Source organism: Vreelandella halophytica (genome assembly GCF_968193635.1).
The window spans coordinates 970,282-1,025,337 of sequence record NZ_OZ309107.1 but is presented as its reverse complement, the minus strand read 5'-3'; the positions used below and the strand labels follow the sequence as shown (position 1 = coordinate 1,025,337).

Genomic DNA, 55,056 nt, shown 5'->3' with positions numbered 1-55,056 from the left:
CGGAGGCGTCGCCGGCTTCGGTCACCCGCTCGCCGGTCAGCCAGAAGTTGATGTAGTCATGAGGGAGCAAAATCGTCGCGATGCGCCGGTAGGCGTCCGGGTGGTGCTCGCGAAGCCAAGCGATTTTGGAGGCGGTATAGCCGGTTTGCAGCACCAAACCGAGCTTGTCGAGACAGCCCGCCTCGCCGCCCAAGCGCTCGACCAGGGCGCTGTTTTCGGCACTGGTTTCGGTATCGCACCAGAGCTTGGCCGGGTAGACCGGCACGCCGTCGGCGTCCAGTGCCACCATACCGTGCTGCTGGCCGGACACGCCGATGGCGCGCACCTGGCGCGCGGTAATCCCCGCGCACTGGATGGCCTCACCGAAGGCCCCCTTGAGCGCCGCCAGCCACTGGGCCGGGGCCTGCTCGCGGCGGCCCTGCTCGCCTTCATCCAACCGATGAGGGCGGCTGGCCTCGCCCAGGATCACGCCCTTTTCGACATCCACCACCACTACCTTGGTACTTTGCGTGCCGCAATCGATCCCGATATACATCAAGAACTTTCCTCAAAGGCCACCAGAGCTTCAAGCGTAGCGCGGGCGCCGCGTTCGTGCAGCAGGTCCAGGGCGGCCAGGTACGCCTGCATAAAGCGCGGGTCGTCGGCGAGATCGCCAAACAGCTCGCGGTTTTCGACGAACGCCTCGGGGCGCGTGCGGTTTTGCCGGGCAATCTCGGTAAGCTGCTCGCGCAGGGCATCGACCACCTCGATGGGCTCGCCCTGCTCGTCCACGCCTTCGGCGTAGCGCGCCCAGCTGGCGATAACGCTGGCGCTGAGCGCTACCTGGCCGCCGTGTTCGAGCTGATGGCGAACCACCGGCACCAGCCACTTCGGGATACGGTCCGAGCTTTCGGCGCAAAGCCTGGCCAACGTGTCCCGAATTTGCGGGTTCGCAAAGCGTTCGATCAGCGTGTGCTGGTAGGCAGGCAAGTCGATCCCCGGCACCGGCGGCAGCGTGGGGGCGCCCTCCTCTTTCATGTAGCGCAGCAGGAACTCGACGAACAGCGGGTCCTGGCACACCTGGTGGGCGTAGCGGTAGCCCGCGAGATACCCGAAATAGGTCAATGCCTGGTGGCTGGCGTTCAAAAGACGCAGCTTCATCAGCTCGAAGGGTTCGACGTCTTCGACCAGCTGTACGCCCACGTTCTCAAGCGCCGGGCGGCCCAGCGGAAAGTGGTCCTCCAGCACCCACTGGGTGAAGGGTTCGCACACCACCGGCCAGTCGTCCTCCAGGCCAAAGCGGCTTTTAAGCTCGTCGATATCGTTTTGCGTGGTGACCGGTGTAATGCGGTCCACCATGGCGTTGGGAAAGGCGACTTCGCGGGTCAGCCACTCGCCGAGCGCCTCATCCCGGGCGCTGGCAAAAGCGCCAAACATGCGCCGGGCAACATCGCCGTTGCCCTGGATGTTATCGCAGGACATGACGGTGAACGGCGCCACGCCCCGTTCGCGGCGGCGCACCAGCGCCTCGACCACCAGGCCGAAACTCGAAGCAGGCGCGGTCGGCTCGGCCAAATCGCGCTGGATCAGCGGATTATCGAGATTGAACGCCCCGCTGACCGGGTGCACGTTATAGCCGCCCTCGGTCACGGTCAGCGAGACGATTTTGATGGCCGGGTCGGCCATGGCTTCGATGACCGCCTGGGTCTCTTCCGGGGCGAACAGATAGTCGACCATACTCCCGATCACCCTGGGGGCGTACTCGCCGTCCGGGTGCTTGACCACCAAAGTGTAGAGATGGTCCTGGCCTGCCAGTACCTCTTTCATGCGCTTGTCCCCGGGCATCACGCCGACGCCGATGATGCCCCAGTCCAGCGCCTGGCCTTCGTTCATCAACCCATCGAGATACATGGCCTGGTGGGCGCGGTGAAAACCGCCCACGCCGATATGCACGATGCCCGCCTTGACGGCGCGCCGGTCGTAGGTGGGTAGCTTGACCCCCGGGTCGAGCGTGGTGAGCGTTTGATTGCTGAGTTGGGTCATGAGGGCTCTCCTGGCAGTGGGTAATCCCGGGATTGGCGATGCGGTTAGAAAGAGGGCGTGGTCGCGTCGTTGGGCGTGCGAGTGTGCCAGGTGTCGATCAGCACACCCAGCTCACGCATATGAAACGCCACCTGCCAGGCGCCCGCCTCGACCAGCCGGTCGGCCTGATCCTCACCAATGTGGCTGGCCCCCACAAAGCCCACCACGGTAAGCCCGGCGGCCACTGCCGAACGCACGCCCGCCACGCTATCTTCGACCGCCAGGCAGTGATGGGGCGAAACGCCCAGGGTTTGGGCCGCCAGCCGGTAAATCGCCGGGTCGGGCTTGGGGGCGGGTACCTGGTCGGCACTCAGTATCGGGGCGTTTTTAAGCGCCACGGCCAACCCCGTCGAATCGAGCGACGCCTCGATCCGGCGCCGATTGCTGTTGGACACCACGGCCATGGCAAAGGGGATCGCGCTGATCGCCTCAAACGCCCCGTCGATGGCACGAAGCTCCCGGGCAAGGCGCGCTTCGATGGCCGTATCGACCTGCTCAACGGCGTCGTCGGGCAGCGTATGGCGGCTCAGGGTTTGCAGGTGACGCAAAATGTTGGAGGTGGTCATACCCAGCGCCTGGCCAAGCTCGCGTGCCACGTCGACATCCGGCAGCCACGCTTTGAGATGCGCCTCCAGCGTATCTTCGGCGAGGACTTCGCTATCCACCAGTACGCCATCGCAGTCGAATATTACCGCGCTCATGACGCTGTCTCGGTGTGGCCCGGCGCATCCGTCGGCAAGCCACGGTTATCCTGGCGGGTCAGGTTCGCCAGCGGGTGCAAGGCCAGACTTTCAAGGGCCAGGCCGTGCTGGTCGAAAAGATGCGCGCGCTCGGCGTCGAAGCCAAAACGCACGGTGTCGTGCACCCGATAGGCCACATCGCCATCCGCCATGAGGGTTATGAGCTGGTCGTTCATCTTGACGTACAGCGAGGTTTGGCCGCCCAGCCGTTCGAGTACTTGAATGGTGCCGCTTAGCTCGCCCGCCTCATTGAGCTTTAAGTGCTCCGGGCGAATGCCGAGCTCGAGCGTCTCGCCCTGCTCGGTGGCTTTGCCATCGACCGGCACGCGGCACTGCCCGCCGCCGGGCAGCGCGACACTCACCCCACTTGCCTCGCTGGACACGACGCCTACTTCGAAAAAATTCATTTTCGGCGAGCCGATAAAGCCTGCCACGAAGCGGTTGCGCGGATGGTGATAGAGCGCCATGGGCGAGCCTACCTGCTCCACGATGCCGTCCTGGAGCACGACTATCTTGTCGGCCATGGTCATCGCCTCGATCTGGTCGTGGGTGACGTAGATCATGGTGGCGTTGAGCTCCTCGTGGAGCCTGGCGAGCTCGATGCGCATCTGTACTCTGAGCGCGGCGTCCAGATTCGATAGCGGCTCGTCGAACAAAAAGATACTGGGATTACGCACGATGGCCCGGCCAATGGCCACGCGCTGGCGCTGCCCGCCGGAGAGCGCCTTGGGTTTGCGGTCCAAAAGCGGCTCGAGCTGCAAAATTTTTGCTGCCGCCAGCACTTTCTCGCGCCTTTTCGCCTTGGGCACCCCGGCCAGCCGCATGGAAAAGCCCATATTGGCTTCGACGCTCATGTGCGGGTAGAGCGCGTAGCTTTGAAACACCATCGCCAGCCCCCGATCCGCCGGGCCTACATCGTTCATGCGCTGGCCGTCGATCAGGATATCGCCGCTCGATGCGCTCTCCAGCCCCGCGATCATGCGCATTAGGGTCGATTTACCGCACCCCGAGGGCCCAACGAAGACCACGAACTCACGATCCTCGACGTCCAGACTGACGCCCTTGATGACCTCGGTGTCGGCAAAGCGTTTGACGATGTTGTGAAGCTGCAAAGTGGCCATAAAAGGGCTCCTTACTTGACGGCGCCGAAGGTCAAACCACGGACCATTTGTTTTTGGGTCATCCAGCCGAGGATCAGGATGGGGGCGATCGCCATGGTGGAGGCCGCCGAGAGTTTGGCCCAAAAGAGCCCTTCCGGGCTCGAGAAGGACGCAATGTAGGCGGTCAGCGGCGCCGCTTTCGAGGAGGTCAGGTTGAGACTCCAGAACGCTTCGTTCCAGCTCAAAATGACGGACAACAACCCGGTAGAGGCGATGCCGGGAAGCGTCAGCGGCAGCAATAGGTAGACGACCTCCTGGAGCGTTGAGGCGCCGTCCATCCGTCCGGCTTCGAGGATGTCTTTGGGCATGTCCTTGAAGAAGGTGTAGAGCATCCAGACCACGATGGGCAGATTCATCAGGGTGTAGACGATGATCAGCCCGGTGCGGGTATCCAAAAGGCCAACATCGCGAAAGATGAGATAGATCGGCACCAGCACGCCCACCGGCGGTAGCATCTTGGTCGAAAGCATCCATAACAGGGTGCCCTTGGTGCTTTTGGTGGGTAAAAACGCCATGGCGTAGGCCGAGGGAATCGCGATCAATAGCGCCAACAGTGTAGAGCCGAAAGCGACCGCTACGCTGTTGAGCGCAAAGCGGGCATAACCCGAGCGCGCCTGCACGGCCTCGTAGCTTTCAAGCGTCGGTGTAAAGAGGAAGCTTGGGTCGGCAATGGCGGCGGTTTCGGTTTTAAAGCCGGTCAGCACCATCCAGAGGATGGGGAAAAAGATCACCAGCGCGACCGACCAGGCCAGCAGGGTCAACAAGAGCTGCTTGATCGGGAAGGCGCGCGTTGGCGCGGCGTATTGACGTGGCGTAGTCATAGCGGCGTACTCATGTGTGTCGTGCTCCTCAAACGCCCGGGATCACGCTTTTGGGGTTAACAGGCCTAATCTTCCAGGTTTTTGGCGACCATGCGGACCAGAAAGATCGCTACGATATTGGCCAGAATGATAGCGATCACGCCGCCCGCCGAGGCCACGCCAACATCGAAATCCAAAAGCGCCCGAATGTAGATCAGGTACGCCAGGTTAGTGGTGGCAAGCCCGGGGCCGCCGGAGGTGGTGACGAAGATTTCGGCGAAAATCGTCAGCAGAAAGATCATCTCGATCATGATCACCACGCTGATCGCCCGTTTTAGGTGCGGCAGCGTAATGAAAAAGAAGATCGCGAGCGGCCCCGCGCCATCCATCCGCGCGGCTTCGACCTGGTCTTCGTCCAGCGACTGCATCGCGGTGAGCAAAATCAACAGCGCAAAGGGCAGCCACTGCCAGGAGACGATGATGATGATCGAGGTCAGCGGCAGCGACGAGAACCAGTCGACGGCAGGCATGCCAAGCGACTGGGCAAGCCAGGCCAGTACCCCGCTGGAGGGGTGCATCATCATGTTTTTCCAGATCAGCGCACTGACCGTGGGCATGACGAAAAACGGCGAAATGGCCAGCACCCGCGCGATACCCCGGCCGAAAAACTCCTGCTGGAACAGCACGGCCAGGAGCGTGCCGCCCACCACGGTAATGGCCAGCACCCAGCCCACCAGCAAAAGCGTCGTGCCCATGGCGGACCAAAGCGCGGGGTCGGTCAGCAGATACTCGTAGTTTTCAAACCCGGCAAACCCGGTCATGCCGGGCATCAACAGGTTGTAGCGCTGGAAGGAGAACCAAACGGTCATCCCCAGCGGTATCAGCATCCATAAAAGCAGTAGCGTAACGGCGGGCGCCTGTAGCGAAAGCGCTCTTAACCCACCGACCGTACGGCCGGATGCGCGTGTTCTAGTCATGAAAATACCCGCGAAAGCAGTCTTGGCTAAAGGCGTGCAATGAGAGCGAAGGCGCCCGCCGTCGGCGGGCGCCTGCCGGGTCAGTCGTTGTAACCGGCTCGCTGCATGGTGCGCTCGGTAGCGCGCTGGGCGCTATCCAGGGCCTGTTCCACCGTGCTGTCGCCGGTCAGGGCCGCGGCAATGGTCTGGCCTACCTGGGTACCGATCGCCTGGAACTCAGGGATATTGACGATCTGCACGCCGGTATAGGGGTTGGGCTCCAGGGTCGAGTCGGTGGGGTCGGCCTCCTGAATGGCGTTTAACACGAACTCGGCAAACGGCGCGGCTTGCTGGTATTGCTCGTTGGCGTAGGTGGATTCGCGTGTACCCGGCGGCACGTTGGTCCAGCCCTGGGTCTCGCCGACAAGCTCGATGTACTCTTTCGACGTGGCCCAGCTGATGAACTCCTTGGCGGCGTCCTTGTTTTCCGAGGAGGCGGGGATCGCCAGCGCCCAGGTCCAGAGCCAGTGCGAGCCCTTGGGCGTTTCGGCAACCGGCGCCGGGGCAAAACCGAGGTTATCGGCCACGCTCGATTCATCGCCATCATAAAGCGTGCCGGCGGCGGAGGTGGCGTCTACCCACATGGCGCAGTTGCCGCGGGCAAAAAGCGCCAGGTTCTCGTTGAAGCCGTTGGAGCTCGCCCCGGGCGGGCCATAGTTACCCAGCAGGTCGACGTAGAAGCTGATCGCGTTTTGCCAGGCGTCGGAGTCGAGCTCCGGGTTCCACTCTTCGTCGAACCAGCGGCCGCCGTAGGTGTTTACAAGGGTCGTGACGAAGGCCATGTTCTCGCCCCAGCCGGGCTTGCCGCGCAAACAAATCCCCGCCAGCCCCTCTTCGCTGCCGTGAAGCTGCTCGGCCCATTCGCGCACCTGGTCCCAAGTGGGCTGGTCGGGCATCTCGATACCCGCCTGCTCGAACAGGTCCTTGCGGAAGTACATCATCGAGCTTTCTGCGTAAAACGGCAGCGCGTAGGGCGTGCCGTCCAGGCTCAAGCCGTCGCGCACCGAGGTCAGCAGGTCGTCGGCATCGTAGTCGTCGGCCAGGTCATCGAGCGGGGTGAGCCACTCGCGCTCTGCCCAGATGGGGGCCTCGTAGGCGCCGATGGTCATGACATCGAACTGGCCACCGCCGGTGGCGATATCCGTGGTCATGCGCTGGCGCAACACGTTCTCTTCGAGCACCACCCAGTCGAGCGAGATCTCCGGGTGAGCGCTTTCGAACTCGTCGGTCAAGCTCTGCATGATGACCATGTCGTTGTTATTGACGGTGGCCACGGTGATTTGGGTCTGGGCCTGAGCATGGCCCGCCAGCGCGATACCGGCGGCCAGCGCGCTGAGCGGCAAGTGATGTGCAAAACGCATACGGCACTCCTTTGAGCGAATTTGGACTTGTTATGGCGCTGATTATTTTGATCATCAATCGAACAAATGATCGTACGCGAGACAAAAAAAAGCAAAGCCCTGGCGCTACTACTTTACGCTAACACCCCCATTGCCAGACGCGGTTGCGGGCCCGCCACCGCGTTTTGAAAAGCTTTATAGCGTGCTCAAAATGTGGCGCGCGGCCACTTCGTCGGTAATCAGCCCCTTGAGCCAGCCGCTTCGCAGCGCCGCCAAAATGGCCGGCGCCTTGTCCTGGCCACCGGCGATGGCCACCATGGTCTGCTGGCCGAACTGATCGAGCGCAAGACTCGTGACCCGTTGGGTGATCGAGCACTCGATCAGCTCGCCCTGCTGATTGAGCGGCCAGCCTAGAAGCTCGCCGACAGCCTCTAACCGGAGCAGCTCATCGAGCTCGGCTTGGCTGATGAAGTGATCCTGATAGAGCGTCGCCTGGCGGTCGATGCGCCCGACCCCAATGAATGCCGCCTTCGAGGCCGCCGCCACCTCGGCAATCGCCTGGAACAGCCGCTGGTTTAGCATGGCCTCTTTTTCCTCGATGGACTCCGCGACCACCGGCGCGGGCAGCAAAAAGCGCTCGCCGCCGGTTTTATCCGCCAGCGCCATCACCGCATCGAAGCGGTTGGCCGAGCCGTCCCGGGCGACGTTACCGATCAACGAGACGAAACGGTGCTGGGGGCGCTCGATGCGATCCAGCGCCTCGACCGCCGCACGCACCGAGCGCCCGGCCCCCAGCGACAGCGTCAGCGGCTCGCTGTGCTCCACCAGGTGCGCCATCCGTTTGGCGCCCGCCACGGCCAAGTAGTAGGCGGCGCTGTCCGGGGCGTTCATATCCGCCGGCACTACATCGCAGTAGTTCAGGTCAAAACGCTCGGCAAGCTCACGCCCCAGCGTCATGCACGACGAGATCGGATGGTCGATATGCACCTTGATCAGCCCCGCCTGCCGGGCCAGGGCCAAAAGGCGCTGCACGCCTGGGCGCGAAACGCCCAACTGGCTTGCGATTTCATCCTGGGTGAGCCCTCCCACGTAGGAGAGCCACGCCGCCCGGGCCGCCTGGTCCAGTTTTACCTCGAATTTATCCATGGTCCGGCTCGTTGATCCTTATGAATGAGACCCTAGGGATTGCTGGTCGTGAAATACCATCATACAAAGCCTGGCCCGCGCCCCATAGCCGCCTATCCGCTAAGATGACTATGACACCCTGCTTGAAAGAGGCAACATCATGTACAAACTGACGTTTTATGTACCCATCGAGGACGCCGAGAGCGTCAAGGAAGCCGTGTTCGAAACCGGCGCCGGCCGCATTGGCCATTACGAGGCGTGCTGCTTTCAGACGCCGGGTACCGGCCAGTTCCGCCCCATGGAAGGCGCCCACCCGCATATCGGTGAAGTGGGCGAACTCACCACTGTAGAGGAGTACAAGGTGGAGATGGTGTGCGACGAAGAGTGTATTCACGCCGCCGTGGCGGCGCTTCAGTTGGCCCACCCTTACGAGGAGGTCGCCTATGCGGTATGGGAGCTTGCCGACCTTAAAGCGCCGGCGCCCCCGGGCTTTGCCTGAACGCTACCCGCCAACCTCTTCGGCGGTCCTAAGCGCTGCCGAAATAGCGTTCGCGGTCTTCTAACGTGACGGTGCTCATGTGCAGCGGGAAGCGGTCGCTTTTGCGGTCCTCGAAAAAGTGCTTGAGGGTGCGCTCGATGGTGGGAAAAGCGAGGGTGTCCCAGGGGATATCGTCTTCCGCGAATAGCGCGACCTCGAGGCTTTCCGGGCCCGCGGCGAACCCACCGTTGAGATCCGCCAAAAAGATCATGTAGACCTGATTGATATGCGGCAGGTCGATCAGCGTATAAAGGCTTTGAATCTCGACGCTCGCCATGGCCTCTTCGCGGGTTTCGCGAAGCCCGGCATCACGGGTGGTTTCGCCGTTTTCCATGTAGCCGGCGGGCAGCGTCCAGTACCCCTTGCGCGGGGAAATCGCGCGTTTACACAGCAAGATCTTGTCATCAAGAACCGGCAGTGTACCGGCCACGATGCGCGGGTTTTGGTAATGAATCGCCCCGCAGCCGTCGCACAGGTAGCGCGGGCGGTCGTCGCCTTCGGGAACGGCAAAGCGGACTTTTTCACCGCACTGGCTACAAAAATTCATGATGGTATCTCAACAGCTGATAAGGTGGGGCGCTTGGCTTGACGCCGGTTGTCACGCTTTGTAAAAGGGAGTAAACCTGATGGAACCTCCATGTTAGAGAAACTGCGCAAAGAGCTGCAACACTATCGGCCAAAAGAGTTGGGCCGCGCCAAACTTTTACAGGCGGCGGTGTTGTTGCCCATCGTCGCGCATCCCGAGCCCACGCTGCTCTTTACCCGGCGGGCCAGTCATCTATCGACCCATAGCGGCCAGGTAGCCTTTCCGGGTGGCAAGCGCGAACCCGACGACCACGACCTTTACCACACCGCCCTGCGCGAAGCCGAGGAAGAGATCGCCCTGCCCCCGGGTGAGGTCGAGTGCATCGGCCAGCTTTCCGACGTGGTCTCGCTACACGGGCTTTGCGTGACGCCCTGGGTGGGCATCATCGCGCCCCAGTTGGCCTTGAAAGCCGACCCCGGCGAGATCGACACCATTTTCGAGGTGCCCTTGAGCCACTTTCTAAACGACAAGCGGACCTACACCGATGTGATTACCGTAGACGGCGTGGCCCACTACGTGCCGAGCTACCATGTCGATGGCCACGTGATTTGGGGGCTTTCCGCGATGATGCTCGTCGAGCTTTTGGCCAAGGGCTTTGGCATGCCGATCGACCTTTATGAGCGTCCGTCAGGCTCGCTCAAACACCACCCCGAGCGTAGCAATCGGGCGGCCAAAAAAGGCGATATCAGCGCCGCCCCCGCCGCGAAGCGGAGTAAGCGATGAGTGTTTCCAGCACGTCCTGGGGCGAGGCGTTTGCGCAAAGCGCCCAGGCCGAGCTAATCGATGCACTGGTCGAACAGGGCTGGTACGTGGGCAAGGACGTGATCGACCCATCGCTTTGCGAGGCGCTGGCGGCTGAGCTGGCCCGCCTGAGAGACGCGGAGGCGCTCGAAGAGGCCGGTATAGGTCGCGGTCAGCAGCACCTACTGCGCAAGGACATACGCGGCGATGCCATTCACTGGCTCAACCAGGAAAGCGAAGCGCAGCGCCACTACCTTCAAGCCATGCAGCGCTTGCAGGTAGCGCTCAACCAAACGCTTTTTTTGGGGCTTTTCGAGTACGAGGCGCACTTCGCGTACTACCCGGCGGGCGCCTTTTACAAGCGCCACCTGGACAGCTTTCGCGGCCGTGCCAATCGGGTCATTTCAACGGTAGGCTACCTAAGCCCGGACTGGCCCATCGACGGCGGTGGTGAAATGGTCATTTACGCCCCCGAGGATCCAGAGCGCGAGGTGGCCAGGGTCACTCCCCAGGCCGGCACCTTTGCCTGCTTTCTCTCCGACAAGATCCCCCACGAGGTGCTGACCACCCACCGTTCCCGAAGCAGCATTGCGGGCTGGTTTCGTCGAAACGCATCCATGGGCGGTGTGCTCGACCCTGAAAGATAACCTGAGTTAATTAAAATGCTTTATTTCGGTGCATTTAACCTTGATGAACGCTTTTTTTAAAAATCGATTGCTTACAAATGTTGCAAAGCTACTCACAGCGTCTACCTTAAGAAGTGTCCGGCGCATTTAGCGCAAGGCAAGGTTAACTTACTACCCCCGTAGTTTTAGCCTGACGCAGTAAAAGTTCGCTCATGCCTTTTGGCAGATGCGAAAAGAAACGAGCAAGACGTGGCTTTGGCCACCAGGAAAATAGTTAGCATCTTTATTTAACGTTAACTATTCAAAGTTTAGGTACAAGCATTAATGCTCGATACCTTACTACGAACGCAAGGAGCAATAGCAATGAAAATGATCAAACCCGCTTTTCTAGGCACGCTGATGGTACCGGCTTTCATGTTCGCAGCAAGCGCTAACGCGCAGTCGAACGACTTGGACGCTACTTACATGACAGCCGCACCGCAGGGTACCTTTCATGCTGACTCGCTGACCGGCAATTCGGTACACAGCACCGTTGAGGACGACGATGAAATCGGCACCATCAACGATCTGATCATTGATCAGGACGGACAGATCCAAGCGGTCGTAGTAGGTGTTGGTGGTTTCCTGGGTATGGGTGAGAAAGACGTCGCCATCGAGTGGGATTCTCTTGACCTTACCCGTGAAGACGACGGCGAAGATTACGTGATTCGCGTAAACGCTACTCAAGAAGCGCTCGAAGAAGCCGAAGAGTATGACCGCGACGCTAATCGTAATGACGATATGAATAACGATGGTATGAATAACGATACCAACATGAACGATGATATGGATCGTGACACCGACACGGACAACGATCTGGACACCTAATAGTTAGCTATTAGTGTGATCAAGGGCCCTGGTTTTTACCAGGGCTTTTTTGTGGCTATCGTTTGAGCGTTTAAACTCCATGGCATCTAATTAATTCAAACGGGCACGCAGTTCAAACAGGTAGTGGTGGTCACCCCCTCACCTCTTGTTTCACTATCGCTTTTTCTAATGCTTTCTTGTTAACGCTTTCCTCTTACTCCTACTACTCTGTCTTTACCAAGCAACATCTACCAATTAACATCGATGGCCGCTGCTACTTTAATGGATCCCAATAAAAAAGCGCTGTCGAAGACAGCGCTTTAATCAAACTATTCGATCAGACCGACCGTTAAGGCCGGGTAAAAGAACTAGCCCTTGAGCTTCGCCGACATGGTGATTTCGGCTTTCAATACCTTGGATACCGGGCAGTTGGCCTTGGCGGTTTCTGCAGCTTCTTTGAAAGCCGCTTCGTCGGCACCGCTAACGGTTGCTTCGACTTCAAGATGGATTTTGGAGATATCGAATCCACCGCTGCCTTGCGAAAGCGTTACCGTTGCCTGAGTGTCGATCGCATCGGCGGTATAGCCTTTATCGCCCAGGACCATTGAAAGCGCCATTGAAAAACAGCTGGCGTGAGCGGCGCCGATCAGCTCTTCCGGGTTGGTGCCCTTCTCGCCTTCAAAACGCTGCTTGAAGGAGTAGCCGGCGTCCAGCACACCGCTTTCCGTGGCGATTTTGCCCTTGCCGTCTTTTAAGCCGCCTTCCCAATGTGCATTCGCTTTACTATCCATGGAATACTCCTGTTGCAATCATTTGCCTGGTTACTCAAAGGGCTCGGAAGAGACCTCCCGATGCCACACCCACAAGCGTAGCTCATTTTTAAAACCGTGCCGAGCGCCTTAACGCCCCGCTAGTGCTGATCGATGACCCGAACCTCATCGCCCACAGCCAGTGCCGACCCCAGCCCCCTGGCAATCGTGACGTTTTGGCAAAAATAGGCCCCCTTGAGCGCAGGTTGCGTTTTAAGCTTGACCAGCGTCGCCAACGGCTCGCCAGGCTCAGGGATTTGCCCCGTTTGCTGGTCGGTGGTGACTATTTTACACCGCTGGCAGGGCTTACACGGCGAAAGATGAATCGCATCATTAGCGGTACTGATCCTGCGCCAGGCATTTTCCGCCCAGGGTGTGGGGCAGTCGATCACGATATTGGGCCGAAAGCGCTCCATGGGCACCGGCGCCTGCTGGTTCTCACGCAGCGCCTCGTTAAGCGCGTCAAGCGAGCCGGTGGTTCCAATGGTCAGCGGATAGCCATCCGCAAAGTACGTGGGCGCCGTTGCACCGTCGATGGAGCGAGCCGGGCGCTCGAACTCGGTCGCAAAGCGCACCAGCCGAACCCCGGCCGCCTGTTCCCCTACCGCGCGTACCAGCCAGCGCGTCACGTCTTCACTTTCGGGCAAGGCCTTGCAGGCGTCTCCCCACACCGTGACCACACGCAGCGGGGTTTGGGGCCTTTCGAGCGAAATTTCGATCGAGCCCGCTTCTGGATGGGAAAGCACCAGCGCGTGCTCGGTCAACGCCACCGAAATCAAGGCAAGCGCCGGGATCTCGCGCTGGGTGACAAATGATTGCTGCTCATTGACCAGCATCCAGTGCCGGTCCCAGGCCAGCCCCTGGCGGGTGAGCGTTGCCTGCTCCAGGTCGATGCCTTTGAACGACTTTACCGGGTAGACGGTTAATTTTGTAATCTTCAAAAAGAGCCCCGCTTTTTCCTAAATGGTGGCTGTCTACTTTAGCGAACTCAAGAGTTTACCACCACGCTTTAAAGCGTTTGCCCCGTCTCGATGGTGTATCCCAGGTCGATAACGCTGGCGGCGGACTCTTCTTGCCCCTGAATGCGCGCGATCAGCGCCTTCGCCGCCGTCTCGCCAATCGCCTGGCGCGGCGTGATTACGCTGGCGAGCCGGGGCGTCATCGCTTGGCCGACATCGTGACCGTGAAAGCCCGCGATCGCCAGCGCCTCGGGCACGCGAAGCCCCTGGCGCAGACACTCGAAGTAAGCGCCTACCGCTACATCGTCGTTGGTGCAAAAAATGCCGTCGGCGTCGGGGTGTTGCGCGATGATATCGCGCATTAGCTCGGCGCCTACGCTGTAAGAGGAGCGCGTGGTACTTTGCAGCGTCACCGGCGCTAGGCCGTGGCGGGTCATGGCGTTGGTATAGCCCTGCTCGCGCTGGCGGGTGCGCTCATCGAGGCGAACCGCCAGGTAGATGACCCGACGCCGGCCCCGACGAATCATCTCGCTGACCATATCATCGGCGGCCTGCACGTTGTCGTAGCCTACCGCCAGTTCCAAAGGCGTGCGGTAGGTATCCATGATTTCGACGATGGGGATGCCCGCGGTTTCCAGCATACGCAGGCTTCTGGGGGTGTGCTCGTGGTCGGAAAGAATCACGCCGTCCACATTATAGGAGAGCAGCGACGCCAGGCTTTGCTCCTCGAGCGCCGGGCTGTAGCCGTAGTGCGACAGCATCAGGTGAAAACCCGCCGGCTCGGCGCACGCCTCGATCCCCACGATGACGTCGGCAAACACCTGGTTGGTAAGCGAGGGCACCAGTACGCCGATCGAGTGGCTCCTGGCGCGGGATAAAAGCTCCGGGGCCCGGTTGGGTATATAGCCCACCTGCTCCGCGGCATGAAAAATACGTTCGCGAAGCCCCTCGGACACGGTTTGCGGATTGCGCAGGCAGCGGCTGACGGTCATTTTCGTGGCGCCAACGCGCTCGGCGATGTCCTGTAACGTAGGGCGTTTTTTCTTCACACTGGCGGGCCTTGTAAGCGTTGGTCTGGCGCGTTCATCGATCCAGCATACGACGCCACCCCGCGTGTGAAAACCGCCAATATCAGGCCGGCTCGGCCAAACGGCTGATGAACCCCTCGACGATCGCCCCCGGCGCCAGCGCAATCGACAGGGTGACGGCTTCATCCTCCCCCGGCGCTTCCAAATCGGCCAGTTGGCTTGCCAGCATGTTGTCGCCCTTGAAGAAGTGGCCCTCGCGGGTTTCCAGACGCTCGCGCAAAAGCGCCTGGCTGCCTTCCAAAAACAGAATATTGAGCCCTGGGTCGCCCTCGCGTAAAAGATCCCGGTAGCGCTTTTTGAGCCCGGAGCAGGCGATGACCACGCTTTCATCTTGCTGGCGATACTTGGCGAATAGCGTTGAAAGCGTCGTCAGCCACCCCTGGCGGTCGCTGTCATCGAGGGGCGTGCCGCTGGACATCTTGGCCACGTTGGCGGGCGGATGATAGTCGTCGCCGTCGATGAACCGCGCGCCTAACGAGGCGGCTACCTGCTGGCCGACCAGGGACTTGCCACACCCGGAGGCCCCCATGACCAGGATACGATACGAAGTAGCGGGCATTGGTTTCTCTCCAGATGCGCACCCCGTGCTTTAAAGCCCTGCCGCTTAAAAGCCGGAGGAATAGCGGATTAATGAATAGCGGGTTCGGTGTAGCGATAACGACGGTTAGCAATAACGACTGTTAGCAACAGCTGTTACCGGTAACATCGGTTTTCGGAAAGGCTATCGGCCCGGTTCGGCGGTGTCAAAGCAATAAACGCCGCTTGCGACTAACGTCCAGGACTTCTTTAGTTGCCGCGATTTACGCTTCGAGCGCCCAGGCCACCGCTTTTTGCGCATGCAGGGTGGTCGTATCCAACAGCGGCACGGGGCTATGCGTCTGGTCGACCAGCAGCGCAATCTCGGTACAGCCCAGCACCACGGCCTCGGCACCCTGCGCCTTTAAAGCATCGATGATTTCGAGATAGCGCTGGCGGGACGCATCAAAGATCTTGCCGCGACAAAGCTCTTCGAAAATCACCCGGTGGACGCTTTCGCGCTGAGCTTCATCGGGAATCACCACGTCGATGCCGTAGCGCTGTTTGAGGCGCGCCTTATAAAAATCCTGCTCCATGGTAAAGCGCGTGCCCAAAAGCCCTACGCGGCTGATGCCGTCCTTTTGACACCGCTCGCCGGTGGCGTCCGCTATGTGTAGAAGCGGAATTCGAATCGCCTGTTCGATGGCCGGCGCGACTTTGTGCATGGTATTGGTGGCCAGCAGCAAACAGCCTGCACCGGCCCCTTCTACGCGTTTGGCCGCCTCGGCCAGGTACTGGCCGGCACCGTCCCAATCACCTGCGCGCTGAAGCGCTTCGATCTCGGCAAAGTCGACGCTCACCATGGCGATCGAGGCGGAGTGTAAGCCCCCGAGCGCCTCGTTGATCCCCTCATTCAGCGCTTTGTAATAGCTTTGGGTGGATTCCCAGCTCATGCCGCCCAGCACTCCGATCGTTCGCATATCGCCTCTCCTGCTGTTGAATTGAACCTGTTGAATTGGATCGTTTGGCTGCAAATTAATTAAGCATATACGTCCTATAGCGGGTTTTCACTAGCTTGATGAGGGGTGAGAGACTACGTTTAGAGCATGTTAATATTCGAGAGCGCCATTGATTAAAGAGGTGGCGCTAAAGACGATTGTTAAGACCAGGAGCCGTTTTGATGAGCGATAGCTACACACCGCCACGTGTTTGGGAGTGGGAACCCGGTAACGGGGGCAAATTCGCGAATATCAACCGCCCGACGGCGGGCGCTCGGGAGGAAAAGCCGCTGCCGGTTGGCAAGCATGCGCTCCAGCTTTATTCGCTGGCCACGCCCAATGGCGTCAAGGTGACCATTCTTCTCGAGGAGCTTCTAGAAAAGGGCATCAAGGAAGCCGATTATGACGCCCACCTCATTCAGATTGGTGAGGGCGATCAGTTCGGCAGCGGTTTCGTGGAGGTGAATCCGAACTCCAAGATTCCGGCGATGATGGATCACAGCGTTACCCCGCCCCAGCGGGTATTCGAGTCGGGCTCGATTTTGCTGTACCTGGCCGAGAAGTTCGGCGCCTTTTTGCCGACTGACCCGGCCAAGCGTACCGAAACACTCTCCTGGCTTTTCTGGCAGATGGGCAGCGCGCCGCTTCTAGGCGGGGGCTTCGGCCACTTCTACGCCTACGCGCCGGAAAGCTATCAGTACCCGATCGACCGCTACACCATGGAAGTGAAGCGCCAGCTCGACGTACTCGACCGCCACTTGGCGGACAACCGCTACATGGCCGGTGACGAGTACACCATCGCCGACATGGCGATTTACCCCTGGTACGGGGCACTGGTGAAAAACCGGGTCTACGAAGCGGCGGAATTCCTCCAGGCGCACACTTACAAAAACGTGGTTCGCTGGGCCGAGGAGCTCGACGAGCGCCCGGCGGTCAAGCGTGGCCGCATGGTCAACAAGACCTGGGGCGATGAGAGCGAGCAGCTTCACGAGCGCCACGACGCCAGCGACTTCGAGTACAAGACCCAGGATAAAGTGTAAGGGTCGACCGCTTACCCATCGCACAGCAAAACGGCCCTCGAGAGGGCCGTTTTGCGTTGATAACCCACCAAAATGTTAGCGCCTTTAGTGCGGACCGCGAACGTCTTGAAGGCTCGTGCGCTCGCCGGGGCTTTGGCTAGTCACCACCGAGAGCGAACCATCGGTTTCCAGCACGACCGCCGCGGCCTCGTTCATGTGGGCAAGCCCGCTTGCGCGCACCGCCGAGCGTACTTCGTCGGCGGTCACCCGGGCCTTGTAGAGCGCGTCTACCAAAAGCTCGCCTTGATAGAGCAGCATCAGCGGCTCGCCGGTCACCGCTCGCTTGACCCAGCCCACCCGCACGCTGAGCCAGGTAATCAGATACTGAAGCGCAATCAGCAAGGCCAGGGCCAGCGTGCCTTCGGCCAGTGCCACGTCCTTGGAGAGCAGCACCGTGGCAAGGGTCGAACCCAGCGCGACCGTCACGATCATGTCGAAGGCGTTCATCTTGGAGAGCGTACGATTACCCGAAATCCGCAAAAAGACGATCAGCACGAAGTAAGCCAGTACACCGACCACCAGCGTGCGTACCAGGCTTTCCCAACCGCTAAAAAACATCATGTCCATACGTAATACGCCGCCGTTTTCGATTCATGGACGTTGAGTGTAGTCACTCGATCCAGGACCGTCAGTGGGGATTACTTCGGACTCATTGTGGGTCGGCCTGGCGCTTTTGGTACTCACTCCACCACTCGGCGTAGGAGCTGTTTTTAGGGGCGCGCTCGTTCTCGTCCGGCGCGCCGTCGTCCCACCAGACCGGGCCGCGTTCGCCCAGCGCCTCTTTGGCGCTCTGCACGTCGGCCCGGGCTTTTTTCAACGCCTGCTCGTCGTCCTGGTCCTTGGCGGTTTTGACCGCGCGGCGCGCCTTCATCAAGGCGTTGACGTGCTTTTGCTCTTCGTCCTCGTCAAGGCGCGGGTCGGTGCAGCGCCAAAGCCGGTTTTTGGCCACGAAGTAGCGGCCATCCGGGGTATGAGGAAACGGCGCTTTTGGCATATAACGGCCCTCGTCAGATACGGCGTTGGCGACGCTTCAACGACCTAGAAACGCTTGGTCAGCGTGATCGAACCAATGGTGTCGTGGCTCTCCTGACCGTCGAACTCCTTGGTACGCTTGAGCGCGGTGTAGTTGACCTGCCAGTCGTCGTAGCCCAGCGCCAGTCCGGCGGAGGCGTCGGCCACCCACTCCTTGCTGTCGACCGAGTGGCTCGACGAGAAAACGTTGCCGTCCAGGGTCAGGTTATGCGCCATGTAGTAGCCGTCCACGTTGGCGAACAGATACCACTGCCAGCCGTGGGTGCTTTCAAATTGCCCGCGATTGCCGGGGTTGGGCGTAATCGTGGGCACGCCACTGGCGTCATCGCCCCAGCGCACGCCGTAGCCCGCACTTGCGTAGGTATAAAGGTTACCCAGCGCCGCGCCCAGGCTCGGGCCGTGGGCGAACTGCTTGCCGGCTAGCGGCATGTCGATCCACCACTGGCGGCGCAGGGTCGCGTTGGCGATTGGCTCATCGCTTAGCTGGTTGTCCCAACCCCGCGGCCGGTCGCTATCGGTGATGCGGTGCACTTCGCGCTGAATGCTATCGGCCTGGGAGGACGGCCCGACCAGGCCTACGTCCAGGTGCAGGTCCGTAGCCCGAGTAATGTTCTGGGTAATGGGCGTGTCTTCGTAAAACGACATGCCGGCAAACACCAGACCGGCATACGGCCGGTCATCCTCGATCAGCGTAGGCTCTTCGATCAGTTCTGGCGTGTAAATCTGGTGGACCAGCCGAAACGCCACCTGGTCGGCCCGACCGATGATGGCATCGGGCAAGGCGGTAGCCATGCGCTGAGTCCAGCTCTCGTTATCCGGGGCGTAACCGTAGTTGAGCTCGAAACCGCTGGTAAAGTGGTTGTCGTCGCTACTGGCGAGGCCGTCGTTTTCGATCTTGAGTGTTAAGGCGCTGTCGCTGGCTGCGGCGAGCGGTGATAACAGCAAAAAAGAAGCGGCAATAGCAAAGGCGTTCCGCCGTTTGGCAGAAGATACGTTCATGTTTCGTTCCTTGAGGCGTTCGGGGACCCGGTAAGCGTAGACGCTTATATACATTTTTGGCTGTATGCTACTAAAAATTTATTTAGTGGGCGTACTTTTCCCTTCGATGTTTCCAGGCCCGTATCAATCCATTGAGCATGATAGCGATACAAGCGGCGTCCTAACGCTCGCGAATCAGCCAGTTCGGGGTGACTTCGTGCTGCCCGGCATCGTTGGTCACAAATAGTGAGCCATCACTGATCATTATAGCCCAGTTGATCGCCCGGGGCAGGTCGGCGGCCACGGCCGCAAGGGCCGACTCAGGCAGGGTCGCCACGTGTAGATTCTTGAGCGAGGCAACGCCTGGCAGGACCTTTGCCTCCCACTGGTCCGTTCGCCCGTAGGCGAGCAGCGAAACGCGCTCGGCGCGACGCGAGCACCAGGTCAGGCGCTCGGCGTCGGGCTGGCCTACCTCGATCCAGTGAAGCACGCGGCCATCCAGGCTTTTCTCCCAAAGCGCCGGTTCGTCTACGTCGGAAAGCCCGCGGCCAAAACCGAGCGCTTCGCTATACCAGAGAACAAAGGCCAAAAGGCGCGCACAAAGGCGCTCTTCGGTTTCGGAAGGATGCCGGGCCACGGTGAAACGCAGCGTTTCGAATACGTTGCGGTCCAGGTCGGTCAGGTTCAGATCCACTTTATAGGGGGTCGCGCTTAAAGCCATTGAGGTCGTCCGATTTAATGTGGCCGTTAGTGTAACGGATTTGCGCTGCCCTCGCGTCGCTTCCAGGCGCGGCGCGCCCGAACGATGGTTCACTTTGTACGAAGCAGTATTAAACCAAGGTCGAGTGTTTAACGTCCGGGGTCATGCTCTACCATGCAAACACCACGATGTTACCGATAACATTTAGCTGCCGATGACCCAACACTACTGACCCTGGAGCTCGCTCATGGATGGATGGACGCAAACGATGTCGGCGGGCCCCTTGCTGGGCATTGCCGCAGTAGCCGTTTTGCTGCTTCTGCTGCTGATCATCAGATTCAAGGTACACGCCTTTTTGGCCTTGATCGTCATCAGCTTTCTCACCGCGCTTGCGACCAACATCCCTTTTGACGCCATCGTGCCCACCCTGGTCGACAGCTTCGGGGGAACGCTTGGCGCCGTGGCGCTGCTGGTGGGCCTTGGCGCCATGCTTGGCAAGCTGGTGGAGCACTCTGGCGGGGCGCGCGTGCTGGCCGACAAGATGATCGAGCTGTTCGGCGAGCAGCGCGCTCCCCTGGCGCTGGGCGTCGCGTCGCTGTTGATGGGTTTTCCGATTTTCTTCGATGCCGGCTTGATCGTCATGCTGCCGATCATCTTCGCCGTAGCGCGTAAACTGGGCGGCCCGATTCTACTTTACGCCATGCCCGCCGCCGCGGCGTTTTCGGTCATGCACGTGTTCCTTCCCCCGCACCCGGGCCCGGTCAGCGCCGCCGAGTACTACGACGCCAATCTGGGGCTTTTGATGCTTACCGGGGTGGTCATCGCCTTGCCGCTTTGGTGGGTGTCCGGCTATATGTGGGGCAAAATCGTTGCCAAACGTCATCCTTTCCCGCTAGGCAAGGCGCTTTTTGGGGACGTCAAGGATGAAGAGATTACCAACCCGCCGGCGGTAGGCACGATCCTCTTCATGCTGCTGCTGCCGTTAGTGCTGATTTTCATGAATACCGGCCTCGACTTCCTGCGCTCACTCGGCGCGGTCGACAGCGGCCAGGCATGGTTTCAGCTGTTACGCGCCCTGGGCAGCACGCCGGTGGCGCTTTTGATCTCGACGCTGGTCGCCATGCTGGTACTGGGGCACCGCCGCGGCGTAGAGGGCAATGCGCTCGAAAAAGTGCTGGATTCGTCGCTGGGGCCGATCTGCTCGGTGGTGCTCATCACCGGTGCTGGCGGCATGTTCGGCGGCGTTCTGCGCGCCTCGGGCATTGGCGATGCGCTCTCCGGCTCGCTCAGTGACCTGGGGCTGCCGGTGATCGTGGCGGCCTACGTGATCGCCGTCATCATGCGCCTGGCGCAGGGCTCGGCCACGGTCGCACTGGTCACCGCGGCGGGTCTGATGGCCCCCGCCGTCATCGGAGGAGGCTTCACGGATATGCAGGTCGTCGCCATCACCATCGCCACCGCGGCGGGCTCGGTATTTGCCGGCCACGTCAACGACTCGGGCTTCTGGCTGGTCGGTCGACTGCTGGGCATGGATGTCAAAACCACGCTCAAGACCTGGACAGTCCAGCAAGCACTTGAATCGCTGGTCGGCTTTATTCTCGCCTACCTGATTTTCCTGTTGTTTTAAAACCGTTTGCCTACCAGAGGCGGGCCGCTGCCCGCCTCTTCATTATGCCTTGCTACGCTCATCGTTTAATAAAGTGGCGTTCGCAAGTGTGTCTTTCTCATGATTAGGCTCGCGCCAAGCTTCCGCTAACGCCCCTTCATACCAGGCCCGCATGGCGGGAAGCGCCAGCAAGCGATCGACGTATCCGCGCGAGCGCTCGCTTAGCGGTAATCCGAATGTCTGTACGCGAAACGCGACCGGGGCGAAGAAAGCATCGACACCGCTAAACTGCTCACTGGCTAAAAAGGGGCCACCAAAACGCTCGAGTCCCTCTTGCCACAGCGCATCCAGGCGCGTCAGATCCTTTTCCAGCGCCGCTGAAAAAGCGTTTGGCTTAACGCGCACCCCACAGTTCATCGGGCACTCGCCGCGCAGCGCACCAAAGCCGCTGTGCATTTCAGCGCTTGCCGAGCGTGCCCAGGCGCGGGCGGCGCGGTTTTCCGGCCACACGCCAGGATGAACCTCGGCCAAATACTCGATAATCGCCAGCGAGTCCCACACCGGGCCCGCCTCGTCATCAGCGGCCACCAGGCAAGGCACCATTGCCGAGGGCGAGAAGCGAATGAAACTGTCGTGGCTCTCCCCCGCACCGCCTTCAAACGGCGTAACGTGTTCGTTAAAGGGGATGTTCAGGGCCGTCATTAACACCCAAGGGCGAAGCGACCAGGAGGAGTAGTTTTTATTGGCGATATGAAGATCGTACATCGCAGCACCACGCATTTAATGAGAGAGCCTTCGAGCATAAAAGAGGGGTGACCGTTGGGCCACCCCTTAATAACGGTGCGAGCGTTAATGAAATGAAAGCAGTGAGATTAGAACAATGTCATTAGAACTTCGCGGGGCGTTTTTCGACGAAGGCGCTCATGCCTTCTTGTTGCTCGGCCCCGGCAAAGCAGAGGGCGAACAGACTGGTTTCCAGTGCCAAGGCGCTGTCCAGGTCCTGATCCATGCCGTCGTGCACCGCCTGTTTGGCGGCGCGCACCGCCTGGCGGCCGTTGCCCTTGAGCTGTTGGGTGAGCTCTTCAGCGTAGTTTGCAAGCTCCGCCTGGGACATGACGCGATTGACCAGGCCGATACGCAGCGCTTCCTGGGCGTCGATCTTGCGCCCGGTGGTGACCAGGTCCATCGCCAGGGCGGGGCCGACCCGACGCGGCAGGCGCTGGGTGCCGCCAAAGCCTGGAATCACGCCCAGTAATACCTCGGGCTGGCCGAACACGGCGTTATCGCTTGCCACCGCCCAGTCGCAGGCCAGCGCCAGTTCACAGCCGCCGCCCAGACAGAACCCGTTGACCAGCGCCACGACCGGTACCGGCAGCGTTTCAAGGCGCTTGATGGTCCCCAGCGCCTGTTTGGCGAACGCACGCGCCTGCTCCGGGTCCTTGTCGCGCATCTCGGTAATATCCGCCCCGGCTACGAAGGACTTCTCCCCGGCACCGGTGAGCAGCACCAGGCGAAGGTTGGTCTGGCGCTCGAGGGCGTCAAGATGCGTTGCAAGCGCTTCGAGCACCTCGCCATTGAGTGCGTTCAGCGCCTTGGGCCGGTTGATCGTCAGCGTTACGACGCCGTCGTTGTCGTTTTTTTCGATTACCTGTTCGCTCATGTTGGCTCCTTTTTTATTAGGGATCAGGATAGGTCGCCATCGACATCCATCAGGCACTCATAGCCCGCTTCGATCACCGCGCGCTGGGCCCGACCGACCGGCAGCCATTGGGTAATGACGAAATGCGCGCTGGCAAGCTTGGCCTTGTAGAACGCATCGCTACTTTGCGCGCGGGTAGCAGCAAGCGCCGCCTCGCCCATCTGCCAGGCGCAGAAGACGTGCCCGGCCAGGTTCAGAAACGGCGTGGCGTAGGCCTGAACCGCATCGACACCGCGATCCAAATCCTTGCCCTGCTCGAGCACGATGGCCATCGCCGCGCGCAGATCCTGGGCGCCCTGGCCGAGCGCTTCCCCCAGATGCGCCAGGCCCGCGTCATCGCCCAGGGCGCTGGCGGTTTGCTCGACGCGCTCGATCAGGCGCGTAAGCGCTGCGCCGTCATCGCGCTGGAGCTTGCGCCCGGCCAGGTCCAGCGCCTGAATACCGTTGGTGCCTTCGTAAATGGGCGCGATGCGCACGTCGCGCAGAAGCTGGGCCGCCCCGGTTTCCTCCACGTAGCCCATGCCGCCGTGCACCTGAATGCCCAGGGAGGCGATATCCACCGCCTGGTCGGTCGAGAAGCTTTTGACGATGGGAATCAAAACGTCGATCAGCGCCTGGGCGGCCTCGCGCTCGGCGGGCGTATCGCTGCGGCGTGCAATATCGAGCTGGCCGGCGCAGTAAAGGGCCAACGCCCGGAGCGCATCGGTACGCGCGCGCATGGAGAGCAGCATGCGCTTGACGTCCAGGTGCTCGCTAATCGTGGACTCCTTGCCGCCGCGGGCGCTGGAAAGACGCCCCTGAACGCGTTCCTGGGCGTAATCCGCAGCGTGTTGGCAGGCGCGTTCTGCCACGCCAATGCCCTGAATGCCGACCTTGTGGCGCGCTTCGTTCATCATGGTGAACATGTGATTGAGCCCGCGCCCCTCTTCACCCACCAGGTAGCCAATCGCCCCGCCCTGCTCGCCGAAGCTGAGCGTGCAGGTCGGCGAGCCGTGAATGCCGAGCTTGTGTTCGATGGAGGCGCAGGTGACGTCGTTACGCTCACCGAGCGAGCCATCGTCATTGACGAGAAATTTGGGCACCAAAAACAGTGAAATGCCCTTGTTGCCTTCCGGCGCATCGGGTTTGCGGGCCAGCACCAGGTGAATGATGTTTTCCGCGGCGTCGTGCTCGCCCCAGGTGATGTAGATTTTCTGGCCGCTGATGCGGTAGTGATCGCCTTCGGGAACGGCTCTGGTGCGCACCTTGGAAAGATCCGACCCGGCCTGAGACTCGGTCAGGTTCATCGTGCCGGTCCAGCGCCCTTCGACCAGTTGGGACAGGTAAGTCGCTTTGAGCGCGTCGCTTCCGTGATGGGCCAGGGCCTCGATCGCGCCGGCGGTGAGCATGGGGCACAGACCCAGCGCCATATTGGCGCCGTGAAGCATCTCCTGCACCGCACTGGCCACGACTTCGGGCAGGTTCTGGCCGCCCAGCGCTTCACGCACGCCGATACCGTTCCAGCCGCCTTCCACAAAAGCCTGGTAGGCGCTGACAAAGCCTTCTGGTGTGGTGACACTGCCGTCCGGGTGGCGCGTGGCGCCCTGCTGGTCACCCACGCGATTTAGTGGGCCCCAAACATCGCCGGCCAGTTTAGCGGCCTCTTCGAGCACGGCTTCGACCAGATCCGGCGTGGCCTCCTCAAAGCCGGGCAGCGCCAGCGAACGATGCGCCAGCATCTCTTCGAGTACAAAGCGCAGATCGCGAACCGGCGCGACATAATCCTTCATGGCAACCCCTCAACCCAGGTGAAGTGACGTTTGAAAACGCGTAATCGTTAACTACAGCATGGTAGTCAAACGAGCGTTTGCACACTATTCACCCAAGGTATCACACCCTCTGGATTCACCGGTGGCCTTTACTGGCTTAAAGGGTCGGCGCCTGGGGGCGATGAACGCCCTCTACATCGTCGTAGTAGGTAATGTGCACTTCGTCCTCGGCCGGCGGGCCCACCATCGGCTCCGCCACGTCCACCTCGGGAACGACCTGGGAGAGATCCTCCAGGTGTTCGTGCTCCAGCGCCCCTTGAACCAGCTCCTCGGTGACGATCAGTTCGGCGCCGGCGCTGGACATCGGCGCTGTTGCGGTAAACGGCGCCACCGGTAGCGGTGCCGGGCGCACGCTGCGCCGCCAGCCAAAGAACAGCAAAAAGAACAGGCTCATGGCGCCGAACGCCCAGAAAAGCCCGGCGTCGCCAACAGACGTCATCACCGGGGAAATCAGTAGCGGGCTCAAGGTCGCGCCGATGGAGTTGATCAGCAAAAGCCCTTGGCTCATGCGCACCAAAGCGCCGGCGGGCGCCCGGTCGGCGGCGTGGCTCACGGCCACCGGGTAGAAGGCGAACACACCACCGCCGAGCAAAAACAACAATACGGCCAGCACAGGGGTCGAAAGCGTCAGCCAGAGCATCGCACCGGAAATCACGATACAGAACGCGCTGATACCGATCAGCACCATTTGCCGGTCGTGGCGGTCGGACCAGCGGCCAATGGGGTATTGAAGCAGCATCGCCCCGAGGATCAACACGGCCATCATTTGGCCGACCTGGCCCACACTCATGCCGATGCGTTGCAGGTAAAGCGGTAAAAGCGAGTAGGCGGCGGCCACCACCATGCCCGAGCCAAGGCTGCCCACCACGCCCGTGGGGGTCATGGTGATCAGTCGGTGCGGCGGCAGCGGTTCGGCGTGTTCGATCAAGGGGGAGACGCGGGGAATCATCGCCATGGGCAACACCGAAAGCGACGCCAGCATACCGATTACCATGAAGGGCGCGGTCACGCCCATGGCGTTGGTCACGCCTAAAAGAAGCTGGCCCACCACCCCGGCGGCGTAAAGCGAAATCATGTAAAGGGCGAGCAGCCGGCCGCGCACCTTTTGATCGCCAGCGGTCAAAAGCCAGCTTTCGATGACCAGGTAGACGCCCACCGTGGCCCAGCCGCCGATCAAACGCAGCACGAACCACGCCCAGGGGTCGAAGAAAAGCCCTTGCAGCAAAACGGTCACGGCGACCAGCGAGGCGAAGCTGCCATAAGCGCGAATATGGCCAATACGCACCAGCAGCCGGTCGTTGAACATGGCGCCAAACGCCAGGCCGATGAAGTAGGCCGACGACACGACACCGATCAGCGTCGCGGATTCGCCCGCCGCGTCCAGGCGAAGGGTGATCAGCGTGGCCAAAAAGCCGTTGCCGATCCCCAGAATGAAAAGCCCCAATAACGGCGCAAGCGCCATAGCCAACAGTTGCCGCGACATGCCCACCTCACCTTGCCTTGCCATAATGGTGTTGAGTACCGTACCGGCCGCTTCTTTGCCGGTACACACAAAAGGCAAGAAAACGGGCGCGCAATTATTGCGCTCGGCGCTTTAAAGTCAACGCTTTTTATATCGTATGTTAACTATCGGCTGAGAGAGCCCGTCCTTTATCCAACCCGACGCGGCGTTTACGGTAATATTACCAGGGTGCAAGTACTACCTGGCTCGCCGGCCAATGATTAACTGACACTCAACGACCGGGCTGGCGTATCATCCTGGGTACTGATCAAGAAAGGGCGGTCTCAAGTTCCAAGCCCCGGATCACGATAATCTTTTCAGGAACGTATTAAGGAAGGTGACATGCTCACAGGCCTGGACCATTTAGTAGTAACCGTAACCGACATGGGCCGCGCCGTGGATTTTTACTCCCGCGTGCTCGGGCTCGACGTGCGCTATCGCGACGCCCAGCGGGTGGACCTGATGCTGGGCGATACCGCGCTGCGCCTGCATCAAACCGATACCGATATCGCGCCGATATCCGCTACGCCCACGCCGGGCAGCCTGGACTTGTGCCTGCGCTGCCAACTGCCGCTGGAGGAGTTCATCGACCATCTCGAGGCGCTTTCCGTCGAGATAGAGCTTGGCCCGGTACAGCGCCAGGGAGCGAGTAGCACCATCGAGTCGGTGTATCTGCGCGACCCGGACGGCAACCTGCTGGAAATCTGCCGCCCGCTGGGACGTTGAACCGGGGAGGCTAAGAAAAAGTTACTCTCCACCGATGATACCGGTTGTCATCCGCGCTATTATAGCGCCTTCACCCGCATCGCCGAGATGCTGGACACCATTGTTTGTAACGACATTTGTAACAACAGGAGTACCCATGCAAGATGACAACACCCCACTGAACGGCGATGTCGTAGGCAGCGAAGCACAGACAGGCAGCGTCGCCAAGAAGCCCGACACCACCTTCGTCATGGTGAACTATGCCCTTTATCTCGCCGGTTACGTCACCGGTGGTTTTACGATGCTGGTAGGGCTGATCATCGCTTATGTCTATCGCGGCAAAGGCCCCGAATGGCTCGATGAGCACTACCGCTATCAAATCCGTACCTTCTGGATCGGCATGGTTTACAGTGTCATCTCATTATTCTTGTTCTTGTTTGTCATCGGCATACTCATGTTAGTACTACTCGCGGTCTGGATGATCGTCCGCATTGTCGTCGGTTTCAAGGCGCTGCAGGAAGGACGCGCGCCTTCCAATGTCGATACCTGGCTCATCTGATCCATGCAGGACGAGGATCGCGGTACGCGGCGCGGGGCGCTACAGGCGCGCGTCATCGCTTGGCTATGGAAGACTCTTTCCCGGCGGCGCTTGACGACACTCTGGCGCGTGGCGTCGCTACTCGGCCCTCAGGTTTACCGTTTTAGTAAGCGTGAGCGCCGCGTTACCGAGCTCAACCTCAACGAGGTCTACCCTTCTGCTACGGCCAACGAGCAAAAGCACCTCGCCAAGCAGAGTCTCAAGCACTCCACGGCCACCATGCTGGAGCTTGGCTTCGCGTGGATGGCCGCGCCGGAAAGAGTCGCCGCGTCGATCATCGCGGTGCACGGCCGCGACAAGCTGGACAGCGCCCGAGCCGAGGGGCGTGGCGTAATCGTACTCGCCCCCCACTTTGGCAACTGGGAAGTGCTCAACTTCTGGCTCTCCAACCACTTTCCCTTCACCGCCATGTACGAGCCCCCCAAGATCAACGATCTGGAGCCGATCATTCGCCACGGCCGCGAGCGCATGGGCGCAAGTCTGGTACCCACTAACCCGCGCGGCGTGGCGGCCCTTTTGAAGGCGCTCAAACGCAGCGAGGCGATCGGTATCCTGCCCGACCAGGAACCCAACTGGGGCAGCGGCGTTTTCGCGCCGTTTTTCGGGCGGCCGGCCTACACCGCGACCCTGCTACCCAAGCTCGTTGCCCGCACCCAGGCGCGCGTCGTCACCGGTGTGGCGCTTCGCGTGCCGGGCAAGGGCTTCGTGATCCACTTTTTGGATGCCGACGAGCGCGTCTACAGTGAAGAGGACGTCACGTCAGCCACCGGCGTCAACGCAAGTGTCGAAGCCTCGATTGCGCTAGCCCCGGAGCAGTATCAGTGGGAGTACAAGCGCTATCGCAAGGTCGTCGAAGAGGCCCAGGGCCTTAAAAACGTCAAGCAATATCGTCTTTACTGATACCCGCCACACCCGCTAACCCTGCTCAAGGCGCCGGCGCGCCGAAATCTTCCTGCAACCAGTGACGCAGCTCGCTCATTCGTGGCGCGCTATAGGGATCATCGAGCGGCGGAAGCGTGCCATCGATAAAGCCGCGGGCACGGAAGGCGTCCAGCAGCGCCGGATCCTTGCTGAAAACGTGCACCGGCACCGCCGCACTTGCCTCTTCGCCGGTGATCAGCGGCGCCGGCTGGTGGTCACCAAGAACGATCAAGAGCGTCTCGTCGTCCACCACGCGCTCGGCAAAGCGTCCGGTGGTTTTGACCGAATAATCCACCGACCAGCCGTAGTGGTCGCGAATACGCTCCAGGTCCTGCCAGAGCACCTCGGGCGGGTCGGCGGCGTTTTCCCAAGGGGTGAAAATCCCACCGTCGCCAATCATCGACCAGTTCTCGAGCACGGGCAGTATCGGTGTCCAGGGGGCATGGCTCGAAATGAGCGTGATTTGGGCGAAAAGCGGGACATCGTCGAGCTGTGTGCGGGCGACGTAATCCAGGGTGAACTGATCGGGCATGGTCACCCAGTTGAGCATCGGCCCGGCGTAGGGAATATTGCGCGCGGTTTTGATCTCCTCGAACCCATAGGCGACGCCCTCGGGCCAGGCAAGCGTAATGGCCGGCATGACGGTGAGCGAGCGCTGGCCGGTCGCGTGGAAATCATCCACCAGGGTGGAGTGGCCGCTATCCAGCATGAGCCGGTACCAGAGCTGGTTATCGATCCATCGCCCGCTCAATACGCTGGCGTGAGCAAGCCAGGACTGGCCGCCACGGATCGGCGCCTCTAAAAGACCGGAGACCACGCCGATATCGCGCGCCTGCAAGCGCTCCTCCATTTCCTCGAGCGTTGCTTGAATGAGCGCGCCATAGCGCGGGCCGTCGAGCGCCGTCACCCCGTAGGATTCGATGAACGTTAGCAGCACGTTACGCCCGGAAAGACCCGGCAGTGGCTGCGCCTCGAGCGGCGTCTGCTCGAGCTGGTCTTCGAAGGCCTGCCGCGCCCGATGCGTGGCGGCTATCTGCTCGGCCTGAAAACCCGTGACATCGACCATCGGCAGCGCTGAATTCGCCAGTACCCGGTGGCCGTTATACGCCAATACGCCGAGCACGAGCGCGCCTGCCGCCACCCCCAGGGCGAGAAGCCCCGGCAGGCGCCGTGACGCAAGCGAACGCCTGGGTGAGAGCAGCCAGCCCACCAAAACGAGCACGCCCAAAAAGAGGAACCCGCCCAGCAACATTATGAAAACTCCGGCCAACTGGCCTACATTACCTACTAGCAGATGATAAATAGAGCGCAGCAGCGGAACATCGAGATACAGGTTGAGCGAGCGGCCAAACGCCGTATGGGTAGCGACGCCGCCCAGGTTGGCAGCGCTGACAAGCCCCGCCCACGCGACGATGAGCACCATGAGCAAGCGGCGCACGCGCCCTACCGGCATCAGCATCAGTAGCGGGGCCAGAACCCACGCTTCCAGGGCAATGAGCACTACGCCGGGAGCCTCGAAACGCCACCACAGGGGGGCGACGAGCAGAAAATTAAGCGCTAGCGTTGCGATTAAAAAGCGGAGCATGAATAGGTCGACACCCTGAAAAAACCTTTTAGGCGAGAAAGGCCGCAACACCGTATAGTTAACGCTGCGTTGACCGGACGGACTTTAATCGCCAACCTAATATAGTGGTCTGAAATTCAAGGATAACGGAACTGCGCCTGGCAAAATAGCGATAGTCAAAACACCAGGCCCTCCTGCAGCAATAAAATACATTTAAAGCCTGGTTTTCGATTAATCATGGCCTTTATAAGAAGGGAACTCATTCATGAAAGGTCGCCTTGGCGCGAAATGGATCGTGGCGTTGGGCGTGGCTAACGCCCCGCTTGTTCAAGCAAACGACGCCCCGTTCGACGACGTGATCGCACGCGCTGAAACCCTGGCCGCAGCGCCTTACGAGCCGCCGAAGCCGCGCCTCTCCAGTGCCTTGCAGAACTTAAGCTACGATGCCTACCGCCAGATTCGCTTCGATCCCGAGCGCGCCTACTGGCGCGGAAACGACTCGTTTTCACTGCAGCTTTTTCATAGCGGATTTTTGTTTTTACATCCGGTGAAACTCAACGTCATCGACGGTGACAACGTCGAGCGGCTGCGCTTTACCAGTGACGATTATATCTACGAAGGTGAGGCTCAGGCCCTGTTAAAGGACGACCTGTCCGGTAGCGACCACGCGGGGTTTCGCCTGCATTACCCGCTCAATAGCGAAGCGTATCACGACGAGGTCGCAGTCTTTTTGGGCGCCAGCTATTTTCGCCTGGCAGGACGCGACCAGGCCTACGGGCTCTCGGCGCGGGGGCTTGCCATCGATACCGCCGCCGGTGAGCAGGAGGAGTTTCCCGAGTTTCGCGAATTCTGGTTCTTCAAACCCGATGAAGGCGACACTACCCTGACCTTTTTAGCGCTGATGGATAGCCCTTCGCTAAGCGGCGCCTATCGCTTTACGCTCACCCCGGGCGAGCAAACCGGCCTGGAAGTCGAGGCCGAGCTTTTCGCCCGCGACGATATCGATAAACTCGGCGTCGCACCGCTCACCAGCATGTTCGCCTTCGGCGACGTCACATCGAACCCGCCCGACGACTTTCGTCCCCAGGTCCACGACTCCGACGGCCTTTTACTGCATACCGGCGGCGACGAGTGGATATGGCGCCCGCTCAGCAATCCGGACACGCTACGCCTTTCCCAGTTCAGTGACGAGGGTCCGGCGGGGTTTGGTCTGATGCAGCGCGAACGCGACTTCGACCGCTACCTGGATATGGAGGCGCAATACCATCGCCGGCCGAGCCAATGGGTGGAGCCGCTGCAAGCCTGGGGCTCGGGCCATGTGGAACTGATCGAAATCTCGACCCCGGACGAAACCCACGACAATATCGTCGCGTACTGGGTGGCAGACGCGCCATTGAACGCCGGCGAGTCGCGCCCGCTGCACTACCGCACCTACACCCTCGACGAGGCGCCCGAAGCCAACACCCAGGCCCGGGTTTTTCGCACCCGCCAGGGGCAGGTGGGTATTACGAAAGCGAGCGCCGTGCGCGAGGAGCGCCAGTTCATCGTGGATTTCGAAGGCGGCGAGCTCGATGGCTTGAGCCAAGACGCGGATATCGAACTGTTTATCGAGACCAGCACCGGTGATGTGCGCGAATCGCACGTATTGGCACTGCCCGCTAACCGGTGGCGCGCCAGCTTCCGTATCCCGACCGATGCCGCCACCGACATCCGTTTACGGCTTGAATTGAACGGCGAACCGATTAGCGAAACCTGGAATTACGTGTGGTACCCCGATGTCTGAACAACTCAATACCGATGTTCGTATCCCCTGGCTTGGAAGCCGCCGCGCCTTTTACGCCTTCGCGGTGCTTGGCTCGAGTGCGCTAGGTTTTTTAGCGATGGCACGAGTCGTCGCCGATTTAGCCCTGGGCTGGCAAATCGCGCTGCTGACCCTGTTCGTGCTTACCTTTGGCTGGATCGCCATGGCCTTTTGGGGAGCGGTGTGTGGCTTCGTCATCTGCGCGCTTCGCCTGGACCCGTTGACACTTCGACGCCAGCGCCCGGCCCCGCCGAACGCCTACCGGCTGGTCAGTAAAACCGCCCTGGTGATGCCGATCTACGCCGAGCCGCCGATTCCGACCATTGCCGGTCTCGAGGCCACCTGTCGCTCGCTTTTGGGTCAAGCCAACGCCCAGGACGCAACACCTGATGAAAGCGGCGAAAACAAGCTTCATCCACACTTCGACGTCTTCATTTTAAGCGATACGCGAGATCCGTCCCAGGCCGAGGAAGAAGCGGCCCACGTTGCGGCGTTACAGCAACGCCTGGCCGGTCAAATCAACGTCTACTACCGCCGCCGCGAAAACAATGAAGGGCGCAAGGCGGGCAACATCGCCGAGTTCTGCCGGCGCTGGGGGCGACGCTATGACTTCATGGTGGTGCTCGATGCCGACAGCCTGATGAGTGGCGCCACGCTTTTGCACATGGTGCACCGCATGCAGCGTGAGCCCAATGTCGGGCTCATTCAGACGGTTCCCATTCCCGTTGGCCAGCACACGCTGTTTGGCCGATGCTTACAGTTGGCCTCGGCCCTATACAGCCCGATGCTGGCCGCCGGACAAAGCTTTTGGCAAGGAGACGCGGCCAACTACTGGGGGCATAACGCCATCATTCGCACCCGTGCCTTCATGGCGCATGCGGGGTTGCCGGCCCTGCCGGGCAAGGCGCCCCTGGGGGGCGAGCTATTGAGCCACGATTTCGTGGAAGCCGCGCTTTTGAAGCGCGGCGGCTGGAAAGTATTGCTGGATACCGGCGCGACCACCGCGGTCTCGTCCCAGGCGCCGCCTACCGGCGCCAATCACAACAGCTTCGAGGCGATGCCCAGTAACCTTTTAGACTTTGCCAAACGCGACCGACGTTGGCTCCAGGGCAATTTGCAGCACCTTCGCCTGTTGACCGGCGCCGGCTTTCACCCGATCAGCCGCCTGCATTTTCTATTCGGCGCCTTCGCCTATCTCTCCTCGGTGGTGTGGCTGGGGCTTTTGGTGTGCACCAGCCTTTTGGTATGCGTTCAGGCCATGACCGCCACCCCGGGCCATGCCCTGCCGACACCCCTCTCGCTCGGGCTTTTATCGGTCACGCTTTTCATGCTGCTCGCTCCCAAGCTTTTGGGGTTGCTGCTGACCCTCGTGCAGTCTCCCAGGGCCTTTGGTGGGCGCTTCAAGCTCGTCGTCAGCGTGCTGGTCGAACTGCTCTTCGCCGCCCTCATCGCACCGCTGATGATGGCCTGGCACAGTCTTTTCATCTTCAATGTACTGCTGGGCCGCTCCGTCGATTGGCAAACCCAGCATCGGGGTGAGCGCTCACTAGCCTGGCGCGAGGCCTGGTGGCATACCGGTTGGATGACGGTATGCGGTGTCGCCTGGGCCGGGGTGATGTATCTCTTCTCGCCTCATGCGTTTGCCTGGCTGGCCCCGGCCTGGTTTGGCTTGATCGCCGCCGCGCCGATCGTCAAGTATTCAAGCAGCGGTACCTGGGGCGGGGTCATCAGCCACCGCCTGGGCCTTTTGAAAACCCCCAGCATTACCTTCAAGCCCGCGCTTTTGAACGACTTCGCCGCCCTGGGCGCGCGAAGCGGCGATGAGTACGCCCATAAGACGCCGCTCGAGGGTGCCACGTACCCTCTGCCTGGCGAGCTTTTGGGGGATATGCCCCGCCAGTCGTTTCGTCGATTCGACAAGCAGCCAATCGTCGACGCCTCGGCCAAAGAGCCCCATTGATGGCGCACTCGCTGCTGCAAAGGCTCAAAAGCACCGGCGGCGTAGCGCGTTCACTAATCGTCTACTGGCGCCCTGGCCGTCAAAAAGGGCTAAGGCGCCTCTATCGCCCGTTCATAACGCCAGGCGAGGTGGCGTTTGATATCGGCGCGCACCTGGGGGATCGCAGCGCGGCGTTTCGAGCGCTGGGCGCCAGAGTCGTGGCTCTCGAGCCTCAGCCAGCACTGGCCAAGTGGTTTCGGCGCGTACTCAAACATGACGATATCACCTTGCTGTCGCTGGCCGCCGGCCCCGAGGCGGGCCACGCGGATATCGCGATCAGCGCCGCCAACCCCACGCTCTCTACCCTGGCCCATGAGTGGCGCAGCCAAATAGGTACGCATAACCCGGGCTTTCAGCACATCGCCTGGGAGCAGACGCTGCGCGTCGAGGTGACCACGATGGACCAGCTCATCGCGCGTTTTGGGCTGCCCTGCTTTATCAAGATCGATGTCGAAGGCTTCGAAGCCGAGGTACTCAAGGGGCTCAACCACCCGGTGGCGGCGCTTTCTGTGGAATTCGTGGCCGGTGTACTTCAGGTCGGCCACGCCTGCGTCGTGGAGATCGAGCGCCTGGGTGACTACCGCTTCAACGCCGTGGCCGGCGAGCAGCGCGATTTTCGCTTTGCCGAGTGGCAAACCGCCGCGGCGCTGCGCCAATGGCTCGCCGAAGGCGCCGACGGGCTCGCCTCTGGCGATCTATACGCCTGCCGAGCGGACCACCCATTAATGACCTCAAACGCCTAATAACGCACAAGGAGCGGCATGATTGTTCACTGGCAGGCGCTTACCGCGCCAAAGCTCAAAGAGATCGCCGCCCGCGATCCGGTGGCGGTTTTGACCCTGGGCGCTATCGAGCAGCACGGCACGCACCTGCCGCTGGCTACCGACCTGATCATTGGCGAGGGACTGCAAAGCGCCATGCTGGACGTGCTGGATTCGGCCGTAGACGTCATTTGCCTGCCGCCGATCGCCGTGGGCGCCAGCGACGAGCATAGCCACTTTGCCGGCACGCTGAGCCTGCCCCACACGACGGCAATCGCCACCCTCGAAGCCTACGGGGAAAGCGTCGCGCGCGCGGGGATCAAGAAGATGGTCTGGATCAATAGCCACGGCGGTAACAAGGCGGTCATGGACCTGGCTGCGCTGACGCTGCGCAAGCGCTTTGCGATGCGCGTGGTGAAAGCCACCTATACGCGCCTTCCGCCGCTGGAGGCCGCCCTCGACCCTGACGAGCTGCGCTACGGCTTGCACGGCGGCCTGCTGGAGACGGCCATGATGCTTTACCTGGCGCCGTCGCTCGTACATCTAGAAGACTACGCGCCCGCCCCGCCAGCGCAGCCTAGAGAGCCCGAGCATTTGCTCGGCCCCGAGGGGGCCGCAGCGTTTGCCTGGCTGGGGGAGGATTTGAGCGAGCACGGCGTAGCCGGCGATGCTACCGGCGCCGAGGCGGCACTGGGTCAGCGCCTGGTGGAGCACTACGCGGCCCAACTCGCCCAGGTAGTCGCGGAAACCGCCACGCTTCGCGCTTTTCAAAAGGCGCATTAAAACGCCGCCAGCGGCACTTACTGGCGGCCGGTGCAAGCGCTTACTTTGGTTAGCGGCCGCGGCCTTCCAGCACGTCGTCGAGCAAATGCCCCGCGCGGTTGGCCTTGGCGCTCAGGTAGCGGTGATTTTGATCCGTCACGCTGCCATAAACGGCCTGGCGCGAGACGACTTCGACCCCGCCGTCCGTCAACGCCTGGATTTTAAGCGGGTTGTTGGTCAGAAGCTGTACCTTGTCGATCGAGAGCGCGCGGAGCATATCCACCGCCACGGCGTATTGGCGCTCGTCATCGCCAAAGCCGAGCACCTGGTCGGCGTCGACGGTGTCGAGCCCGCCATCCTGCAAGGTGTAGGCGCGCAGTTTGTTGGCAAGGCCGATACCACGCCCTTCTTGCGCCAGGTACAAGAGTACTCCGCCGCCCATCGCCTCGATACCCGCCACGGCATTTCTGAGCTGCTCGCCGCAATCGCAGCGCAGGCTGCCGAACAGGTCGCCGGTCAGGCAGGCCGAGTGCAGGCGAAGTGGCACCGCGCCTTCGATTTTTTCGAGATCACCAATCACGACGGCCACGTGCTCGCGCAGCCCGTCCGGCTCGCGAAACAGCACGAAACGGGTCTCCACCGCGTCCTCCAGAGGGATGCGCGCTTCACTTATCCGCTTGAGCATGCCCGGGGCGCCGGCCAGGCACTGTTCGGCTTCCTCGGCGTCGACCTCCAAAAGCTTGCCTTGCACGAGCTGCTCGTCGATGGCGCTGGCCTGAGCGTCGCTCACCTCGGCGCAGAGCGCGGCGGGAATGAGCAGCGCCCGGCGCATCAGGTTGACCGCGGCGCGCTCGCCCACCCCGGCCGGCTTTAATCCGGTCAACAGACTTGAAGCGCTCTCCTCGCCCTTGGCCACGGCAAGGCGATGGAGATCCCTTTCGCTCACCTGCTCGGCAAGCGGCAGACACGCCGCCTCGGCCTTGAGCGACATGCCCATGGCTTCGAGGCGGTGGCGCGTCAATATCATGGCCGGCCGCGAGCCGGAAAGCGTGGATAACGTATCGACTGAAACGCTGCCCTCCAGTGCCTGCACCAGCAAGCGTTGACCACCGGTCTTCAACACCACGGGCAAGCCGCGGCGAATGTCGAAAATAGCGCGTTCAATGTGATACATGTAGGCCTCCTGGTTGCCTGGTAATGCGAGCAAGGTACGCTTGCGTTGGGCGCGTGGCCCCGGCATGATTCAACGTTGATTTTTCCTGGGAGGCGTCATGCCCGACTCCGATGGTTTGATAGGCCTTGCGCCGGCTGGCCCCGTTATCGACGTCGATAACGCCTGGCAGTGGCTGCTCGCCACGCGTAACGACGCCGCTAGTGACATCCCCATCATGCTTTCCGGCGAAGGCGGGTGGCACTGCCCGGACGGCGTTCGCGTCACCCCCGAGGCCGAGGCACTTCTGACCTGCCTGACGCCGCTGGCCGGGCAAAAGACATGGACGCTGGCCCAGCTGGGACAAAGCCTGGATGGGCGTATCGCCACCGAAAGCGGTCATTCGCACTATATCAATGGCTTCGAAAGCCTGGTTCACCTGCACCGGCTTCGGGCGCTGGCGGACGCCGTGGTCGTGGGCGCGGGCACCGCCGCCGCCGATAACCCCCAGCTCACCGTGCGCCACGTGAGCGGCGCGCACCCGGTCCGCGTGATCATCGACCCGCGCGGGCGCGTGCCCGCGACGCTGGGTCTTCTGCAAAGCGAAGCGCCTCCCACGCTGCACATCATCGGCGCCGGGGGCGAGCGGCGCCCCACCCGTGCCACCCAGTGCGAGCTGCCCTTGAACGCGAACGGCCAGTTCGACCCCACGGATGTCGTGGCGCTTCTGCGGGGGCTGGGCTATCGTCGCATTCTGGTCGAAGGCGGTGGCATCACGATTTCCAGATTCATCGAAGCCGGCACGATTGGCTATTTGCATCTTCTGGTGGCTCCCCTGTTGATTGGCTCGGGCCGGCCGGGTCTTCAAATGACGCCGATCGACACGCTGGAGAGCGCGCTGCGCCCGCGTATGCGCACCTTCCCCTGCGGGGACGACACGCTCTTTGACATCTGCCTGGCCAGCAGCGCTACCTGACGGCGTCGCCTGGCCGCGCTGGCCAAGGGCAACCCAAATGCCTGGCAGGCTTGCAAGCATGACCAGCACCCCGTAGGCCAGCGAAATGGCCACGCCCTGGGCCGAAGGCAGCCCGACCCACAGCCAGACCGCCGCCGCCGTTCCCTCGCGAAGCCCCCAGCCGGCGATGGAGAGCGGCACCAGCATGGCAAGCAGCAGCGGCGGCGTCAGGGCCAGAATGCTCCAGGTGCTCTGCTCGATACCGATCGCGCGTGCAGCGCACACCATGACCAAACCGTAGCTCATAACAATGGCAAGGGATGACGCCAGCTGCCAGTACCAAACGCCTCGTTTGAGCAAGCTGCGGCGAATATCGCGCCCGAAGGTAGCGCACCAGGCGGGTGGCTCGAAGGTGCGGGTTTGGCTCAGCCAAAACGCGAACGCCCCTCCACCAAGCGCCATCGTGATCACGCCCCCCGCCAACAGCAAAAACCCGGTGGCCCCCAGCGCGCGATGCCAAAGCGGCGAAGCGCACAGCGCCAGTATGACCAAAAGCGCCACGGCGCCCTGGCCCGAGGCGCGCTCGAGCAGCACCGCGCGCCAGGCGCCGCCTCTGGAGGCCGACTGGGTCGCGTGGCGGTGGGCACGCCCGGCGTCGCCCAGCACGCCCCCCGGCAGCAGCTGATTGACCAAAAGCGCCAGGTAGTACTCACGCAGCGCGTAACCATAGCGCAGCGGCACCCCCACCAGATCCGCGGTGAACTTCCAGCGCCAGGCGCTTAGCATGACCTGCAAAACGCTAATCGCCAGCGCCAGCGCCATCCACATCGGTGATAACCGCTGGACCTCCCGGGCCACCTCGCCCGGGTTTACCCAAAGCGCCACCGCGCCCAGTAGTGCCGCACTGATAAGCCCGCGCTGCACCCAAGGGGTTTTAAGCCACGCCACTACGCCCATGCGTTACGCCTTTACGGGCGGTAAGGCGAGCACATCCTGGTGCCCGACCCAGATGCCTAGCTCACCGGCTCTGACCATGGCCAGGCGCGCGTCGCGCCACTGCGCGATGCGGCTTGCCTCTACGGGGGCCTGCTCGGTCATCGCCTCGGCCCAGCCCTCGAGCAGCGAACACATCATGGGAGCGAATTCAGGGTCCCCGGCCCTAAGCTGCCAAGGGGTAGCGGCCTGCTCTACGTGAAAGCCGTGGGCGTTCAAGGCCTCGACGAGCTCGGCCTGGGCGGCGGCGCCCAGCGCGCTGCCAAGGCCCTTGTCGCGAAGCTGGTGCGCGTTGAACAGCGCCAGCGCCCAGCGATCCTCATCGTTTTCGAGCATCTCGCCGGCCGGGTCGACGAAACACCACTGACCGGTGACGCTAAGCGCCACTAAAAGCGCCTGCTTCTGCGCCGCGCACCGCTTGGCCAGCGCTTCGATCCACTCTTTGGAGACCAGGTCCAAAAGCGCCGAGGCGGTGACGAGTTTTGCCGCCGCCAGCGCTTCGTGGTCCAGGTCACTGAGCGAGGCACAGTGAATACGCGCTTTGACGGCTTCGCCGCTAGCGCTCGTTAGCGCCTCGGCCCGACGCTGAGCCTCTCTTAACAGGCGCTCGTCGTGATCCAGTAATTGCCAGCTTTGCGCCCCGGGAAGCCGTGGCGCCAGAAACTGCATGCTGCTGCCGCGCCCGCAGCCCAGATCGGCAATCACCGGCTCGCCGGGCTGCTCCTCGAGCCACCGACCCGCCTTGTTGGCAAGCTCGGCGCTGCGCGACTTGAAATCCGCGCTTTCCCGAAGCGTTAGCCAATCGGCACCAAATTCGCTGCCCGCCGAAAGCGCAGCCGGGCGGCCAAGCGCGTTTGCAAAGGCCTGCCCCGCCGCTTGCCAGTCGCCAAGCGCATCCCGCGCGGCGAGTGCCCCTTCGCGCAGGCGCGCGCGCAGCTCTTCATCGCTTAAAAAGCCCTCGAGCGCTTCATTAAGCGCTGCGACATTGCCCGGTTCTACGCTCATACCCGCATTGGCGGGCAAGGTGTCGGCCAGCGCCCCGCCGGTCGTGGTCATCACGGGCAAGCCGTGGGCCAGGGCCTCGGTGACCACCATGCCGTAGCCTTCGTACCAGGAGGGCAGCACCAGAGCGTGGGCGTGCTGGTAGGCGGCCTCGAGGGTAGCGGCGTCGCACTCGCCGTGCAGGGTGATCTGGTTCAATCCGTGGCGCTCGATCAGCGCCTCGACCTCGGCGGTGAAAGCCGAGTCGCGCTTGCCGCCATAAAGGTCGCACTGCCATTGGGTAGCGCTGACCCCGGCCAGCGCCTTGACCAGTACGTCCTGGCCTTTGCGTGGGGTCAGAGTAGCCACGCATAAAAGGCGTAGCGGCTCGCCGCTTGCAGGCGCCGGGCTAACGGGAGCGGGCTCCACCCCGGGCTCGACGGCGGTAACGGGGGCGCGCAAGGGCACATCGTATTCATCCGCCAGCGTTTCGAGACGGCGCTTTGTAAAGCGGCTGGTGACGATAATACGCGCCACGCTTTGCAGGCCCTGAAGCTCGCTCGCGTGTAGCCGCCGTTGCGCCGCGTCGTCCAGCCCCTGCTCATCGCCCAGCGGGTGGTGCACAAGGGCGGTGATATCCAGCCGTGCACCGTGGCTTGCCACGATATCCGGAAGGCTACCCATCGCCAAGCCGTCGATAATCACCCGCTCGCCACCGCCCAATGCACTCAGCGCTTGGGCGAGTTCGCCCGCGGCCTCGTCGCAGGCGTCCGGGAAGCGCCCGGCAAGCTCGGCCACGTTTACCTCGAAGCCCTGCTCGCGAAGCGCAGCTACCATGCGGGCATCGTACATATAGCCCCCGGTACGCTGATCGAGCGAGCCCGCCACGACCAGGGTAAAGCGCTTTCTCATAAGGCGCCTTCGTAGCTTGCCCAGGCCACATGGGATTCGTGAAGCGTCACTTCCATATGGGTAATACCTTGGGCGGTAGTGCCCATCTTGCCCTCTTTGATGCTTTTGGCCAGCGCATTGAAAATCACCCCGGCCATGAATTCGGTGGTGGTGTTTTTGCCCTTGAACTCGGGGACTTCATCGAGGTTTTGCATGTTGTAAGCGGCCAGCACCTCTTTCACGGTGTCGCTTGCCAGGCCGATATCGATCACCAGCCCGTCGCTATCAAGCTCCGGGCGCTTGAAGGCGACATCGACCACGTAAGTAGCCCCGTGGGTGCGCTGGGCCGGGCCGAAAATCTCGCCCTTGAAGCTATGGGCAATCATGAAATGGTCGCGAACGCATAAACGGTACATGAAAGTTCCTTTTCTAAAATGTGCGGGCCAGGGATTGAACGCGTAAGGCGATCAACCGATTAGGTATAGTGAATACGGTGGCAAAGCGTCCGACTTTCGGGCCCGAAAAGTGTGGGCGCCAAAGCGGGAAACTCGTTGAACGAGCATTCACCGCTGATCAGGTGGTCAAGCCGGGCGTCCGCGAGCAGGGAAAGCGCAAGCGTTAGCCGCCGGCGGTAATCCCAGCGCGGTTTGAGCGCGGCGGGTAGCTGACCTACCTGGCTTGCCTTGATGGAAAGCCGCTGGGAGTGAAAGGCGCCGCCGAGGGCAAGCGATGTCTCGCCTTCGCCAAACCAACTCATTTCGATCAAGCGCCCTTCGCTACCCAAGAGGCCCAGCCCCAGGCGCAATCCTTCGCCGTGCCCGCTGGCATGAATCACGCAGTCCTGGTCGGCCGGCGCGTCTTCCGGGGTGCAGAAATCGACACCCAGCGCCTTTGCAAGTACGCGGCGCTCCGGGTTGATGTCGATAAGGTGCACCGTCACACCCGGGATCTGCGCGCACAGATAAGCCACCAACGCCCCCACTACCCCTGCGCCCACGACGCAAAGTTTCTCGCCCAGCCGGGGGTTGGCATCCCACACCCCGTTGATGGCGGTTTCCATATTGGAGGTGAGGACCGCGCGCGAGGGCGGGATGGCGTCGGGCAGGGGCAGGACCGCCTTTGAAGGCACGACAAAACGGGTTTGGTGCGGGTAAAGGCAAAAGACGGTTTGATCCAGCAACGACTCGGGGCCCTTTTCGACCACGCCGATGTTGCAATAGCCATACTTGACCGGCGTTGGAAAATCCCCGGATTGAAAGGGCGCGCGCATCCGGGCGTATTCGCTCTCGGGCACCCGCGCGTTGAAGACCAACGACTCCGTTCCCCGGCTTACGCCGCTATAAAGCGTGCGCACCTGAACCTGGTCTTCGCTCAAGGGGGCGAGGTGTTCAGACTGAATTTCGCCCACGCCGGGGCGCTTGATCCAAAAGGCATCCGCCGTTTCCATCAGCGCCATAGATTCGATTCCCTGTGAATAATGCGTTTTATTGTCCAACGCTTAAGCATTGCCAGGTTTTCATCACTTTTCAACGTCATGAGTTCTTTTCATTAACCTTAGCCTGGCTTAGTTTAGATGACGACAAGCCGGACAAACCCAGCCGGTCTTTCATCAACATACCCTTTATACAGGTATAGACAAAGCCAAAAACTTATACAAAGATCATATTTTCAAAATATAAACATACAACATAGAACACGACCTGGAACACAACATAGAACATAGATGCGGCCTTGCCCGCTTTGTGAGTTGCCATGCCACTTTTGACCGATACCCTCGCAGCAGGGCTATTCAAACGCCTTTACAGTGCGTTCGAACTGGCCCTGGGGGCATTACTTCTCGTCGTGATCGGTACGTGCTTCCCCCTTTTGTTACCGTCGCTAGCGACCTGGGGGCTGACCGCGGCGATATATAGCGTAATCACCGGTTTGACCCTGTATTTCTGGCGCTGCGGGCCGCTTGGCTGGGCCAATCGGGTCACGCTGGTGCGGAGTGTTTTAGTGGCGATCATTGCCGGCGCGCTGGCGGGTGACGCCTTTATCGAGGCGATCTGGCTGTGGCTTGCGGTGGCCGTGGCCTCCTTGATGCTCGACGGTGTCGATGGGTTCGTGGCCCGCAAAACCGACAGCCACTCGCACTTTGGCGCCCGCTTCGACATGGAGCTCGATGCGCTTATGATTTTGCTGCTGTGCATCGGCCTTTTGCAGCTCGAATCCCTCGGCGCTTGGGTGCTACTCATTGGCGGTATGCGTTATCTGTTCGTGCTGGCAGGCTGGCGGCTTGACTGGCTCAAGGCGCCGCTTTTTGCGAGCTTTCGGCGTAAAGCGGTGTGCGTTTGGCAGGTCCTGGCGCTATTGCTCGCGCTTACGCCGCTCACCTCCCACATGACGGCGAGCCTACTAGCGCTCAGCGCGTTGATCGCCTCCGCCTACTCCTTCGGGTACGACACCTGGTGGCTTTATAGGCAGCCGCGCCACTAAGCCGCCTTGTTGGCAAGCCCACTCTACCCCGGCCCGGGCGGCTGCTACACTGGCGAGGTTGCGTTTTTCCGGAGCCGACTGTGACCCGTACCCACCACCCCGCCCCCACCTTTCAACTGCGCCTGGCGCTGCACCGCGATGTCATCATCGGGCCCGGCAAGGTGAGCCTTCTGGAAGCCGTCGACCAAACGGGGTCGATCTCCGCCGCCGGGCGCGAACTCGATATGAGCTATAAAAAAGCGTGGCAGTTGATCGATACCATGAACGCGCATTTTACCGGCCCTCTGGTGGCCACCCATGCCGGCGGTAGCGAGCGTGGGGGCGCCCAACTCACCGAGCTCGGCGCGCTGGTGATTCGCCACTACCGCACACTGGAGCGGGCCACCGAGCACTGCGAAGATGCCCAGGCATTGCTGGCACTTCTAGCTCCTACCGGTGAGGAGGGCTAACCCATAGAGCGTGCTCTCGATCGAACGGACTGGCTTGATCCTGACCGTTATTGCCGCTACTCTCCGCTATATCCAAACGGAAATAGCGGGAGCTGATCACGATGAAACCTCTTCTTGCACGCCCGCCGCTGGCCGCGCCGCTGCTTCTCTTGTTTGCGCTGTCGGCCGAGGCGGCGGACAACGTTCATGTGGCCGCCGCGGCTTCGCTCACCGATGCCATGGATGAGGCCATCGCCGCCTTCGAGGCCGACCACGACATTACCGTTACCCCGGTCTACGCGTCATCGTCGACGCTGGCGCGCCAGATCGCCAACGCCAGCCCCGCCCAGGTGTTTCTCTCCGCCAACGTCGAGTGGATGGACTGGCTGGAGGAGCAAGGCATCGGCCTCACCGAGCGCCGGGACCTGCTGCACAACCGTTTGGCGCTGGTGACCGGCAACGAGAACCCGGCCGCCTTCACGCCCGGCGAGGATGGCACCATCGATACCCTGCTGGCGGACAGCGAGCGGTTATCCGTCGGCGACCCGGATCACGTACCCGCGGGCATCTATACCCGGCAGGCCCTCGAAGCACTGGGCGAATGGGAAGCGCTAGCGCCCCGGCTGGCGCGGGGAAGCGACGTACGTGCCGCGCTTGCTCTGGTGGAACGCGAGGAGGCGCCGGTGGGCGTGGTGTACCAGACGGATGCGCTGGCAAGCCCCCGGGTACATACCCTGGGACTGTTTCCCGCCGATACCCACGAGCCCATCACCTACCCCGTCGCGCTCATCGGCGCCGACGATGCCTCGAAAGACGCGACCGCCGCGCAAACGCTACGGACCTGGCTCGAAAGCGACGAGGCGCTGGCCATCTTTGGCGAATACGGTTTCGCGACCGACACCGACATGCCATGAGCCTGACGCCCGCCGAGTGGGAAGCGATACGGCTTAGCCTGTTGATCGGCGGGGCGGCGGTGGCGTGGATTTTGCCGCCGGGTATCGCCGTGGCCTGGTGGCTGGCCCGCTTCGAGTTCCGCGGCAAGGCGTTAGTGGATGGTCTCATTCACCTCCCCCTGGTGCTGCCCCCCGTGGTAGTGGGTTACCTGCTGCTGGTCACGCTGGGCCGCCAAGGGGTGGTCGGCGCGTGGTTATATGCCACGCTGGGGGTGTCGCTGCCGTTCACCTGGCAAGGAGCCGCCGTGGCCAGCGGCGTCATGGCGTTTCCCCTGCTGGTCCGGGCGCTCAGGCTCTCCCTCGAGGCGGTAGACCCCAAGCTCGAGGCCGCCGCCAGCACGCTGGGCGCCAGCCGCCTGCGGGTTTTCAGCACCATTACGCTGCCGCTGGCCGTGCCCGGGCTTCTGACCGGCACCGTGCTGGCCTTCGCTCGGGCGCTTTCCGAGTTCGGCGCCACGATCACCTTCGCCTCGAACATTCCCGGCGAAACGCGCACGTTGCCGCTGGCGCTCTATACGCTGATTCAATCCGCCGGCCAGGAGGGCGCCGCGGCGCGGCTCTGCCTGATCTCGATCGTGATCGCCCTGGCCTCATTGATCGCCTCGGAGTGGCTGGCCCGGCGCACCCGACAACGCTTGCAACAACGTGATGGCTAATCCGATGTCCACGAACCCCGCCAGGCGGCTAAGGCTCAGCGTCGCCAAAACGCTGGGCGAATTCGAGCTCGACGCCACTCTGGACTTACCCGCCAACGGGGTGAGCGGCATTTTTGGCCCCTCGGGCAGCGGCAAAACCAGCCTGCTACGCCTGATTGCGGGGCTGGACCGCCCCAGGTCGGGAACGATCACCCTGGGCGAGCAGACACTGCTGGATACCCGACTACGCCGCTGTACGCCCGTTCACCGCCGGCGTATCGGCGTGGTGTTTCAGGAAGCACGGCTTTTCCCCCACTACCGGGTGCGCGGCAACCTCACCTACGGTATGCCCCGCCCGGCGCCGGAGCGCTTCGATGACGTCGTCGAGCTTCTGGGCATCGAGGCGCTGTTGGAGCGCATGCCCGGCACGCTCTCCGGCGGCGAGGCGCGCCGGGTTGCTATCGGCCGGGCGCTTCTGAGCGAGCCGCAGCTTCTGCTGATGGACGAGCCGCTGACTGGGCTCGACGGCGCGCGCAAGGACGAGCTTCTGCGCTATATCGCCAGGCTCACCCGCCAGGTCGACATTCCGGTGGTGTACGTCAGCCACGACGCCGATGAGATCGCCGCCATTGCCGACCACCTGGTGGTCATGAACGCCGGGCGCGTGGTGGCAAGCGACACGCTGGACACGCTGCTGCAGCGCTTCGATTTGACCTCACTACTCGGCGGCTTCGATGCGGCCTCGCTGCTGGAAGGTAGCGTCGAATCCGTCGATCATGCTTACGGCTTGACCTGCCTGGCGCTGGACGAGCAGCACCGCTTGGTGCTGCCCGGCGACGCCGCCCCGGTGGGTAGCCGCGTGCGCGTACGCATTCCCGCCCGCGACATCGCCCTGGCCCTGACGCCGCCGGCCGACACCAGCTTTCGCAACCAGCTGCCAGCCATCATCGAGGACACCGCGACGCTACCCGAGACGCCCCACTCGGTCGAGCTTCTCTTGCGCCTTGGCCGCTTTGGCCTGCGCGCCCGGCTAACCCGCCACGCCTTCGAGGCGCTTGGGTTGAAAAAAGGCATGGCGGTGACGGCGCTCATTCGTAGCGTCTCCTTCAATGCGCTCCAGCGCTAAGCCCAGCGGCTACCGCGAGGAGCACATTAGAACGCATTGGCCTGCAGGTTTTTAACCAATGGACGCTTTTAGCCACTCGATCAGCGCTTGAATATTCAGGCTGTAATCCCTGTGAGATACGGGTGTGTAATAGCAAAGGTTCGAGTCAACCAGGTGGTTTGAAACGGCTTTGAGGGTACCGGTATTTAGGTACCCAGCCACCAGTGTCTGCGAGCAAAATACCAGCCCCTTGCCGGCTATCGCTTGATGTATGCCGTACAACTCCTGATCGAAGTAAGTGATCACAAACGTCTCGGGTGGCACTGCGGTTTTCGTGAGCCACTCGGCCCAGGGCGGCGAGGGTAAGCGGTCATTTTTCCATCGCGTCATGAATACGGTGCTCGCTTGCCTACAGGTCATCTTTTCGATTACCGAGGCCGCGGCATACAAGCCAAAGCGCTCCTCTTTCACAATGCGATCTGCGCCCACCTGGCGAGCGTCGCCCAAGCGGACTGCCAACTGGCTTATGGGCGAGCCGATCGTTTCACCGGTCGAAACCTCTACCTCCAGCGGCGCATGCTTCTGGTGAAAGTCATAAAGCAGGGGGATCAGCACCAGTGCAGCAAACGAAGAGGTGGTATCCACCCGGATACGCGAGGCATCCAGCTTGAGCTCATCGAGCACAGTTTGAATGGTTTGCAGACCTTGAGTGGTAGCGCTTGAGAGCCGCTGGCCTTCGGCGGTCAGCGCTACTTGGCGATTTTGGCGGTGAAACAGCCGAACGCTCAAACGCTTTTCAAGGTTGGCCACGTGGTGGGATACTCCGGTGGGCGTGATCGCCAACTCATCGGCCGCTTTTTTAAAACTGCCCAAACGCGCTGCAGACTCGAAGGCCTTTATCGCGTGCAGTGACACCTTCATCATTCTCACCCTGCCATTGTCGACTACTTTCAGCTGATTTTAACTCATCTTTCGGGTATTCAAGTCATTTGTCGCACGCGTCTTGAACGCCCAGCATGATGGCTCTTATCCACTACCGGTAGAACCCAAGATGCGCACACTACTCCACATCGACGCAAGCGTTCGTAAAGCCTCCAACCCTAACCCTAGCCATGATTCGATCTCCAAACGGATCGCTCAGGCATTCATGGATCAATGGCGGCACTCGAATGAAAAGGATGCAGTGATCTATCGCGACGTAGGGGTTCACCCGCCAGCGTTTATCGACCAAGCGTGGATAGGGGCGGTGTTCACCCCTGACGAGCAAAAGGATACACAGCAGCGTGCGTCGCTGGCACTCTCCGATGAGCTAATCGAAGAGCTGGCGCAGGCGGATATCATCGTGATGTCGTCGCCCATGTATAACTACGGGATGCCCGCCCCGCTCAAGGCGTGGTTCGACCAGATCATACGTATCAACAAAACGTTCAGTTTCGACCTGGCGCGCGGCGACCATCCGATGAAACCGATTCTGGCCGGTAAAACCCTGGTGCTGATTAGCTCCTGCGGGGAGTTCGGGTTTGGTCCGGGCGAAGTGCGCGAGCACATGAACCACCTTGGCCCGCATATCAAGACACTGAGCAAATACCTGGGCGTCGAGGCCTTTTATGAAATCAGCGCTGAGTACCAGGAGTTCAACGACGAGCGCCATCGTCAGTCCGTGGCCGACGCCTTCGAAAAAGCCAGCGCCCTGGCGGCAGAGCTTGCCAATGAAACAGAGGGCGCGCCTCTGACTGAGCCAAAGTCAGCCTAAAAGAAACTACAGATAAACGGCCCGCCCCCAAGCGGCAATGATTGGGGTGGGCGAGCACAATGGCTAGTCAGGTAAAACGGCACGCGGGCTCTGTAGCAAAGTGTCTCCTCACTTTCTCTACCGTCCATGGCTTTGTCGATTAATCCGGCACTAATACGACTTTCCCAGCGCGGATTAAGCCTTCATAGCTTGGGGCTCAAGGCTTACCCTTTGCTTAATTGCCGCCGCCGTCACCGCCCGCTAGCCAAGCACCATGTGTAGTAGCGGGTAAGGTTTGCCCAGCCCATCCACCGGTGAGCGCCCCACCACCTTGAAGCCCAGCCGCTGATAAAAACCCAGCGCCTGCACGTTCTGCTCGTTCACATCGACCTTGCCGACGCCCTGCTCTTGAACGGCGTGCTCGACCAGCGCTTTGCCGATGCCTTGGTCTCGCGCGTCGGGGGCGATGAAGAGCATTTCGAGCTTGCCATCGCTTACGCCGCTGAACCCCAGGACCTCGCCGCCGGGCGCGCGTATCATTCGCAGCGTTACCGCATCGAAAAACTGCTCGAAAATGAGCGGCTTGAGCATCAACAGATCGTCTTCGACGAGAAAATCGTGGGTGGCGCGCACGGAGGCTTCCCACAAGGCAATCAGCGCCGAGTAGTGGGCTTTATCGGCTTTTTCTATGTTCATCGTTTTTCTCGATTAACGGCGTAGTGTTTACGGCGGCGTTACCTCGATAAACCATGCCGGGTGCATGGCCTCGAAGTCGGTGCGTACATTGGCGGGCAGATAGCTGGCGGAATCCAGCACCACGGCTTGGCCCTCTTCACGCTTGAACACGACCCAGTGCCAGAAGGGCTTGCCGCCCCTTTGGTGCGGTTTAACCGCCAATAGCGCCAAATCCGGTAATGCTTGCCAGCAGTCGAACGGGATTTCCTGCGGCGAGGTCGTAACCCCCGCCTGCGCCAGCATTCGCCGAACGTACTGAGTGTCGGACCAAAGCGACTCGTCTTCGGCGTGAATGCCCATCGCATTGGCGGTGGCTTTCATCTCCGGGTAGGTTTTACCCAATATGTTGGCGACGGAGGCAATGCCGCAGCCGGTAGTTTCTTCCTGTATGACCGACGTTATCAAACTCGTATTCCTTTTACTTACATGCGATGAACACGCTTTACCAAAACCGCCGCCCAGGTAGCGCTGCGTTGGGAGCATCAACTGGGCGATATACCGCTGACGCGCTCCACCAAAACGACGCGCATTCCTGAAAACCTGGCGCCCAAGTGGGATTGAGCCGCGAAGCGGGCGTTTGAATGTTACTCGCCTGAGCCAACGCTTTAAGTCGCTATAGGGTACCGGCAACGCGCGGGGGTTCAGGCCCGACGTCGGCCATCGCTAAAATCTCATTGGTGGGTACGTTCACCAGTGCCGCCGCGGATTTACCGCTGGCGCGAATCGCGCGTTCGGCAATCCAGGTGCCCGCGCGATAGCCTATCCAGCGCCGGCCGTCGTCGTGGCGAATCATCCACTGGAAATAGGGCGCGGTCACGGGCAGTGCCAGCAGCTCCTCGACCCACACGTTGACGTTAGCCGGGTAGTCGCCCCAGGGCGTGCGCCGCCCGCCTACGTCACGCTCGAACACGGTGGCCAGCCCTTCACTGATCACGCCCTCCATAAACGTCGTGCGCGGCTCGTCACGATGGATCACCCAGCCCCGGGCCAAGTGATGAAGCTCATGAAACAGCGTATAGCCAAGCTCTTGGCGGGCGATGTCGGCCACGCCTTGCGGGCGCTCACCATCGACGGTCCAGCCGACTCGCGTGGCAGAAATCGCCAGCCCCATTTCGCCGGTCTCGGGAATCACCGTCTTGCCGGTCTGGCAGGCGAGCTCGATGTCATCGGCAAGCACCGGCAAGTGCGCCCGAACCTTGGGCTCGATCTCGAAGCAAACCCGCTCGATAGCGTCGCGGGCGTCGATTGAAAAATGGCGGCCATCGCGGGTATCGAGGAATAGCGGGGTAATCATTAACTCTCTCCACTGACATTTTCCTAGGTGGCATTACTTTCGTCGCATCGCCATCTCGTGGTAATTCATCCTATAAGTCATGAAGACAAGAGGAACCGCCCCCACCGCATCAACAACGATCACTACTGGCGAAAAGCCCGCTACGATAAAGTTTTGATCCTGAATTCAAGATCTAAGGGCCATGAATACCGTATGACACCGCAAAGAGTGCATAAAGCGGTATCACGACCGCTATCGTCGCTGCATCGAAGGCTATGGCGACAGGTGTTGCAATCACACGGCCGGCAGTATCGAGGGGAGTAGTGGGCATTTTCATGCGCACCGGGTACTCGTTTTCGAGTTTTTGAAGTGGTAAATCACCTTCAATGATATATCTTTCGCCTTTTAACGAACTCATCAACTGATAGTGATCGCCCGCCTCATCCAGCGTAAAGCCAATCGCAGTCAATTGATCGATAAGTTCATCTGAGGGGGTCTCTTCGCGAAGCGTAAGCGCTACGCTGCCGGTAACCGCGTTTGAACTCGTAAGGGTGAAATAGCTGAATCCGGGTGCAAACTCGACCTCTCGACTGAGCAGCAGCGCTTGGCCAAGCTGTTGTTGTCCGGAAAACAAATAGGCTTCTCGACGAGTCGTGATCACCACATCGTTCGTTTCCGTGTTCACATAGAAGCCGTTGACATTAACGACCCGCTCGGGTTCTTCATTCCAGAGCTTCACGGTACAACCCGCAAGTAACATACAAACAAGTACTATCAGCCACCGATACATGGTCCACTCCCGCATTTAAAGTATAATTTAAACAGACCATACACGAACAGTGTTCGATAATTCTAGAGGACAGGCTCAAAAATGGACATATCACCTTACATTTGCCCAATCGTCATCGTCTAAAGTGATGTAGCGATCGTTACCAAGCCCCTACCTTTTGCGTAGGTAAAGCGACATTGAATCAGCCGCCACTCAAGGGCCGGAACCGCCATTACCTCCGCCACCGCACCCCTCTCCCATATCGCTACCGCCGTCGCTTCCTCCCGCAACACTGCTGTCGTCATTCGAATAGAACTTCGCGATATCGCTGGCGCTAAAATCGGCATTGCCGTTGAAGTAGCGGTCACCGACTTCCTGACATAACGTGTGGTAATCAAACCCTATCGCCATCGCAGGCTGACCATGCCAGAACTTGAACGGATCTGCGTATATGGCAAGCGCATAGTGCACGTATTGAGCGTTCAATCCCGAGCGCTCGATACTGCGTCTGATCTGCTCTGGGTTGCACCCTCCAGAGCGGCCATAATCATTCAACAGTATGTTGGGCAGCTGCTTGATGTACGAATCGAGAGCGCGCTTTTTCCTGAATTTTTCCCATATCCACACAGAAACCTCCCAGTTTTGGGTTAACGCTTGATAGCATGCGCAACGTACGGAGAAATGAGCAATAGAACGAAGCAGGCTCGTCCAGGCATCCCTCCCCTCAATGAGATTATGCGTCTTTTGACGAAGCTCGTAATACTCTTGATCCGCCCCAAGGTATTCCTCGCTTTGCCACTGTTCGCCTGAGCATGGCTGAAAGGGACGAGCGCTAGCGCGTCAGCGCAATACGAGGCGAGGTGTCAGATACTTCATGAAGATTGTGTGTATGACATCAGCGACATTTTGTATAAACCGTTTTAAATGCAGGGTTGCCCTCGATACATGAAATCTTGTTAATATAATCTTCTGCGCAGTTCATAAGCACTATCAGTTTCAAACCACTATCAGCTTCAAACCACAATATCAAGGTAATACCCATGGATGAGAATCAGGACAAATACTCGATAGATGCCTTTCCTATAGAATTCGAAGCAACTGATGAAAGCGCTTCGCTCTCCGCTGCGGCTAATACGATCTTCATCATAGCGGGATGCGTATTTGCCATCGCAGCGTGTATTATCATTTTCGGGCCGAGCTCCATCAAAGTCTCCTATTCCGGACCTACTTTTACGCAGTTCTGGCTCCTGTACCCCGGACCGATCGCGACCCTGGCCGGCTTGGCGATCTTTGGTGGCCAGCAGTTAAAAAACAAGGCGATCAATGAAAGAAATACAACGCTCGAACGCCATATCACTGAGATTGCGGGAGCCAATCTGGAAAAACTACCGGATGGCTATACTTTGAACCTGAATAAACAAGGTAGCGACACTTATCAGCTGAATGTAGTACCGGTAGAAGAGATGCCCGACTCGACACAGGAAGAACATCTTTCGCAAGCACCTGACACGTCCGCGAAAAGAGAAGAAAACGTATAATCCACGTACGGTTATCCGTCAACACTAGACAACCACCGCTCCATGACATCTATCGAGCCGAGCCCACCATGTTTCACATCTTGAAAGAACTCTATTGGCTGCGCTCATCACACGAGCCCCGCCTTGATAGACACCGTTACTGGCTGGCTGTTTATTTACTCTTGTTATTGCAGTATGGCAGTATCATGGTTAACGCATTAATAGTCATATTTTACAACAATATCAACACAGCCACTGGGCCAGAGTGGATATTAGACATTTATTTAGCGCCACAGATGCTGGAGGGCCTCGTAGTAATGCTCCTGCATCTACTAGTAGGGATCAATGCATTTGGTCGTTTCTATGGCGTCTTGGCTGGCATAGGCACCTATTCTTTGGGCGTTCTTGGCAGACTACTATTGGCACTCGCGAATTCATACGACCCATCACGACTCATTGGGCATACTACGTTCGTGCTGCTGGGACTAGCCGCTATCGGTATCCTGGCGTTGGCGATGGGTTGCAAGCTCCGTCCTCTGCGCGATATCGCTCCGGAACATGCACTCCTGCGCAAGCGAGAAACACTACCTTACGTCAAGCAACTGGATTGCATCGAATTTCTAGGTCGTTTTCTACGCGCTCAATTGGTCCTGCTCATAGTGGCTGTACTGCTTGCCTGGCCTTTTAGCTGGAGCCTTGATCATCCAGACAAGATCGCGAAAATGCTCACGAGCGATAAATTCCATTTCTGGCTGCGAACTGCTGGAATTATTATGGTGATTGGCGGTTTATGGTGGATAAAACGCCTCGTAGTCTACCTTGATGAAATCAAGAAAGGCGGCTTGGCACTGTGCTACTGTCTACTCACGCTCCTCATTGGCGTCGCTGTTGCCGTCGCAGTACGCCTGATGGTTTGGTCTTCTACCAGAACAAACCACTCATTTTACATCAGTTATGCAGACGCAACTCAATATACACTGATGGCCGGTGGTTTTTGCCTGCTATTGCTTACATTTGGCGGGGCCATCTGGCTAACCGTCCTGATCGCCAAGCGGCTCAATACACTTACCAATGTCGCCATTCCCATTGTTTTAGGCGGACTGGCGCTGATGGCTGTCATCGCATTCGGCTCCCTATTTCTGACCAAGCAAGATTTTTACGACAATGCCTGGCTATATGTACTGGCCAAGTCAGCGATCACCAATCTGGTGATAGCCAGCATTGGCGCACAAATTTACCTGATCACCCAACCTGCGGCCAAACCATTTAAAGATAAGGCGGAAAAACCGACTCTAGAGCCTCAGCCTACCGCAGCAACCGACACTTGATTTTCACCCCATGCTCGATAGTAAGCCGTACATGGGGCAACAAGCGTCATCAAGGAGAGATTCCTGAGTCGCTCTTCTTGCAGACTTCAGACTACGGTTGACGCAGCCCCTCGAGCAGCACTTCATGGTAGCGCTCGGGCGCCTGAATCTACGGCGAGTGGCCAAGCTCGGGAAACGCGATCAGCGTGGCCTGGGGAATCGCATCGCGGGTTTGCTCGCCCAACTCGTCGTAGTGGCCCAGGGCCTCCTGCACGTCTTCCGGCGCGCGGCCTTTACCAATGGCGGTATTGTCCTGCTCGCCGATCAACAGCAGCGTGGGCACCTCGAGCTCGCCGAACTCGTGCACCACCGGCTGGGTGAAAACCATGTCCGAGGTCAGCGCTTGGTTCCAGGCGACCAACTCGCCGTCTTCGCCTTCGTACATGCCCGCCAGCATTTCGACCCAGCGGTCGTACTCCGGCTCCCAATTGTCCACGTAGTAGGTGCTTTGCTGGTAGTCGCGAATGCCCTCCGCAGTGGTTTCGAGCTCGCTTTCATAGCCCTCATCGATGCTTTGATACGGCACGCCCAGCGCTTTCCAGTCTTCCAGGCCAATCGGGTTGACCAGCACCAGCTGCTCGGTTTGATACGAGTACATCAGCGTAAAGCGCGTGGCTAGCATGCCGCCTGTGGAGTGGCCCATAACGATGACGGTATTGCCCCCTCGTTCATAGAGCAGTGCCTGGGTCTTGTGCGCCAACTGATGAGAGCTGAACTCGAACCGTACTACCGGGTAGGCGTTATTGATGTCAGAGAGCTCACCATCAAATACCGGTGTTTCCTCGGCGGCGGCGCTGCCAACCGCGCCGATGGCGAGTGCCGTGCCAATAGCGCTTGTCAGCAGCGTGAGGGAAAATGTGCCGCTTGCCCCCGGATGAACAAGGCGTTTCAGGAAGACAAAAAGCCCTCTTTATCACTCAAGAGGGCTTTTGCGTTTAAATCCATTTTGGAGCGTTACAACGGCCCATCAAGGTGGCTTGAATGGGTCATGCTCAGAAATTATACAATCGAATAACCCCCATCAACCGGAATGATGGCGCCTGATACAAAAGAGGCGGCGGGCGAGCACAAAAAGGCTACCACTTGCGCAATCTCTTCGGGCTCACCAAAGCGATGCATCGGCGTACGTGCTTTCGTCGATTTCTGCGCTTCTTCGGGTAGCGCGTTCATTAGCGAGGTTGCCACCCACCCCGGCGCAACCGCGTTGACGCGAATGCCGTCCTGAGCGTATTTCGCCGCCAGCGACTTGGTGACCTGATCCACGGCGCCTTTACTGGCGCTATAGGCAGGGAACGCATCCGAGCCGAATATCGCATACATGGAGGAGGTATTGACGATACTCCCCAGGTCAGAGGCCTTCAAAAGCGGCTGGGCGAGCGTGCTGAGATGAAACGCCGAGTTGACGTTGATGTCCATGATCTTCTTGTACAGCGCATAATCGTATTGCTCGGACGGGCAAATACCCGCCGCATTGAACAGGATATCCAACTGATCCAGCTTGGCGAAGAAGCTTTCTACTTTCTGTTCATCGGTCACATCCATTTCAAAGGCGGAAACATCCAGCCCGGCGGGCACCTCGAGCTTGTCGGCCTCCAGTCCCAGCGCGTACACCTTCGCGCCCAGGTTCGCCA

Annotated in this window: 58 protein-coding genes and 1 pseudogene (2 of these 59 cut by a window edge); 23 read left to right on the top strand and 36 right to left on the bottom strand. The window is 60.5% G+C overall.

Features of this window, described 5'->3' with window-relative positions:
- The 8 genes from xylB to ACWHXT_RS04810 form a co-directional block, all read right to left on the bottom strand.
- A protein-coding gene (gene xylB, locus ACWHXT_RS04845; protein WP_447957462.1) for a xylulokinase crosses the window boundary here: on the bottom strand, nt 1-535 show its start. Its footprint begins 953 nt before the window's first position; only the first 535 of its 1,488 coding nucleotides appear in the window; its start codon is at nt 533-535; the stop codon falls past the left edge of the window.
- On the bottom strand, nt 535-2,022 hold the full coding sequence (locus tag ACWHXT_RS04840; RefSeq protein ID WP_447957461.1) for a mannitol dehydrogenase family protein: 1,488 nt from the start codon (nt 2,020-2,022) through the stop codon (nt 535-537). Before ACWHXT_RS04840 ends, xylB begins: the two co-directional genes overlap by 1 nt.
- 44 nt (nt 2,023-2,066) lie before the next feature.
- The gene (locus ACWHXT_RS04835) at nt 2,067-2,762 is read right to left on the bottom strand and encodes an HAD family hydrolase (protein ID WP_447957460.1); all 696 of its coding nucleotides are present in this window, start codon (nt 2,760-2,762) and stop codon (nt 2,067-2,069) included.
- The gene (locus ACWHXT_RS04830) at nt 2,759-3,922 is read right to left on the bottom strand and encodes an ABC transporter ATP-binding protein (RefSeq protein WP_447957459.1); all 1,164 of its coding nucleotides are present in this window, start codon (nt 3,920-3,922) and stop codon (nt 2,759-2,761) included. Before ACWHXT_RS04830 ends, ACWHXT_RS04835 begins: the two co-directional genes overlap by 4 nt.
- 11 nt (nt 3,923-3,933) lie before the next feature.
- Nucleotides 3,934-4,782, bottom strand: coding sequence for a carbohydrate ABC transporter permease (locus tag ACWHXT_RS04825; protein WP_447957458.1), 849 nt, complete (start codon nt 4,780-4,782; stop codon nt 3,934-3,936).
- A gap of 65 nt (nt 4,783-4,847) precedes the next feature.
- Entirely contained in the window at nt 4,848-5,738 is an 891-nt protein-coding gene (locus tag ACWHXT_RS04820; RefSeq protein ID WP_447957457.1) for a carbohydrate ABC transporter permease, read from the bottom strand.
- A gap of 80 nt (nt 5,739-5,818) precedes the next feature.
- A complete protein-coding gene (locus tag ACWHXT_RS04815; protein ID WP_447957456.1) occupies nt 5,819-7,138 on the bottom strand; it encodes an ABC transporter substrate-binding protein in 1,320 nt (439 codons plus the stop codon).
- Between the two features lie 174 nt (nt 7,139-7,312).
- Nucleotides 7,313-8,263, bottom strand: a complete 951-nt coding sequence (locus ACWHXT_RS04810) for a sugar-binding transcriptional regulator (RefSeq protein ID WP_447957455.1) — start codon at nt 8,261-8,263, stop codon at nt 7,313-7,315.
- Between the two features lie 139 nt (nt 8,264-8,402).
- On the opposite strand from ACWHXT_RS04810, the gene ACWHXT_RS04805 reads away from it, so the two are divergent.
- Nucleotides 8,403-8,741 (top strand): NGG1p interacting factor NIF3, encoded by a 339-nt coding sequence (locus ACWHXT_RS04805; RefSeq protein WP_447528102.1) that lies wholly within the window; start codon nt 8,403-8,405, stop codon nt 8,739-8,741.
- A gap of 28 nt (nt 8,742-8,769) precedes the next feature.
- Here ACWHXT_RS04805 and ACWHXT_RS04800 read toward each other — a convergent pair whose 3' ends face one another.
- Nucleotides 8,770-9,327 carry an NUDIX hydrolase gene (locus tag ACWHXT_RS04800; protein WP_447928342.1) on the bottom strand — a complete coding sequence of 186 codons (558 nt, stop codon included), beginning with the start codon at nt 9,325-9,327 and terminating at the stop codon, nt 8,770-8,772.
- A 90-nt stretch (nt 9,328-9,417) separates the two neighbouring features.
- On the opposite strand from ACWHXT_RS04800, the gene ACWHXT_RS04795 reads away from it, so the two are divergent.
- The 3 genes from ACWHXT_RS04795 to ACWHXT_RS04785 all read left to right on the top strand — a co-directional run bounded on the left by ACWHXT_RS04795 (nt 9,418) and on the right by ACWHXT_RS04785 (nt 11,600).
- On the top strand, nt 9,418-10,089 hold the full coding sequence (locus ACWHXT_RS04795) for a CoA pyrophosphatase (protein ID WP_447957454.1): 672 nt from the start codon (nt 9,418-9,420) through the stop codon (nt 10,087-10,089).
- The gene (locus tag ACWHXT_RS04790) at nt 10,086-10,754 is read left to right on the top strand and encodes a 2OG-Fe(II) oxygenase (protein WP_447957453.1); all 669 of its coding nucleotides are present in this window, start codon (nt 10,086-10,088) and stop codon (nt 10,752-10,754) included. The genes ACWHXT_RS04795 and ACWHXT_RS04790 overlap by 4 nt, the downstream gene beginning before the upstream one ends.
- A gap of 342 nt (nt 10,755-11,096) precedes the next feature.
- Nucleotides 11,097-11,600, top strand: coding sequence for a PRC-barrel domain-containing protein (locus ACWHXT_RS04785; protein ID WP_447957452.1), 504 nt, complete (start codon nt 11,097-11,099; stop codon nt 11,598-11,600).
- A 347-nt stretch (nt 11,601-11,947) separates the two neighbouring features.
- Here ACWHXT_RS04785 and ACWHXT_RS04780 read toward each other — a convergent pair whose 3' ends face one another.
- The 5 genes from ACWHXT_RS04780 to ACWHXT_RS04760 form a co-directional block, all read right to left on the bottom strand.
- On the bottom strand, nt 11,948-12,370 hold the full coding sequence (locus tag ACWHXT_RS04780; protein WP_447957451.1) for an OsmC family protein: 423 nt from the start codon (nt 12,368-12,370) through the stop codon (nt 11,948-11,950).
- 119 nt (nt 12,371-12,489) lie between these two features.
- Nucleotides 12,490-13,329, bottom strand: coding sequence for an MOSC domain-containing protein (locus ACWHXT_RS04775; protein WP_447957450.1), 840 nt, complete (start codon nt 13,327-13,329; stop codon nt 12,490-12,492).
- A 68-nt stretch (nt 13,330-13,397) separates the two neighbouring features.
- Nucleotides 13,398-14,396, bottom strand: a complete 999-nt coding sequence (locus ACWHXT_RS04770; protein WP_447928337.1) for a substrate-binding domain-containing protein — start codon at nt 14,394-14,396, stop codon at nt 13,398-13,400.
- Nucleotides 14,397-14,478: 82 nt separating this feature from the next.
- A complete protein-coding gene (locus tag ACWHXT_RS04765; RefSeq protein WP_447957449.1) occupies nt 14,479-14,994 on the bottom strand; it encodes a gluconokinase in 516 nt (171 codons plus the stop codon).
- 241 nt (nt 14,995-15,235) lie between these two features.
- A complete protein-coding gene (locus ACWHXT_RS04760) occupies nt 15,236-15,931 on the bottom strand; it encodes an aspartate/glutamate racemase family protein (protein WP_447957448.1) in 696 nt (231 codons plus the stop codon).
- Between the two features lie 200 nt (nt 15,932-16,131).
- On the opposite strand from ACWHXT_RS04760, the gene yghU reads away from it, so the two are divergent.
- The gene (yghU, locus tag ACWHXT_RS04755) at nt 16,132-16,989 is read left to right on the top strand and encodes a glutathione-dependent disulfide-bond oxidoreductase (protein WP_447957447.1); all 858 of its coding nucleotides are present in this window, start codon (nt 16,132-16,134) and stop codon (nt 16,987-16,989) included.
- An 84-nt stretch (nt 16,990-17,073) separates the two neighbouring features.
- On the opposite strand, the gene ACWHXT_RS04750 is transcribed toward yghU, so the two are convergent.
- The 4 genes from ACWHXT_RS04750 to ACWHXT_RS04735 form a co-directional block, all read right to left on the bottom strand.
- Nucleotides 17,074-17,595, bottom strand: coding sequence for a DUF421 domain-containing protein (locus ACWHXT_RS04750; protein WP_447895429.1), 522 nt, complete (start codon nt 17,593-17,595; stop codon nt 17,074-17,076).
- An 82-nt stretch (nt 17,596-17,677) separates the two neighbouring features.
- Nucleotides 17,678-18,022: a hypothetical protein gene (locus ACWHXT_RS04745; RefSeq protein ID WP_447957446.1), complete on the bottom strand. Its 345-nt coding sequence runs from the start codon at nt 18,020-18,022 to the stop codon at nt 17,678-17,680.
- Between the two features lie 44 nt (nt 18,023-18,066).
- Nucleotides 18,067-19,059, bottom strand: a complete 993-nt coding sequence (locus tag ACWHXT_RS04740; RefSeq protein WP_447957445.1) for a lipid A deacylase LpxR family protein — start codon at nt 19,057-19,059, stop codon at nt 18,067-18,069.
- A gap of 160 nt (nt 19,060-19,219) precedes the next feature.
- Nucleotides 19,220-19,759, bottom strand: a complete 540-nt coding sequence (locus tag ACWHXT_RS04735; RefSeq protein ID WP_447957444.1) for a YaeQ family protein — start codon at nt 19,757-19,759, stop codon at nt 19,220-19,222.
- 226 nt (nt 19,760-19,985) lie between these two features.
- Between ACWHXT_RS04735 and ACWHXT_RS04730 the strand changes: the two genes are divergently transcribed.
- Nucleotides 19,986-21,365 (top strand): GntP family permease, encoded by a 1,380-nt coding sequence (locus ACWHXT_RS04730; protein ID WP_447928331.1) that lies wholly within the window; start codon nt 19,986-19,988, stop codon nt 21,363-21,365.
- 42 nt (nt 21,366-21,407) lie between these two features.
- Here ACWHXT_RS04730 and ACWHXT_RS04725 read toward each other — a convergent pair whose 3' ends face one another.
- From ACWHXT_RS04725 to ACWHXT_RS04710, 4 genes are all read right to left on the bottom strand, one after another.
- Nucleotides 21,408-22,109: a glutathione S-transferase family protein gene (locus ACWHXT_RS04725; protein ID WP_447928330.1), complete on the bottom strand. Its 702-nt coding sequence runs from the start codon at nt 22,107-22,109 to the stop codon at nt 21,408-21,410.
- A 121-nt stretch (nt 22,110-22,230) separates the two neighbouring features.
- Nucleotides 22,231-23,004, bottom strand: a complete 774-nt coding sequence (locus ACWHXT_RS04720) for an enoyl-CoA hydratase/isomerase family protein (RefSeq protein WP_447957443.1) — start codon at nt 23,002-23,004, stop codon at nt 22,231-22,233.
- Nucleotides 23,005-23,027: 23 nt separating this feature from the next.
- Complete coding sequence (locus ACWHXT_RS04715; RefSeq protein ID WP_447957442.1) at nt 23,028-24,812, bottom strand: acyl-CoA dehydrogenase; 1,785 nt, start codon at nt 24,810-24,812, stop codon at nt 23,028-23,030.
- 136 nt (nt 24,813-24,948) lie between these two features.
- Nucleotides 24,949-26,334 carry an MFS transporter gene (locus ACWHXT_RS04710; RefSeq protein ID WP_447957441.1) on the bottom strand — a complete coding sequence of 462 codons (1,386 nt, stop codon included), beginning with the start codon at nt 26,332-26,334 and terminating at the stop codon, nt 24,949-24,951.
- A gap of 360 nt (nt 26,335-26,694) precedes the next feature.
- Between ACWHXT_RS04710 and ACWHXT_RS04705 the strand changes: the two genes are divergently transcribed.
- From ACWHXT_RS04705 to ACWHXT_RS04695, 3 genes are all read left to right on the top strand, one after another.
- Nucleotides 26,695-27,078 carry a VOC family protein gene (locus ACWHXT_RS04705; RefSeq protein ID WP_447528082.1) on the top strand — a complete coding sequence of 128 codons (384 nt, stop codon included), beginning with the start codon at nt 26,695-26,697 and terminating at the stop codon, nt 27,076-27,078.
- A gap of 136 nt (nt 27,079-27,214) precedes the next feature.
- Nucleotides 27,215-27,616, top strand: a complete 402-nt coding sequence (locus ACWHXT_RS04700; protein WP_447528081.1) for a DUF4870 family protein — start codon at nt 27,215-27,217, stop codon at nt 27,614-27,616.
- 3 nt (nt 27,617-27,619) lie between these two features.
- Nucleotides 27,620-28,555, top strand: coding sequence for a lysophospholipid acyltransferase family protein (locus tag ACWHXT_RS04695; RefSeq protein ID WP_447957440.1), 936 nt, complete (start codon nt 27,620-27,622; stop codon nt 28,553-28,555).
- Between the two features lie 25 nt (nt 28,556-28,580).
- On the opposite strand, the gene ACWHXT_RS04690 is transcribed toward ACWHXT_RS04695, so the two are convergent.
- A complete protein-coding gene (locus ACWHXT_RS04690) occupies nt 28,581-30,161 on the bottom strand; it encodes an alkaline phosphatase (protein ID WP_447957439.1) in 1,581 nt (526 codons plus the stop codon).
- Nucleotides 30,162-30,405: 244 nt separating this feature from the next.
- Between ACWHXT_RS04690 and ACWHXT_RS04685 the strand changes: the two genes are divergently transcribed.
- The 4 genes from ACWHXT_RS04685 to ACWHXT_RS04670 are packed head-to-tail and all read left to right on the top strand — an operon-like array spanning nt 30,406 to nt 35,484.
- Nucleotides 30,406-31,923: a glucan biosynthesis protein gene (locus ACWHXT_RS04685; protein ID WP_447957438.1), complete on the top strand. Its 1,518-nt coding sequence runs from the start codon at nt 30,406-30,408 to the stop codon at nt 31,921-31,923.
- Nucleotides 31,916-33,901, top strand: coding sequence for a glucans biosynthesis glucosyltransferase MdoH (gene mdoH, locus ACWHXT_RS04680; protein ID WP_447957437.1), 1,986 nt, complete (start codon nt 31,916-31,918; stop codon nt 33,899-33,901). The genes ACWHXT_RS04685 and mdoH overlap by 8 nt, the downstream gene beginning before the upstream one ends.
- A complete protein-coding gene (locus ACWHXT_RS04675; protein ID WP_447957436.1) occupies nt 33,901-34,683 on the top strand; it encodes an FkbM family methyltransferase in 783 nt (260 codons plus the stop codon). Before mdoH ends, ACWHXT_RS04675 begins: the two co-directional genes overlap by 1 nt.
- Before the next feature lie 18 nt (nt 34,684-34,701).
- On the top strand, nt 34,702-35,484 hold the full coding sequence (locus tag ACWHXT_RS04670) for a creatininase family protein (RefSeq protein WP_447957435.1): 783 nt from the start codon (nt 34,702-34,704) through the stop codon (nt 35,482-35,484).
- A gap of 49 nt (nt 35,485-35,533) precedes the next feature.
- Here the strand turns inward: ACWHXT_RS04670 and ribA are convergent, their stop codons facing one another.
- Nucleotides 35,534-36,637, bottom strand: a complete 1,104-nt coding sequence (ribA, locus tag ACWHXT_RS04665; RefSeq protein WP_447957434.1) for a GTP cyclohydrolase II RibA — start codon at nt 36,635-36,637, stop codon at nt 35,534-35,536.
- Between the two features lie 97 nt (nt 36,638-36,734).
- On the opposite strand from ribA, the gene ACWHXT_RS04660 reads away from it, so the two are divergent.
- Nucleotides 36,735-37,589: a RibD family protein gene (locus tag ACWHXT_RS04660; RefSeq protein WP_447958008.1), complete on the top strand. Its 855-nt coding sequence runs from the start codon at nt 36,735-36,737 to the stop codon at nt 37,587-37,589.
- Nucleotides 37,590-37,658: 69 nt separating this feature from the next.
- Here the strand turns inward: ACWHXT_RS04660 and ACWHXT_RS04655 are convergent.
- From ACWHXT_RS04655 to ACWHXT_RS04640, 4 genes and pseudogenes are all read right to left on the bottom strand, one after another.
- Nucleotides 37,659-38,525: pseudogene (locus tag ACWHXT_RS04655) on the bottom strand (lysylphosphatidylglycerol synthase transmembrane domain-containing protein); the annotation flags it as partial.
- Between the two features lie 3 nt (nt 38,526-38,528).
- Nucleotides 38,529-40,454, bottom strand: a complete 1,926-nt coding sequence (locus tag ACWHXT_RS04650) for a glycosyltransferase (RefSeq protein WP_447957433.1) — start codon at nt 40,452-40,454, stop codon at nt 38,529-38,531.
- On the bottom strand, nt 40,451-40,849 hold the full coding sequence (locus ACWHXT_RS04645; protein WP_447895411.1) for a 6-pyruvoyl trahydropterin synthase family protein: 399 nt from the start codon (nt 40,847-40,849) through the stop codon (nt 40,451-40,453). The genes ACWHXT_RS04650 and ACWHXT_RS04645 overlap by 4 nt, the downstream gene beginning before the upstream one ends.
- Nucleotides 40,850-40,908: 59 nt before the next feature.
- Nucleotides 40,909-41,889, bottom strand: coding sequence for a zinc-dependent alcohol dehydrogenase (locus ACWHXT_RS04640; protein WP_447957432.1), 981 nt, complete (start codon nt 41,887-41,889; stop codon nt 40,909-40,911).
- Nucleotides 41,890-42,185: 296 nt separating this feature from the next.
- Here ACWHXT_RS04640 and ACWHXT_RS04635 point away from each other — a divergent pair, with 296 nt between their 5' ends.
- From ACWHXT_RS04635 to modC, 5 genes are all read left to right on the top strand, one after another.
- A complete protein-coding gene (locus tag ACWHXT_RS04635) occupies nt 42,186-42,911 on the top strand; it encodes a CDP-alcohol phosphatidyltransferase family protein (protein ID WP_447957431.1) in 726 nt (241 codons plus the stop codon).
- Nucleotides 42,912-42,991: 80 nt separating this feature from the next.
- Entirely contained in the window at nt 42,992-43,360 is a 369-nt protein-coding gene (locus ACWHXT_RS04630; protein ID WP_447957430.1) for a winged helix-turn-helix domain-containing protein, read from the top strand.
- A 101-nt stretch (nt 43,361-43,461) separates the two neighbouring features.
- Nucleotides 43,462-44,253, top strand: coding sequence for a molybdate ABC transporter substrate-binding protein (gene modA / locus ACWHXT_RS04625; protein WP_447957429.1), 792 nt, complete (start codon nt 43,462-43,464; stop codon nt 44,251-44,253).
- Nucleotides 44,250-44,948, top strand: a complete 699-nt coding sequence (gene modB / locus ACWHXT_RS04620; protein WP_447895406.1) for a molybdate ABC transporter permease subunit — start codon at nt 44,250-44,252, stop codon at nt 44,946-44,948. The genes modA and modB overlap by 4 nt, the downstream gene beginning before the upstream one ends.
- Nucleotides 44,949-44,952: 4 nt before the next feature.
- The gene (gene modC, locus ACWHXT_RS04615; RefSeq protein WP_447957428.1) at nt 44,953-46,053 is read left to right on the top strand and encodes a molybdenum ABC transporter ATP-binding protein; all 1,101 of its coding nucleotides are present in this window, start codon (nt 44,953-44,955) and stop codon (nt 46,051-46,053) included.
- 51 nt (nt 46,054-46,104) lie between these two features.
- Here the strand turns inward: modC and ACWHXT_RS04610 are convergent, their stop codons facing one another.
- Entirely contained in the window at nt 46,105-46,953 is an 849-nt protein-coding gene (locus tag ACWHXT_RS04610; protein WP_447958007.1) for a LysR family transcriptional regulator, read from the bottom strand.
- A 130-nt stretch (nt 46,954-47,083) separates the two neighbouring features.
- Between ACWHXT_RS04610 and ACWHXT_RS04605 the strand changes: the two genes are divergently transcribed.
- Nucleotides 47,084-47,785 carry an FMN-dependent NADH-azoreductase gene (locus ACWHXT_RS04605; RefSeq protein ID WP_447957427.1) on the top strand — a complete coding sequence of 234 codons (702 nt, stop codon included), beginning with the start codon at nt 47,084-47,086 and terminating at the stop codon, nt 47,783-47,785.
- A gap of 240 nt (nt 47,786-48,025) precedes the next feature.
- Here the strand turns inward: ACWHXT_RS04605 and ACWHXT_RS04600 are convergent, their stop codons facing one another.
- From ACWHXT_RS04600 to ACWHXT_RS04580, 5 genes are all read right to left on the bottom strand, one after another.
- Nucleotides 48,026-48,460: an acetyltransferase gene (locus tag ACWHXT_RS04600; RefSeq protein WP_447957426.1), complete on the bottom strand. Its 435-nt coding sequence runs from the start codon at nt 48,458-48,460 to the stop codon at nt 48,026-48,028.
- 27 nt (nt 48,461-48,487) lie between these two features.
- The gene (locus ACWHXT_RS04595; RefSeq protein ID WP_447957425.1) at nt 48,488-48,904 is read right to left on the bottom strand and encodes a hypothetical protein; all 417 of its coding nucleotides are present in this window, start codon (nt 48,902-48,904) and stop codon (nt 48,488-48,490) included.
- Between the two features lie 208 nt (nt 48,905-49,112).
- Nucleotides 49,113-49,793, bottom strand: a complete 681-nt coding sequence (locus ACWHXT_RS04590) for a DUF2268 domain-containing putative Zn-dependent protease (protein WP_447957424.1) — start codon at nt 49,791-49,793, stop codon at nt 49,113-49,115.
- Between the two features lie 172 nt (nt 49,794-49,965).
- Nucleotides 49,966-50,562: a hypothetical protein gene (locus tag ACWHXT_RS04585; protein WP_447957423.1), complete on the bottom strand. Its 597-nt coding sequence runs from the start codon at nt 50,560-50,562 to the stop codon at nt 49,966-49,968.
- Nucleotides 50,563-50,754: 192 nt separating this feature from the next.
- Complete coding sequence (locus ACWHXT_RS04580; RefSeq protein ID WP_447957422.1) at nt 50,755-51,168, bottom strand: DUF6559 family protein; 414 nt, start codon at nt 51,166-51,168, stop codon at nt 50,755-50,757.
- Between the two features lie 413 nt (nt 51,169-51,581).
- Between ACWHXT_RS04580 and ACWHXT_RS04575 the strand changes: the two genes are divergently transcribed.
- Nucleotides 51,582-52,079, top strand: coding sequence for a hypothetical protein (locus ACWHXT_RS04575; RefSeq protein WP_447957421.1), 498 nt, complete (start codon nt 51,582-51,584; stop codon nt 52,077-52,079).
- A gap of 68 nt (nt 52,080-52,147) precedes the next feature.
- Entirely contained in the window at nt 52,148-53,386 is a 1,239-nt protein-coding gene (locus tag ACWHXT_RS04570) for a hypothetical protein (RefSeq protein WP_447957420.1), read from the top strand.
- 148 nt (nt 53,387-53,534) lie between these two features.
- On the opposite strand, the gene ACWHXT_RS04565 is transcribed toward ACWHXT_RS04570, so the two are convergent.
- On the bottom strand, nt 53,535-54,047 hold the full coding sequence (locus ACWHXT_RS04565) for an alpha/beta fold hydrolase (RefSeq protein WP_447957419.1): 513 nt from the start codon (nt 54,045-54,047) through the stop codon (nt 53,535-53,537).
- A 12-nt stretch (nt 54,048-54,059) separates the two neighbouring features.
- On the opposite strand from ACWHXT_RS04565, the gene ACWHXT_RS04560 reads away from it, so the two are divergent.
- The gene (locus tag ACWHXT_RS04560) at nt 54,060-54,440 is read left to right on the top strand and encodes a hypothetical protein (protein WP_447957418.1); all 381 of its coding nucleotides are present in this window, start codon (nt 54,060-54,062) and stop codon (nt 54,438-54,440) included.
- On the opposite strand, the gene ACWHXT_RS04555 is transcribed toward ACWHXT_RS04560, so the two are convergent.
- A protein-coding gene (locus ACWHXT_RS04555) for an SDR family NAD(P)-dependent oxidoreductase (protein WP_447957417.1) crosses the window boundary here: on the bottom strand, nt 54,425-55,056 show its 3' portion. 100 nt of this gene lie beyond the right edge of the window; 632 of the gene's 732 nt are visible here — the last part of the coding sequence; its start codon lies off the right edge, out of view; it ends in the stop codon at nt 54,425-54,427. The two genes, ACWHXT_RS04560 and ACWHXT_RS04555, sit on opposite strands and share 16 nt — an antisense overlap.

Excerpts from the sequence above, each read along its gene's own strand:
- ACWHXT_RS04565 (WP_447957419.1), bottom strand. The coding sequence starts at position 54,047 with ATGCTAGCCACGCGCTTTACGCTGATGTACTCGTATCAAACCGAGCAG.
- modB (WP_447895406.1), top strand. The coding sequence starts at position 44,250 with ATGAGCCTGACGCCCGCCGAGTGGGAAGCGATACGGCTTAGCCTGTTG.
- ACWHXT_RS04840 (WP_447957461.1), bottom strand. The coding sequence starts at position 2,022 with ATGACCCAACTCAGCAATCAAACGCTCACCACGCTCGACCCGGGGGTC.
- ACWHXT_RS04600 (WP_447957426.1), bottom strand. The coding sequence starts at position 48,460 with ATGAACATAGAAAAAGCCGATAAAGCCCACTACTCGGCGCTGATTGCC.
- ACWHXT_RS04570 (WP_447957420.1), top strand. The coding sequence starts at position 52,148 with ATGTTTCACATCTTGAAAGAACTCTATTGGCTGCGCTCATCACACGAG.
- ACWHXT_RS04700 (WP_447528081.1), top strand. The coding sequence starts at position 27,215 with ATGCAAGATGACAACACCCCACTGAACGGCGATGTCGTAGGCAGCGAA.
- ACWHXT_RS04805 (WP_447528102.1), top strand. The coding sequence starts at position 8,403 with ATGTACAAACTGACGTTTTATGTACCCATCGAGGACGCCGAGAGCGTC.
- ACWHXT_RS04815 (WP_447957456.1), bottom strand. The coding sequence starts at position 7,138 with ATGCGTTTTGCACATCACTTGCCGCTCAGCGCGCTGGCCGCCGGTATC.
- ACWHXT_RS04790 (WP_447957453.1), top strand. The coding sequence starts at position 10,086 with ATGAGTGTTTCCAGCACGTCCTGGGGCGAGGCGTTTGCGCAAAGCGCC.
- ACWHXT_RS04585 (WP_447957423.1), bottom strand. The coding sequence starts at position 50,562 with ATGTATCGGTGGCTGATAGTACTTGTTTGTATGTTACTTGCGGGTTGT.
- ACWHXT_RS04705 (WP_447528082.1), top strand. The coding sequence starts at position 26,695 with ATGCTCACAGGCCTGGACCATTTAGTAGTAACCGTAACCGACATGGGC.
- ACWHXT_RS04760 (WP_447957448.1), bottom strand. The coding sequence starts at position 15,931 with ATGCGAACGATCGGAGTGCTGGGCGGCATGAGCTGGGAATCCACCCAA.
- ACWHXT_RS04730 (WP_447928331.1), top strand. The coding sequence starts at position 19,986 with ATGGATGGATGGACGCAAACGATGTCGGCGGGCCCCTTGCTGGGCATT.
- ACWHXT_RS04675 (WP_447957436.1), top strand. The coding sequence starts at position 33,901 with ATGGCGCACTCGCTGCTGCAAAGGCTCAAAAGCACCGGCGGCGTAGCG.
- ACWHXT_RS04640 (WP_447957432.1), bottom strand. The coding sequence starts at position 41,889 with ATGGCGCTGATGGAAACGGCGGATGCCTTTTGGATCAAGCGCCCCGGC.
- ACWHXT_RS04610 (WP_447958007.1), bottom strand. The coding sequence starts at position 46,953 with ATGAAGGTGTCACTGCACGCGATAAAGGCCTTCGAGTCTGCAGCGCGT.
- ACWHXT_RS04750 (WP_447895429.1), bottom strand. The coding sequence starts at position 17,595 with ATGGACATGATGTTTTTTAGCGGTTGGGAAAGCCTGGTACGCACGCTG.
- ACWHXT_RS04710 (WP_447957441.1), bottom strand. The coding sequence starts at position 26,334 with ATGTCGCGGCAACTGTTGGCTATGGCGCTTGCGCCGTTATTGGGGCTT.
- ACWHXT_RS04690 (WP_447957439.1), bottom strand. The coding sequence starts at position 30,161 with ATGCTCCGCTTTTTAATCGCAACGCTAGCGCTTAATTTTCTGCTCGTC.
- modC (WP_447957428.1), top strand. The coding sequence starts at position 44,953 with ATGTCCACGAACCCCGCCAGGCGGCTAAGGCTCAGCGTCGCCAAAACG.
- ACWHXT_RS04575 (WP_447957421.1), top strand. The coding sequence starts at position 51,582 with ATGGATGAGAATCAGGACAAATACTCGATAGATGCCTTTCCTATAGAA.
- ACWHXT_RS04660 (WP_447958008.1), top strand. The coding sequence starts at position 36,735 with ATGCCCGACTCCGATGGTTTGATAGGCCTTGCGCCGGCTGGCCCCGTT.
- ACWHXT_RS04835 (WP_447957460.1), bottom strand. The coding sequence starts at position 2,762 with ATGAGCGCGGTAATATTCGACTGCGATGGCGTACTGGTGGATAGCGAA.
- ACWHXT_RS04590 (WP_447957424.1), bottom strand. The coding sequence starts at position 49,793 with ATGATTACCCCGCTATTCCTCGATACCCGCGATGGCCGCCATTTTTCA.
- ACWHXT_RS04685 (WP_447957438.1), top strand. The coding sequence starts at position 30,406 with ATGAAAGGTCGCCTTGGCGCGAAATGGATCGTGGCGTTGGGCGTGGCT.
- ACWHXT_RS04715 (WP_447957442.1), bottom strand. The coding sequence starts at position 24,812 with ATGAAGGATTATGTCGCGCCGGTTCGCGATCTGCGCTTTGTACTCGAA.
- ACWHXT_RS04795 (WP_447957454.1), top strand. The coding sequence starts at position 9,418 with ATGTTAGAGAAACTGCGCAAAGAGCTGCAACACTATCGGCCAAAAGAG.
- modA (WP_447957429.1), top strand. The coding sequence starts at position 43,462 with ATGAAACCTCTTCTTGCACGCCCGCCGCTGGCCGCGCCGCTGCTTCTC.
- ACWHXT_RS04635 (WP_447957431.1), top strand. The coding sequence starts at position 42,186 with ATGCCACTTTTGACCGATACCCTCGCAGCAGGGCTATTCAAACGCCTT.
- ACWHXT_RS04670 (WP_447957435.1), top strand. The coding sequence starts at position 34,702 with ATGATTGTTCACTGGCAGGCGCTTACCGCGCCAAAGCTCAAAGAGATC.
- ACWHXT_RS04765 (WP_447957449.1), bottom strand. The coding sequence starts at position 14,994 with ATGCCCGCTACTTCGTATCGTATCCTGGTCATGGGGGCCTCCGGGTGT.
- ACWHXT_RS04780 (WP_447957451.1), bottom strand. The coding sequence starts at position 12,370 with ATGGATAGTAAAGCGAATGCACATTGGGAAGGCGGCTTAAAAGACGGC.
- ACWHXT_RS04605 (WP_447957427.1), top strand. The coding sequence starts at position 47,084 with ATGCGCACACTACTCCACATCGACGCAAGCGTTCGTAAAGCCTCCAAC.
- mdoH (WP_447957437.1), top strand. The coding sequence starts at position 31,916 with ATGTCTGAACAACTCAATACCGATGTTCGTATCCCCTGGCTTGGAAGC.
- ACWHXT_RS04720 (WP_447957443.1), bottom strand. The coding sequence starts at position 23,004 with ATGAGCGAACAGGTAATCGAAAAAAACGACAACGACGGCGTCGTAACG.
- ACWHXT_RS04830 (WP_447957459.1), bottom strand. The coding sequence starts at position 3,922 with ATGGCCACTTTGCAGCTTCACAACATCGTCAAACGCTTTGCCGACACC.
- ACWHXT_RS04725 (WP_447928330.1), bottom strand. The coding sequence starts at position 22,109 with ATGTACGATCTTCATATCGCCAATAAAAACTACTCCTCCTGGTCGCTT.
- ACWHXT_RS04820 (WP_447957457.1), bottom strand. The coding sequence starts at position 5,738 with ATGACTAGAACACGCGCATCCGGCCGTACGGTCGGTGGGTTAAGAGCG.
- ACWHXT_RS04650 (WP_447957433.1), bottom strand. The coding sequence starts at position 40,454 with ATGAGAAAGCGCTTTACCCTGGTCGTGGCGGGCTCGCTCGATCAGCGT.
- ACWHXT_RS04735 (WP_447957444.1), bottom strand. The coding sequence starts at position 19,759 with ATGGCTTTAAGCGCGACCCCCTATAAAGTGGATCTGAACCTGACCGAC.
- ACWHXT_RS04785 (WP_447957452.1), top strand. The coding sequence starts at position 11,097 with ATGAAAATGATCAAACCCGCTTTTCTAGGCACGCTGATGGTACCGGCT.
- ACWHXT_RS04825 (WP_447957458.1), bottom strand. The coding sequence starts at position 4,782 with ATGACTACGCCACGTCAATACGCCGCGCCAACGCGCGCCTTCCCGATC.
- ACWHXT_RS04645 (WP_447895411.1), bottom strand. The coding sequence starts at position 40,849 with ATGTACCGTTTATGCGTTCGCGACCATTTCATGATTGCCCATAGCTTC.
- ACWHXT_RS04695 (WP_447957440.1), top strand. The coding sequence starts at position 27,620 with ATGCAGGACGAGGATCGCGGTACGCGGCGCGGGGCGCTACAGGCGCGC.
- ACWHXT_RS04810 (WP_447957455.1), bottom strand. The coding sequence starts at position 8,263 with ATGGATAAATTCGAGGTAAAACTGGACCAGGCGGCCCGGGCGGCGTGG.
- ACWHXT_RS04740 (WP_447957445.1), bottom strand. The coding sequence starts at position 19,059 with ATGAACGTATCTTCTGCCAAACGGCGGAACGCCTTTGCTATTGCCGCT.
- ribA (WP_447957434.1), bottom strand. The coding sequence starts at position 36,637 with ATGTATCACATTGAACGCGCTATTTTCGACATTCGCCGCGGCTTGCCC.
- ACWHXT_RS04800 (WP_447928342.1), bottom strand. The coding sequence starts at position 9,327 with ATGAATTTTTGTAGCCAGTGCGGTGAAAAAGTCCGCTTTGCCGTTCCC.
- ACWHXT_RS04745 (WP_447957446.1), bottom strand. The coding sequence starts at position 18,022 with ATGCCAAAAGCGCCGTTTCCTCATACCCCGGATGGCCGCTACTTCGTG.
- yghU (WP_447957447.1), top strand. The coding sequence starts at position 16,132 with ATGAGCGATAGCTACACACCGCCACGTGTTTGGGAGTGGGAACCCGGT.